This is a genomic window from Endozoicomonas sp. Z74 (assembly GCF_057680865.1).
In genome coordinates, this window is sequence record NZ_JBLYZI010000008.1 from 54,482 (window position 1) to 98,885 (window position 44,404).

Consider the following 44,404-nt stretch of genomic DNA (forward strand, 5'->3'; position numbering starts at 1 on the left):
GGTGGCGAGCGATCGGCCAACGGTTCGGATTCAAGGTCGCGGAACCATTTCGCCTTGTTGCGTTCTATATCCACAAGACGGTTGATGCCCGGTGCGTCGCTAAGCTCGCCGTTGGCGCTGAGGGTGGTTTTCATGGTCGGTAGAAGAGGCATCGGTCGGTGGGCCAGTAGCGTACCGACAGCATTTTTGGTCGGTCAGCCAGCAGTTCGCCGCAAAGTAATATATCCTGAAGGGCGGTGAGCGGGCAGAACAGGATGAGCACCAGGTCAAGGCCAGCCACTGGCCAGTGGTAGCGGGTGACTTGGTCCGGGTCTGGCAGGCAAACGCAGGGCAGCCGCTGGCGACGGGCGTGCCGGTAGCACTCAGGTGCGCCGGTGAGTATCATCAGCAGCCCGAGTGCGCCAAAGGACTCAGGCCAGAGCGGTGGCAGCGGCCTAGTCACAGGGATAAAACAGGGCCGGGTCAAGGCCGTGTTCCTTGCAGTATTTGAGGATTTGGCGCACGGTGCGGTGGCCGTGCCTGTGCTCCAGATGGTGAATGACCGGAGGGCTGACGCCGATTTCACTGGCCAGCTCATTCAGAGACAGCTTGCGCTGATGCCGGTAGCGTCGTAAATCACTGTTAGAAATACTGCTCATGATGAAAATTATTCAATAAAAATCAACATGACGATTAAAGACTACTAATTAAAAATCAGCAAAAAGAAAAAATGACTTTTACTCTTATCAAAGCCTGGCAAACGTTTACTGGAGCAGTTATGACAACATGGCAGGATCGGTTCCATGAATGCCTGGCGGAATCGACGCACGCAACGGTCAAAGAGGCCTGCGACGCAGCAGGGATGACACCCTCAACGTTTAACAGTGCATTGAAAAGCGGGCGCCTTCCCAAGCCATCCACCATGGAGAAAATGGCCAGGGCACTGAACACCACCACCCAGTACCTGATGTTTGGTGACAGCAGCCTTGAGGTGCCGGTCTCCTTTGTTCCGTTGTTGAACCGCAGCCATCTGGATGACTGGTATCACCGCAAGAGCATCAAGAACGTTCAAAAAATGCCGGCACCGATAGAGTTGTCAGCCGATGCCTTTGTCTGGAAGATTGATACGCCGTCCATGGAACCTTGTCTGCCACGGGGAGCGCTGGCCTATTGTGAGCCGCCGCCCGAGGATCTTGACGAGCTGGATTACCTTCGTCGCAATCTTGTGCTGTCGGTGAGTTCAAGCATCCGAAATACCAACCAGCCTGTACCACGGGAGCAGTCAGGCTGGGATCAGTACGTTCTGGACTTCAGCACGCTGTGCCTGCATGAGCTGGTTATGTCGTCTGAGCGGCACCGGCTGGTCTGCCCACATGAGGCCTTCCCAGCGCTGTCACTCAGTAACCGGGCCATTGTGGCCGTGGTAAAAAGCGTGACTCTGGTTTATTAGATTAATAATCGTATTAAAAATATTTTAGTTAGAATATTTTATAAAAATACGTATTGACGATTTTACGAAACGAAAAAGCAATTCTAACTTTCAGTGCTCCATCCCCAACGGAGCACTGTTATGCACCGTTATACCCCCGCAGACTTCACCCCCGGCCTGGTGGCCTACGGCCACCCGGAACACCGCTACCGATCGGACCCCGGCATCAGCTCCAGCCAGGTGAAAACCCTGGCCCTCAAATCTCCTGCCCACTACCGGCATGAATACCTGGGCGAACCGGTGACCCGGCGCGAAAGCGACGCCATGAAAATCGGCTCCATGACCCACTGCCTGGTGCTGGAGCCAAACCAGTTTGACCAGCGTTACCCGGTGGCACCACAGCCGGAGGACTTCCCAGGCGCACTGCACAGCGTCAAGGACATGCGCGAATTCTGCACGGAGCATGACCTGAAAAAGACCGGCAGCAAGGATGAGCTGACCGAGCGGATTCTCACCCACTACCCGGACACGCCCATCTGGTCGCAGATTCTGCTGGCCAGCGAACAGAAGCAGCGCACGGTCAAGCCCGAGCTGGTCGACAAGGCCCGGCGCATGGCCGACAGCGTGCTGGCCCATCCCGAGGCAGCGCAGCTGCTCAGCCGGGGTGAGGCCGAGGTCAGCGTCTGGGGCGAGCAGGACAGCGAGCTGATCAAGTGCCGGTGTGACTGGTTGCGCAAGGCCGACCACCTGTGCATCGACCTGAAGACCACCGACTGCGCCAGCCCGTCCGCGTTCAGCCGGTCCATCAGCAAGTACGGCTACCACCTGCAGCAGGCCCACTACCTGGCCACGCTCAACAGTGCTGGCATCGACTGCGACGCCTTTGTGTTCATTGCCGTGGAGAGTGAACCGCCCTTTGTGGTTCAGGTATACACTCTGGACGGCCCCGGCTGCGAACTGGCCCGTGAGCGCTGGCACCTTGCCATGGAACGGCTGCACCAGTGCCGGGTGAGTGACACCTGGCCTGCCTATACCACCCGAACCGAGCTGGCGCTGCCGGCCTGGGAGTTCAAACGTGACTGACAAGGCAACCAGTGAACTGTGCGTTGACCGGCTGAATGAGCTGGGCGCGATCCTGGAACAACCGGGCGAGCATTCGCTGCACCTGTGGCTGGAGTTTGCGCTGCACAACCTGTCGGACCAGCTGGACAGCATCAACCTGCGCATGGTCAACCTGAACACCGAAGCCCAGGCATTGTGCCAGGCGATTGAAGCACTGGCCCATGCGGTGGACCATACCCACCGGGCACTGTTCGAGGCCAATGAACTGCTCAACCACAAGGCGGTGCTATGAACAACGAACTGATGACCCAGCAGAATGTGCTGGGTGATATGGACGCCCTGGACCGGGTCACCCGGTTTGCCGAGCTGATGGCCGGCGGCAAGGCCACGCTGCCAGAGTGCCTGCAGGGTAATTCCAGCGACTGCCTGGCGGTGTGCCTGCAGGCTCAGGCCTGGGGGATGAATCCCTATGCCGTGGCCCAGAAGACCCATCTGGTCAAGGGCAAGCTCGGCTATGAGGCACAGCTGGTCAATGCGGTCATCAACCGCCATGCCCCCATTGAGGGACGCCTGCAAGTGAGTTGGTCCGATGGCTGGGAGCGGATCACCGGCAAGCACAAAAAAATGAAGGGCAACAAGGGCGATTATCTGGCTCCTGGCTGGAACGACCAGGACGAGGACGGCCTGTGGGCCGAGGTCAGCGCCACCATGAAGGGCGAAGACCAGCCCCGGGTGCTGCGGTTGATGATGTGCCAGGCCTGGCCACGGCATTCCACACTGTGGGCCACCGACCCGAAGCAGCAGCTGGCCTATGCCGCCATCAAGCGCTGGGCGCGGCTGCACTGCCCGGACGTCATCCTGGGCATCTACACGCCGGAGGAGCTGGAGGCATCCACCGAAGAAAAGGACGTGACCCCGGCCAGCCGGGTGGCGGCGGTTTTGGCGGAAGGAGAGCCACTGGCCGCCCGCAAGGAGAGTGACTCGCCGCCCGCAGGGACAGTTACTGGCCAGTACATAGAGCACTCACAGGAAACTACACAGGACAGTGTTAATGAGGCACCTGAAAACCGGGCTGAAGTCTTTAAGCTGCGGGTGCGTAAAAGCATGCGGGAAAACGGGCAGGTAGTGGATCGAGAACCCAATGAAAGTGACCGGCTCCACCGGGATATGTGCCTGGAGATGATCAATAACTGCACCTCCGCTGAAGAGCTGGCCGAGGCCGGTGAGTTGATCAGTGGTGCCCACAGTGTCCTGCATGCGGATTTTGTGGATGAGGTAAGGGCGGCGTTCAAGCAGAAGCGGGAGGCATTGAAAGATGAATAAAACGGCACTGACTGAGCAGAAGTTTCTGGATCAGGATCTGACCATGACGTCGCTGGAAATTGCCCGGCTGACTGAAAAGATTCACAAAAATGTGCTCAGGAAAATCCGGGAACTGGCTGGAAAGGGCGTCATACGGGGTTTAGCTCAAATTGAGCAAAAGTACGAAAGTCCCAGACAGGGTGGCCGACCCATGAAAATCTGCCGATTGAACAAGGTGGAGTCTATTAACCTGGTAGCCAGCCTGTGTCCGGTGTTCACCGCACGAATTATCAACCGCTGGCTGGAGCTGGAGGAGCAGGCGGTCACGCCCTGCTACCATCAGCTGCAGTCGTTAACGGTTGACATGCAGGTCAGTGAGCGCCTGGGCCAAATTGGCAGCGGCCTGATGAATGAGCGCAGGCGAAACAAACGGAAGCTGGCCAGGCGAGAGCAGGTATTGCTTTGTGGATGTCAATTGCGGCTGGATATGGAGGCGTTGAAATGATTGAAGCAGTGGTTGATTACAAGCAGCTGCAGTTTCTGCTTTACCAGGACGGCCATCAACTGGCCAACCCGCTGCCGGATGAGGTGCAGCGGGTGGTTGTTTCTAAGATTATTGATGATGTTTGCAATGAGTTCAGGAGCCAGTGTCTTGCCCAGAAGTTTGAGGATCGGCCGCCAGGCCTGAGTGAAAAGCTTCAGAATTGAACGTCACGTCACGCCATTTCACCCAGTCCCCGGATTTTCGGTCAATGATCAGAATCCGGGTTTTATCGTTATGAAACGTCAGAATCATAACAATATCGTCGTCCTTCACCTCTAGCGGCAGAGTCTGTCCAGTCTCACTACGATTGTAACTGTGAAAGAAAATCCGGATCTGCTTGAAGGTCTTTTTGACAATCTGCCGGATCAGCAGCCGCGCCTCCTCATCCATTGAATGGATTTTGTCCTTCACCGCCTGCCACTGTTCAATCACGTCACTGGACTTGTGGCGCTTCAGGTAACGCAGCTCACCCTCCAGTTTTTCAATGTCTGCCTTTTTCTGTTGCAGCTTGGTGCGCATGCGCTTGAGGATATTGGTCAGCTCCTCGAGGTCGCCGCCGTTCATGACAAACGCCTCTATGGAATTCTCGGTGTTGGTGATGCCTGTTTCGTACTTGACCGCCTCGGCCTGCAGGCTGGACAGCCTGGCCTTCAACGCCAGCGTCTGGTCGGTGTCGTCGTTGAGGATGGCACCCAACTCCATCTGGTCAGCGCAGTAGTCCAGGAGGGCGCGTTCGATGGGAGCGGTTGGTATGCTGCGCAAGCCGTTTTTTTCAGCAGGTTTGGATATGTAGCAGGGCTTTTTGCTTGACTCTGAATTGCATCGTAGTCTGCGCAATCCGGATGTGACTTTGTATTTTTTTTGCTTGTAAGAGCGAGCATTATGGTTTTGCGCAATGATGGATTCTCCACAATGGCCGCAGTATGCGACACGTAAACCTGTAATAATTCCTGGATTCTTTTTCTGACCTTTGGTTGGTGCTCGACGATTGATGGCAATTTGCAATTCTTCAAACTCTGATGCACTCAGGATTTCTGGATAGTAATTATTGATTGTGTACTGCGTAGAACGAACTGTAAGCGTTTTAACGCCAGATAATGTTGGGCTACGCACTATTTTGCCCACATAGGGGATATACCATTTTCGGTTTCTGTTAAAAGTGGGGTGATGTTCATTGAGAAAATTGCAGGTTTTGCTAGATCCCCAGCCTTTCATAAATTTGTCAATAATCAGCCGCACTATATCTGCCCGCTCCGGTATCAGGTCGAAGCCGGTCTTATCCTTGTTTGGCTGAACCCATAAAGGATCTCTGCCGTTACGGATAATCTTGCCGCAGCCATGCTGCTGCCAGTGCTTGATCTGGGCGACGATGGCGTCCTTCACCCGGTCGCTTTTGTGCTGGCTTTCCTGGTTGGCCCGAACCATTTCGATCAGGCTTTCAAACAGCGTGAACGGGCTGGCGTCGATGGACTGTTTGGAAAACTCCCGACCGTTGTTGGCCGTCACCAGGGTGATATTGCTATTGATGATGTCCATGAACCGGGGCAGGGCTTCGGTGATGTTGGCCCGGCTCAACCGGTCCAGATTCTCAACAATCAGGATCGAGCCAGGCTGGACCATGCCCTCTTCAATCGCCCTGAAAAACACCCCCAGGGCACCCTTCTGAATGTGTTTCTGGTGATAGGCTGACAGGCCTTCGTCACGCATGCTTAATGTGTCGTCTAGTAGCAGATTGTGCTTTTCTGCGTACTGGCGTGCATAGTCTGTCTGTCTGGCCAGACTGTGCCCGTCTTTTTGTTCGGGCGTACTAAAACGCATGTAGGAGTAGACTTTTCTGTTCATCTTTTAACCAATTTGAATTAACTCGTGATTTAATTCGTATGTAATTCGCAGTTTTTAGCGCACCTAAGTTATTGAAAAATAAGGGTTTTAATTAATTCTTTTTTTCTGCCTAGATGTAAGTATAAGTGGGTATTTGGGTTTGTGTATATAATATGGTTTACGGATGCCCCTCCAAAACAGTCAATAAAAATAAGGGCGGGGCTATTCTGCTCCGGGAACCTGACCGGGTATACGATATTGTCAGGGCCGTTCGGGAAGCCGTGCCGGAATCTCTACCGGTGACGGCCAAAGTCCGTCTGGGGTATGAAGACAAATCCCTGTTTCTGGAAAATGCCAGGGCTGCTGAGCAGGCAGGTGCTTCGGAGCTGGCAGTGCATGCCCGCACCCGGGCCGAAGGCTATCGGCCCCCTGCTCACTGGCAATATGTGGGGCGTATCCGGGAGCAGCTGACCATACCGGTGATTGCCAATGGGGAGATCTGGACGCATAAGGATGCGGATGAATGTCGACGGGTTACGGGCTGCGCTGACTTAATGGTGGGGCGAGCCTCACTGGTGACACCCAATATTACCGAAATGATCCGCAGGAGAACGGGGCCGATGCCCTGGTTGTCGGTGGTTCGCCTGATTCTGCAGCTCAGTGAAAGGGACCGGGAGAATGGCAAGTGGCAGTATCATCCATCCCGTTTGAAACAGTGGCTGAATTACCTCCGCAAGGCCTACCCTGAGGCCCAGGCGCTGTTTGAGCGTGTCCGTGCACTCCGGGATGGGGAGGCTATTCTTTCGGTTCTTCAGCAGGTTACCGGCTACAAGTAATCAGGGCGACGTTTCCGGCAATGCTCATCGGGTGGGCGTTATGATTACTTATGAGCTCTATGTTGCTCCAGCCCGCCCAACTGTATTCGGCAGGACTATGCCAGCAAACAGGTGCAGTGGTATTTCCGGCGACTGACGGCCAGGGGGAGAGAAGCGTACCGGAGTGTTCCTGTAGTTTGAAGGCAGGAGTTGTGGTTAATGGGATGATTCTTTACTTTAGGTGAATCTGGATTTACTATTAGTTAATTGGCGGTTATGCTGCACCTATGTATGAAGTGATCTACCTGCGCCAGGCGGCCAGGGCTCTGCGAAAGATTCCTCCGCCACAGCGTGCCAGGATTCAGGCAGCGATTGATACCCTGCCGCAAGGCAACGGGCATATCAAGAAGCTGAACGGCGAGCCGGGCTATCGAATGAGAGTAGGTGAATGGCGCGTCATTTACGACATTGACCACGGCCGGTTGATTATTAACATCATCCGGATAGGGCCAAGAGGTGGTATTTACAAGCACTGAGAAAACGGTATGGAAATTCTTAAGCATGAAGGAAAACCGGCGTTTGTGGTGATTCCCTACGCTGAGTTCCTGTCAATCCAGGAGAAACTGGAGGAGCTGGACGATGCCCGGATGTATCGGGAAGCCAAGGCCGCACTGGCCGGCGGTGAGGATGAGCTGGTCCCGGCCAGTGTGGTGGACCGGCTGCTTAACGAGAATCCGGTGCGCGTCTGGCGGGAGTACCGGGGTCTGAAGCAGAATGATCTGGCCACTTCAGTTGGTATTACGCCGTCATTGCTGAGTCAGATTGAAAACGGCAGCAAGCAGGGCTCGCTGGAGACCCTGAAGAAGCTGGCGCAGGCGCTGAAGGTGGATCTGGATGATTTGGTATGAGCCTGGTTTATCGGTTTATCCCGCCACAGATTGCCGCGATAAGGATGGCCGCATCCTGGTAAAGTTCCATGACTTTTCCTGGGGTGGTCAGTACCGCTGGCTTATGAAACTCCGGATTAATGCGCGTTCGTCTTCCCGGAGAAAGCCCTGTGTGGCTCAATGCCCTCTTCATGGCAAGCTTCAAGAAAAATCTTCAGAGATAGCTCACCTTCCCTACGCAGGTTTTTTACGTCTTCTCCATAAAAATCAGCACCACCGTTAAGGCCGACATACTCTCCGCGAAACAGCTCTATATCGGGGTCATAGGTAATCACGGCGATGTATCCGTCAATGCTCATCTGGTTAGCGTTATGATTGCTCATGGTTTAACTCCATGTTGTTCCAGCCAGACACGGATAATGGTGGCCACGCCTTTATCCGTGTCTGGGGACGGGTGAAGGCGCCCGATTCATTGATATAAATCCATGCATTTTACGGTTGCACGGGGCAATCTACGGACTCCATCATGGCATAGTCTGGATGACTGATTGCTTATTACCCTATGTAAAGTAGAATACCTGCGCCGGGAGCCTGTCGGACTTATGCTTTCGAGCATAAAATTCAGTAGAACGAGTCAAATTTTTCGATGGATTCGTGCGAATAGTCGGCCTATTTAATCGAATTCATCGAAAAATCTGGCCGTTCTTTCTGGATTTTAGGCCGAAATTGTCGTAAGTCTGACAGGCTCCAGGGTCCATGGAAGGCGACACTGTCAGGCAGTAAAAGTACAGTACAGAGAACAAGAAGGGCTTCGGTCAGTCAATGATATTGCCGGGCCTTCAATGACAGCCATTAAAAATAACCAGGCAAAGGACTTACTTGATGACTCCATCGGACCTGATCACAGAAGGCTCAAGCCTGATGCTGTTTGGAATGGGTTTTGTTTTCCTGTTCCTGACAATGTTGGTACTGGTAACCAGCCTGATGTCCAGGGTGATTGGCCGGTATTTTCCTGAGCCGTTACCCTCCAGTGTGCCTGCAGCAGCCAGGCAGAAGACACCCGTTTCACAATCGCCTGCGACCCCTCAAACTGAGCTGGTTGCGGTGATCAGTGCTGCCATTCGCATGCACAGAACCAGAAAAGAACCAACCGATAAAAGTTAATAACCGGGGGAATTAAGGGTTATGTCTGAGATCAAGAAGCCTTTGGCGGGGAGTGGGCCTGTGGGTAACTGCCAGCCACTGGGTATTACTGATGTGGTTCTCAGGGATGCGCATCAGTCGCTGTTTGCAACCCGTATGCGCATTGAAGATATGCTGCCCATTGCCGAGCAGCTTGATCAGATCGGCTACTGGTCGCTGGAGACCTGGGGCGGGGCCACCTTTGATGCCTGCATCCGGTTTCTGGGGGAAGATCCGTGGGAGCGTCTAAGGGCACTGAAAAAAGCAATGCCCAATACCCGCCAGCAGATGTTGTTGCGGGGACAGAACCTTCTTGGCTACCGGCATTATGCGGACGATGTCGTTGACAAATTTGTTGAGCGGGCGGTGGCCAATGGTATGGATGTCTTTCGGGTATTTGACGCCATGAATGACCCCCGTAACCTGATGCAGGCCATGAGGGCCGTGAAGGAACAGGGGGCTCATGCCCAGGGCACGATTTCCTATACCACTAGCCCTGTGCACACCATGGACAATTGGATTGCCCTGGCGAAGCAGATTGAAGACCTGGGGGCTGACTCGCTTTGTATCAAGGATATGTCCGGGATCATCACGCCATCGGACGTCTATGAAATGGTATCCCGCCTGAAACAGGAAACGGACCTGGAAATTCAGCTGCACTGCCACGCCACATCGGGTCTGTCGTCTATGTCTCTGCTTAAAGCGGTAGAGGCCGGCATTGATCGTGTGGATACCGCCATTTCATCCATGTCCATGACCTATGGTCACTCACCAACGGAAGCCATTGTTGCAGCCCTGGCCGGAACTGAACGTGATACCGGGCTCGATCTCAATAAGCTGGAGGAGATTGCCGCTTATTTTCGGGTGGTTCGCAAAAAGTACGCGAAATTTGAAGGCCAGCTGCGGGGGGTAGACTCGCGGATTCTCATCGCCCAGGTGCCCGGAGGCATGCTGACCAATATGGAAAGCCAGCTGAAAGAGCAGGGGGCCAGTGACAAGTTTGATGAGGTATTAAAAGAGATCCCCCGGGTTAGGGAAGATCTTGGCTTTATACCTCTGGTGACGCCTACCTCACAGATTGTCGGTACCCAGGCGGTGTTGAATGTCCTGACCGGTGAGCGTTACAAAACCATCTCCAAGGAAACCCAGGGAATTTTGAAAGGTGAGTATGGCGCTGCGCCTGCTCCTTTTAACAGCGCGCTGCAGGAAAGAGTGCTGGAGGGAGGGGAAGCTATTACCTGTCGTCCAGGCGATCTGCTGGAGTCTGAATTTGACCGATTGACGGATGAGCTGGAGGGGCTGGCCAGTGAGAAAGGGCTGACCCTGGCAGAGAATAAAGTGGATGATGTTCTGACCTATGCCCTGTTCCCCCAGGTTGGCCTGAAGTTTTTGCAAAATCGGGGCAACCCGGATGCCTTTGAGCCGGTGCCGGGTTCTGAGCCTGCGGTTGAAGTACCTGCCAAAACGGCTTCCCCGGCGGCCAGTGAAAACTGCGTCTACACGGTCAAGGTCAATGGCAGTCTATACACCGTAGAGGTTGCCGAAGGGGGAGAGGTTACCCAGGTCGCTTCAACAACCTCCACTGCACCGGCAGCTAACCCTGTTGCGGATGAACAGGGGGAACCCATGCCAGCGCCTCTGGCCGGTAATATCTGGAAGGTGAATGTGGCTTCCGGTCAGCAGGTTCAGGAAGGGGATGTAGTGCTGATTCTGGAGGCCATGAAAATGGAAACGGAAGTCCGGGCACCCCGGACAGGCCGTGTGGCATCGGTTAGCGTTCGTGAAGGCGACAGTGTTGCGGTGGGTGATACGCTGCTGGCACTGGCTTGATAAGGAGATCCCATGGATAAGCTGTTGATGCTCTGGGAGGGCTCCGGGCTATATAACCTGACCGCTGGGCAGTTGATCATGATGCTGGTGGGGTTTGGGTTGTTGTACCTGGCCATCCGCAAGCGGTTTGAGCCACTGCTGTTGGTGCCCATTGGTTTTGGCGGCATACTGGCCAATATACCGGAGGCCGGGCTTGCCTATTCTGCCGTAGAGCAGGCTTTGCATCAGGCCAACCCGGTTGTCCTGCAGGCCATTGCCGATGCCTTAGGCAGTCAATCGGCGTCGTATGATCAGCTGTATGGGCTTTATTCGGAGGCGGGATCCGCGACTCGGGCCATGGTTGAGTATGCGGTGGCCGATGCCGGGTATTCCAATGGGGTTCTTTACCAGTTTTATACGGTGGCCATTGCCAGCGGTGTGGCGCCTCTGGTGATCTTTATGGGGGTAGGGGCGATGACTGATTTCGGCCCCCTCCTGGCGAATCCGAAAACGCTGTTTCTTGGGGCAGCCGCCCAGTTCGGCATTTTTGCCACCGTGTTTGGTGCGATTTTGCTGAATTATACCGGTGTCATGTCGTTCAGCCTGACGGATGCGGCGGCCATTGGCATTATCGGTGGGGCGGATGGGCCAACGGCCATCTATGTTTCCAGCGTACTGGCTCCGCACCTCCTGGGGGCTATAGCAGTAGCGGCTTATTCCTATATGGCTCTGGTGCCGCTGATTCAGCCCCCGATTATGAAGGCGCTGACCACCGAGGAAGAGCGAAGGATTGTGATGACTCAGCTCCGGCCGGTCAGCCGGGTGGAGAAAATCGCTTTTCCCGTTCTGCTGCTGGTGCTGGTGGCGCTTCTGTTGCCCGATGCCGCGCCGCTGCTGGGGATGTTCTGCTTTGGCAATCTGATGAGGGAGTGTGGTGTGGTAGAGCGTTTGTCGGACACGGCGCAGAATGCTCTGATTAATATCACTACCATTTTCCTGGGGCTGTCCGTGGGTTCCAAACTGGTGGCGGATAAGTTCCTGCAGCCGGAAACCATGGGCATCCTGGCCCTTGGGGTTGTGGCTTTCTGTATTGGGACTGCCTGCGGCATTTTGATGGCCAAATTGATGAACCGTCTTTCAGCCACCCAGGTGAATCCTCTGATCGGCTCTGCTGGCGTGTCGGCCGTTCCTATGGCCGCCAGGGTTTCCAACAAGCTTGGATTGGAGGCGAATCCTCAGAACTTCCTGTTGATGCATGCAATGGGGCCAAATGTGGCGGGTGTCATCGGCTCCGCTGTGGCTGCCGGTGTGATGATCAAATACCTTTCCTGAACCCTGGTCTCAGGGTTTTCTCCCTATTTCACTCCCGCGTTCCTGCGCGGGAGTGATTTCCCCGTCGATAAGCCTTGAATTGAGTCCCGTCATTGTTATGTTTAAAAAGCAGTCAGCCTCCTCTGGATCTGCTTGATCAAGCCCTTGCTCAGGGAACATAATGCCTCTTTTTGTGATATTTGAACCTGCTCCCAGGTTTTTGCTATCCATTTTTACGGTTATTCTTTCTGTTCGGGAGTCTTTTATGATTTATAAAGAGTATAAAGTTTCAGAAAAAAAGCGGATTGCTCTGGTTGCCCATGATAATAAAAAAGGAGAGCTGGTTGCCTGGGGATTAAGACATAAAAACTGTCTCAAAGGGCATGAGTTATTTGCAACGGGTACCACGGGTTCTTTGATGGAAAAAGAGCTGGCCATGCCAGTGAATAAGTTCATCAGCGGTCCATTGGGAGGTGATCAGCAGATTGGTGCACTGATATCGGAGTGTAAGCTGGATCTTCTGGTGTTTTTCTGGGATCCGTTTGAGCCTATGCCCCATGATCCCGATGTAAAAGCTTTGTTGCGTATTGCGGCGGTATGGAATATCCCCGTGGCCTGTAATCAGAGTTCTGCAGATTATATTTTTTCATCACAGTTGCTGGCTCAGTCACACAATCGGCAGATTCCAGATTACGACAGCTATTTGATAAATAGAGTGGATTGAAAAGCATGAGTTGCAATCGTTTGTCTTGCTCTTTCAGCTCAAATACTGCTCGCCTCTATTAAAATCATTTTCTAAGAAAAAAAGTAATAAAAACACGCCAGAGCTGACAATAATCACTCTGGCGCGTTAATCACTTCCAAACTGAGCCAATCAAAAAAACATTGAGATGGGAGGGGCTCCCGGTATCCGTTCCGTCATGGGGTTTGTCAATGTATGACCGATTGTGTATAAGCCTGTTGAATTCAGGCTTGGTTGTAGTGTCTGCGCTTTTTGTACGTAACCTTGGGTTCTGGCCCTTTCCGGGGTCTTGGCTCATCGCTCATGGGCGGAGTCGCCATAATGCTGTTCCCGGCGGGGAGTGCACTCTGATGCCGTTGAGCTGAAAACCGGCGAACCGGTGCTTTATTGCCCATGGATGGCTGAAAACTGGCTACCGGTGGCTGCTCGGCATAATCCCGGTCGTTTTCACCCGGCATTACATCGTTTTCATTTTCGTTATGGCACTCATCTTCCTGCATATTCAGGCGCATACGATAAGGGTGTCCATAACCTCTTCTTCGGCGTGGCTTGTGATTTTTGGGTTCGGGGGGCTTTAATCCGGTGAATTGCTCATAAATAGTTGTGTAAATGTACTTGCTCATGGGGAGCTCCAGTTTGGATCTTTCCTGAATACTGAGGATGTCTTTATTTGTTACACGATGGTAGACAAACCCATTTAGGGGATGAATAGGTAACAGTACTTAAAAACATATCTCAAATTAACGTTAAAGTTGTCTGATCGGGTTGATACTTTCGGTTGCTCTCAGTTCGTGGGTTTTGAATCCCATTTTCACCTTAAAAAAGAGTATTCCGAAGAGCGTTGTTATTAATGCAGAAAAAGGTGTTAGAAATAATTGGATCAAAGCATAGCATTCAAAAACCAGTGCCTGACGTTGCTTTCATAATATTTTTGAATGTCTGTTTATTGTTAATAACTAATTCTGTTCATCCGAGAGGGTGGGAAGGTGTTTGGGTTTTGTTTGTATTGGTAGATTTTGTTGGGTGAGGTTTCTACTTTAATAATGAATAAGTATTAGCACTGATAGTGGGATTGCCCTATATGCGATACTTTGACTGCGATTATTTTACTTCACCGGGTCGGCTTAAAGAGCACGGTGACACCGAACCAGGCCAGTAGATGTGTCCGTTTGACAGTTAAAACGATACGCCGACAGACCTTTTCTTACATTGACGCAGATCAAGTTGATGTTAAAGCTATCCGTAGAAGCCTGACTGACCCGACAACAGCATTTCAAAAGATTTCTCCAATCTCAAGGAGCCTCTTAGTATGACTGTAACTACCAATGAGCTGCCCGTTGCCTGGGAAGGATTTACGCTGGGTGACTGGTCTGAGAGTATCGACGTTCGGGACTTCATCCAGAAGAACTACACCCCGTACGAAGGTGACCATGCATTCCTGGCCGGTTCCACTGAAGCCACAGATAAGCTGTGGGCGGATGTGATGGAGGGTATCAAGGAAGAGAACCGCACCCACGCGCCTCTGGACTTTGATACCGACCTGCCTTCCACCGTCAACTCCCATGATGCCGGCTACATCAACAAGGACCTGGAGACCATCGTTGGTCTGCAGACGGACAAACCGCTGAAGCGGGCCATCATTCCTAATGGCGGTATCCGTATGGTGGAGACTTCCTGTGAAGTCTATGGCCGTCAGCTGGATCCCCAGGTCAAGAAGATTTTTACTGACTACCGCAAAACTCACAATGCGGGCGTTTTTGATACCTACACTCCTTCTATCCGTGCCTGCCGGAAGTCTGGTGTTATCACCGGTCTGCCCGATGCCTACGGTCGTGGCCGGATTATCGGTGACTACCGTCGTGTCGCCCTGTATGGTGTTGATCGCCTGATCGCCGACAAAAAGCAGCAGCACGCCAGCCTGGACAGTGCTCTGGAAACCGGCGAAACCCTGGAGCGGACAATTCAGCTGCGTGAAGAGATCATGGAGCAGATCCGTGCCCTGATGCAGATGAAGGATATGGCCGGTAAGTACGGTTTTGATATCAGTCTGCCTGCCACCAACGCCAGGGAAGCGGTACAGTGGACTTACTTTGGCTACCTGGCAGCGGTTAAGTCCCAAAACGGTGCAGCCATGTCCCTGGGGCGTGTGGCCAGCTTCCTGGATGTCTTCATTGAGCGTGACCTGAAGGCCGGTAACATTACTGAAACCGATGCTCAGGAAATGATTGACCACTTTGTCATGAAGCTGCGCATGGTTCGCTTCCTGAGAACCCCTGAATACGACCAGCTGTTCTCCGGTGACCCTATCTGGGCCACTGAGTCCATCGGTGGTATGGGGGTGGACGGACGTACCCTGGTCACCAAGAACAGCTTCCGTTTCCTGAACACCATGTACACCATGGGGCCTTCTCCGGAACCCAATATCACTGTACTCTGGTCTGAACAGCTGCCTCAGGGCTTCAAGGAATACTGTGCCAAGGTATCCATTGATACCAGCTCTATCCAGTATGAAAATGATGACCTGATGCGTCCTGACATGGACAGTGATGACTACGGCATCGCCTGCTGTGTATCACCCATGGTGATCGGTAAGCAGATGCAGTTCTTTGGTGCCCGTGCCAACCTGGCCAAAACCATGCTGTATGCCATCAATGGTGGCGTGGATGAGAAGCTGAAGATTCAGGTAGGGCCGAAAGAAACGCCTATCATGGATGAAGTGCTGGATTATGACGTTGTCCGTGACCGCCTGGATCACTTCATGGACTGGCTGGCAGCCCAGTACGTTGCAGCTCTGAACTGCATCCACTACATGCACGACAAGTACTCCTATGAAGCGGCCCTGATGGCTCTGCACGACCGTGATGTATATCGCACCATGGCCTGTGGTATTGCCGGTCTGTCCGTTGCTGCGGACTCTCTGTCTGCCATCAAGTACGCCAAGGTGAAGCCGGTTCGTGATGAAGACGGTATCGCTACTGACTTCGAGATCGAAGGGGATTATCCCAAGTTCGGTAACAACGAAGAGCGCGTGGACGCCATTGCCTGTGAGCTGGTTGAGTCGTTCATGAAGAAAGTGGCTTCTCACAAGACTTACCGTGATGCGGTTCCAACCCAGTCCATTCTGACCATTACCTCTAACGTGGTATATGGCAAGAAGACCGGTAACACCCCTGACGGTCGTCGTGCCGGCCAGCCATTTGGTCCAGGTGCCAACCCGATGCATGGTCGTGACACCAGTGGTGCGGTTGCTTCCCTGAGCTCTGTGGCGAAACTGCCTTTTGCTTATGCCAAAGACGGTATTTCCTACACCTTCTCCATTGTTCCCAAGGCGCTGGGTAAAGATGAAGACGGTCGTCGCAAGAACCTGGTGGGCCTGATGGATGGCTATTTCCATAATGAGCAGGCTCATGAAGGCGGGCAGCACCTGAACGTCAACGTGATGAACCGCGAAATGCTGGAAGACGCCATGGAAAACCCTGAGAAGTATCCTTCTCTGACCATTCGGGTCTCCGGTTACGCTGTGCGTTTCAACTCTCTGACTCCAGAGCAGCAGCGTGATGTCATCACCCGTACCTTCACCGGCAGCCTGTAAGATTACAGATTGCTGAAGGGAAAAGGCCAGCTATGCTGGCCTTTTTGCGTTTAACAATCGTCGTTTGATCACCAGAAGCCGTTGATGCTGTTTCTGGTTGCAGTATCAGGAGAAAAGACATGTCCCTTGGGCGCGTGCATTCCACGGACTCTTTTGGAACCGTAGACGGGCCAGGCATCCGCTTTGTGGTGTTTATGCAGGGGTGCCATATGCGTTGCCGCTATTGCCACAACCGGGATACCTGGGATCTTCGTGAAGGCGGTGAGATGCTCAGTCATGAGCAGGTGCTGGAAAAAATCCTTAAGGTCAAAAACTTTCTCACCGGTGGTGTGACAGTGACAGGAGGCGAGCCTCTGCTGCAGGCTGAGTTTGTGGCGGATCTGTTTGAAGCGTTGAAGAAAGAAGGGATTCATACCTGCCTGGATACCAATGGCTTTGCCAAGCATATTACTCCGGAAATTGAGCGGCTGCTGTCATTTACAGATCTGGTGTTGCTGGATATCAAGCATATGGATGAGCAGATGCACCAGAAGTTGACCTATGTCACCGGGCAGTACACGCGCAATTTTGCCCTCTATCTGCAGGAGTTGAAAAAGCCTACCTGGATTCGCTATGTGGTGGTGGAGGGTTATACGGTTGACCCTGTGTATGCGGCCATGCTGGCGGATATGGTTGAGAAAATGGATTGTGTTGAAAAAGTGGAGATCTTGCCTTATCACAGTCTGGGGGTTCATAAGTGGGATGCTTTCAATGACACCTATGAGCTGGAAGCGGTAACGCCTCCAACCACTGAGCAGCTGGATGCCATCAAGGCAGAGTTTGACCGGCGTGGTATTGTGGCAGCCTATTGATATCAGCGACGGCAATAAGAAACGATCAAGATGACGGTATAAACCAGGGTCGTTAAGACAAGGACAGTTCCAAGGTCTGCCAGGCTGCAAACGCCTTCGGTTCGTTCTTTTGAGGATTCGGTTTCTATCTTTGGGCAGGGCTGGCAGCCGCAAGTGGTTGTGTTAGTGCCTGCCAGGGTGTCAAATTGATCGAAATAGCCGGAAAGCAGGAGTTGTTCGGGAAGAGGGGCGTCACGGTTGTGGCTCATCAGTTTCATGAGGTCAATGCCTAAAACGTCTCTTTGAAGGTTAACGTCTATCAAACAGTTAGATAATTGTGAATGGCTGTATATGTTTGACTCCGGGCAAAAGGGGCAGCGGCATTGATCACTGCTGGTTTTGAATCGATGAAAATACCCGGTTACCTTAAAGGTTGAAGTATCGCTGGACTCAGGGTGGGTCAAACTGAGCAGTTGATTAAATGTGACGGGTAGAGTTGGTACTTCAGTAATTATTTTTTGTCTGGCAAGGTCAACGACCAGTTCGGTAGTGCTGACTATAAACTCAGTTTCGCACCCTTTGAAGTTCCATGGAGGAGAGGCCTGGTATTCAGCGACCGATTTTCTTAATGATGTTCCATACACGTAGGCTCTCCAAAGGGGAGTGGTTAACATAAACACCCCAGCGATGGCTGAAAATGATTTAGCGTGCTTCCAGGCTGCCCCCTTAAGCTTGGTGAGCTTCTTTATCCGTCGTCTTTTTTTTGAGGAAGTGTCACCGGTCTCTGAATCGATATCAGGGCGGGGTGTGTGGGATGGGTGGATGCGGTTTTGAGTGTTCTCAATAATCTTTGTTGCCTCTCTAAGTTTGGTTTGCACCTGGCACAGCTCGTTCTCAATACGAACCAGGCATTGGGGCGCTGGAGGGTGGGTCAGTGTCAGTGGGCCGTCTGCAGCTGGCAAGCCCTCAATGGCTTGTATGTTTTCTTGAATTAAGGTGGTTAGCGTAGCGGGGAGTGTGGCTGATTCTGCAACCGCCAAGTTGGTCAAGCCATGATGATCGTGAGGTGGAAATAGTAAGATAGAAATAGCGTAACCGTGTAGCTGGTAAATAGTCATTACGCCAATCGGAATATCGTTGTGGTTGCCTACTTCATGCCGCCAGAGCCGGTAGCCGGATATACCTTCATTGGGAGAGCTGAACTCGCAGAGGATGGTTGGGTAGTAGCAGTCAGGGTCGTCTGGTCGAACGATTGCACGGGTTTCGGCGTTGTAATACTCCTCGATAGGGTCGCACCATTCTGTGGTAATGCGTACTACTACAGCGCTGCTGCAAAGCCCAGGCAAGAATAAAAGGGTGAGTATAAAGCTCTTTACAGGGTGTCTGGGCTTTGTGTCTGTACTTGCACTGGGTGAGCTATAGCAAAGCTTCATAGTGGCTTTCGATTCGTCAGTGTGATGGGGGGGGCATGCTTGGGGTTGCTGATTCAGGCAGGACTAGAGTCATCAGCATACGAGAATGTTTAGAGGGTTCTTTATGGTGGGCTCTGTGGAAACGGCCTGATGCAGAGCCCACTTCATAACTGCTGAGAGCTTATAGATTATTCACATGGTGATGAGGTACTGTTTTCGTACAGTACTCCATAAGAGTAGTAACCCCTTTTACAATGCCTACGAGAATCAGGAAGCCGCCGGTCATTATACCGGATGTGACCAGGCCTGACAGAATGCTTCCCCCAATTTCTGATGCGGTTGTGGCAACCGGTTCTCCAGGAAGGCATATACAGCGGCTGGCTTCTTGCTCCGATGTTATATCGTCTCTACCTTTATAGAACTCAATGAACCGACCTTGTATTGCTATGTGGTCGGGCATTGAACTATCCAGTTGATAATGTGCGTTTCTCTTGAGATCAATCAGGAATACTTCAGGAAGTACATATATTTGGACAAGGCAGTCAAGAAAATTGGCAGCCATCCTTCTTCCCCGGTTGTCATCGGGACACTGGCAGTTCCGGAATTCATGCATCTGGCCTGTTGTCTGGAACGATATATTAATGGTTTTCATTTGCTCAATGTCGTTATCCAGACTTTTAATGGAATCCAGGGGGGTAAATTTTCTTGAAAGAATACCGTGCTTATAAGCATCTTCCAGCCATTCGATAACTTCGACTAAAACAAAGGTGTCACACCCGGTGAAGCTATACTCAGGGTCTTTTTTGTAGGAAAAAACGGACTCTTTAACCGGATCAGCCCAAAGTTGGGAGAAAAAAGTGGCTGCGAAAACAGCCGCAGCCCAGGACTTTGGGTAAGTGGTAAAGACGGACCATCCCTTGTTTACCCACCGATAAAGCCTGTACTGGCTTAGCAGAATTTCTCCTCCCTGGGCTTTGCCTGCCTCAACCATTTGTTCAGCCAAGCCAAGAAGGGGCTGTTGATAGTCTCTGTCAGCTAAAGGGAAAACATTCTGTGTCGGTTGGTGTAAGTCCGGCCGACCACCACAGACAGCCCCTTGTAGCATGCTAAGTAAAAAGCTGATTTGGTCTTGATAATTAAATATTTCAGCAGGACCCTCAATACTTGCAATTAGTTCGTCAACAAGTTGTTCCTCATTAACGCTTATAGAATCCTCTTCTATTAGAATGCTGACGCTATCGGGGGGCTGCTCTGGTGGGGGGCTGCGTTCGCTCTCTGGTTGTTCATTTTCATAGGCCGGGTTTAACTGGCCTCTCTGATTTTGTCTGTTCCTTTCTCTCCATTCCCCAGTAAAACCGGCATTGTACGAAGCAAAACCACCGGTTATAGACTCTGCTTCATTTGTTTCCTCTATGTTTGTTTGGCTTGAATGTTCGCTCTCGGTGCTCAGCTCAGGGTTAGGGGGTACAGAAATTCCGACAAGAGCCATCCACTGGATATTCTGGTTTGGAAGAACAATATGGGGCGGCTGTGTTGTCAGGGATAGATGGGAGTGGCCTGAGGGTTCTTCTCGTCCGCGGGACTGGCAAAGGTAATATTGGAATTTTGAAGGGTTGGTGATTGTTCCATTCGTCAGATGAGCACTAATGTCGTCGCAAATTACCATGTCGGTTTCTATTCTTGGGGGGGTAGCAGAGAGGTGGTCAGCATAAATAGTTATAGCTATGGTGAATATGAAAATATGTATTGATCGAAAAATAGTATGCATTGTTGGGTTGCTCCACGGATTGTTTTGTTGGGAGGCTTATGCTGCTTTTAGTTCTACGTATCATTGTTTGATTTTTTTTAGCGTTATAGCTTAATCGAGCGACCTGATCCCAGGTGCTTGGCAACATGGATAACCAGACCAACGAGTGGCAGGCTTATGATTCCTGCAGTGTAAGTTATTGCGTTGACTGCGAAGATGCCCCATGATTTTGAATTCGCTGTTATATGTTTAGGGCACCTTTTGCAAGAGGGTATGGTGGAGTTGTCGTGGAGAGGAGTGTCAATCTTGATGTAGTAACCTGAGATGACGGTTTTGATGTGAAGCTTCTGATTCATGTCGTACGCCAGCAGTGTTTCAAGGTCTCTCATGAGTTGGTCGGTTTGTGCGATGAAGTCAACCATTCTGCCTTGCAGGTTGTGTTCGGCGGGTTGTTTGGTGGCCTCGCAGTACTGACACTCACAGGACGATTGTAGTTGCAAAAATTTCCCTGTACTTGTAAGGGTTTTTACCTCTGGATGCGTTCGTGTGAAGTCAGCGACAATCTCTGAAGCCAGAGCTGTTGATATGTTGTGTCTTGAAGATAATATTCCATGCCGCATTGCATCATCAATTAATTCCTGGGTATTGACCAGAACCTCTATAAGGCATTTTGAACCCAGGTCCTTTTCGGGCTCGTCTTCATAGACCGCTATCGATTCCTTCACAGGAGTATCGATAAAGTTTTCTACTATGGAGACAATCCCAAAAGAGATAGGTGAAAGGTGCCAGTGGCTGATGTAATAATTCAGGACGGTTCTTGCGCTCCTTACTATTGCGTATTGGCTGGTTGATGGTCTTGTTTTTTTTCTTTCTTTTAACTTTTGATTTTCTTCTTCGAGTTTGTTTGTTTTGTCTTCAAGTCTTCTTATTTCGCCGTTAAGGTCGACGATCACTTCAAGAGCGCCATCGGTTGAATGAGTGTTAAAAAGAATGAGAGGTTGTGTATTTGGGTTTCCGCAATGCACCGATAAAAAGGCTGCTGCAACGCTGGTTATCTGAGGTTCTGAAATGAGTTCAGGGAGGGGGTCAGCGAGCTGTACTTCAATAGAAGGGGGAGAAGGGGGGGAAGGCTCAGCCTCCTGGGGTTGGAGCATGGAAGTGCTGGTGGCGTCCATTTGAATGGTTGACGACTCTTCATCCGTTGATGGTAGCGTGAGGGCAGTGGCTGATTGATCTTCTGCTTCTGTGGATTCGGTTGCAGGAATAATCTGTATATGGGCTAATGTTTCCAGTTCTGGTGATTCATCAGTGTTGCTGCCTTCGGCAACAATAAAGCACGTGATGGTTGTGTGTGGGGCTGCTTCAGGAATGCCTGAATGGCAAAAAGCGAATCTATGCCTGCCGTCGCTGGCTGGACTTAGCTGCTTGACGACGGTTGCCCTGCCGGCTGCATGCGAGCTGTTCGAATAGAGCCCGCTGATTGCTGCAAAGAAAAAGATAATGGGTGTTATTCGACTGATTTTCGCCCGGAATATAACCATAACATCGTGTTTGTGGGGCTGTCTCATATGGTTTTGGTGATAACAAGTTGGATGAAGGGAAAAAATATAGCCTAATTTGAAGGGGGGGATGGTATTGAGTGAGGAGGGAGTGCGGCAGAGTGCCGCACGATTGGGAGGTCAAGTTCAGTTAAAAACCCGGTTCTCCTGTTCCTGAACGCGGATAAAGGTAGTGCGTTTGGAAAGTTCTTTCAGCTGAGCTGCGCCCACATAGGTGCAGGTTGAGCGAACTCCTCCCAGAATGTCCTGGACTGTTTCCAGTACCGGGCCACGGTAAGGGACTTTAACGGTCTTGCCTTCAGAGGCGCGGTAGTTGGCAACGCCACCGGAGTGCTGATCCATGGCGGTTTTTGAACTCATACCATAAAACAGCTTGAACTGTTGACCGTTGTCTTCTACCAGTTCGCCGCCGGATTCGTCGTGACCGGCGAACATACCGCCAATCATGACAAAGTCCGCGCCACCGCCAAAGGCTTTGGATACGTCCCCGGCGCAGGTGCAGCCCCCGTCAGAGATGACCTGGCCGCCAACACCATGGGCGGCATCAGCACACTCAACAACAGCGGACAGTTGCGGGTAACCCACACCGGTTTTAACGCGAGTGGTGCACACGGAACCTGGGCCAATACCGACTTTGACGATATCTGCGCCTTTCAGGATCAGCTCTTCAACCATTTCTCCCGTCACAACATTGCCTGCGACAATGACTTTGTCCGGGTGACGTTCACGAACTTTCTGCACGTACTGTACGAAGTGTTCGGAATAGCCATTGGCTACATCAATGCAGATGAAGCGCAGCTTGTTGTTGAGCGAGAGGATTTCCGACAGTTTGTCAAAGTCCTGGTCAGAAGTTCCGCTGCTGACCATGATTCGTTCTTCAATGCCCTCTGGGGCACTGTCCAGAAAAGTCTGCCACTCTTCGAGGGTGTAGTGTTTGTGAATGGCGGTGAGCATTTTGTGTTCCGCCAGGGCCAGGGCCATGGAGAACGTTCCAACGGTGTCCATATTGGCGGCGATGACAGGCACGCCTGTCCATTCCTGGTCGGTATGAACAAACCGGAAGGTGCGCTCCAGACTCACCTGGGAGCGGCTCTTCAGGGTCGAACGCTTTGGTCGGAACAAAACGTCTTTAAAACCCAGCTTGATATCGGCTTCTACACGCATAACATTCTCGCATCCCTCCGTTTCAGTGCCTGTTACCACTCAGGCAGCCCGTAACGGAGTGCTTGCTTCTGCTCTCTGTTCAGCACAAGGTTGTTGAATAACACAGGGCGCATCATTGGCTCAGGGCTATTCATCAGCTCAAGGCTGTTTGGGAATTTAGGGATGATGTACAAGCGGCCGGACGAGCCAAGGTTGGATCCGGGCTGGCCGGATATGCGCCGGTACCTTCCAGATGCGACCGGGTCGATCTATCGGGCGTATTTGCGCTTATACCGGGCGAGTATACAGGGGCCCATGAAGAAAGAAAAGGTATGCCGGGACCCTTTTCTGGCTCGTTTTGATCAGCCGCCCCAGAGCCGTCTTTACGGGGATTTTAGCGGGCAAAGGTTCTGAGTTGCATTCGTCAGGAGTTGAGGTGGCCTTTGCCGATATAGGGGCAGAGCGGTTCATTTAGTCAGAGCTGACAAAGGTTTTAGGCACCGGTTTATAGAAGCTTTCTCAGTGGCAAGCGGAGGGTAAAACTTGAATGGAGGGAACATGAAAATACACGCACTTTCGGCAATGATGGCTGCGCTTCTGTTAACCGCTTGTGGTTCTGCTGACAGGAATGACGGTGTGCAGCAGGCAAGTGGAGCAACATTGGTTAAGCAGCTGGCCGAGGTCATAGGCGTTCACTATGAGCTCATGACCAACCAGGCCTCCGATGCGGGTATTGACTGTGGGGCGCTGGGCGCTGAATTTGCCAGCTGTTCCTCCGTCAAGTTCACCATGGCAGTGGATGTCGATAAACCCACAGGCAGTGATTGGTCGCTGTATGCACACAGTGTGCGGCGAATTCTGGCAGTTAATACCCCAGGGTGGCGGGTGGAGCATATCACCGGGGACCTGCACCGGATTGTCCCTCCCGATGATTTTACCGGGTTTAAGGCTGGGGAGCCGGTGGAGGTCAATATGGTGACTGAATTTTCGCAGCTTTTTGAGAGCGATATTATGCCCAACTGGTATCTGGTGGACGCCAGGGGTGAGCCTCATGTTATCAAGCAGATGGCCACACAGGATGTGCGAAAGTTTATCCAGCCCTTCGACGGTGATGAGTGGCGCCTGGGCGCGGCGGATCACAATCAACGGATGACCGCTTCCAGACGTTTTGAACGGAACCGGGATGTTGCTGATCTTCCTGCTCATCAGCTGTTGCACGCCATCATTCCTGCCCCGGAAAAGGTCGAAATTGGGCCGGGCAGGGTTCCGCTTTCAGAGGTGACGGTTTCCGGAGAAGTTGAGATTGCAGAGCAATTCGGGTTTCGTGAAAAGTTGGCTGAGGAAGGTGTCAAAGTGACCTCCCGGGGAGTGCCGTTGAAGTTGCTGATTGATCTGGCCTTAAGCAATGAAGCCTATCAATTAATCATCGGGAACCAGGCGGTCAGGATTAAAGGGGGGAGCAAAGCCGGGTTAATCTGGGGAATTCAATCCTTTCTGGCGGTTGTGGAGCAGGGTCAGGCGCCCCAGGCCACCATTATCGATGGGCCCAGATACCGTTACCGGGGGATGCAGGTGGATGTGGCCCGGCACCATCGCTCTGTAGCGGCGATGAAACGGTTGATCGATCACATGTCGATGCTCAAGTTGAATACCCTGCATCTGGGGTTGACCAACGATGAGGGCTGGCGGATTGAGATACCTGGCCTGCCGGAACTCACCGGTATTGGGGGGAAGCGCTGTCACGACCTGGATGAGCGACGCTGTCTCCTTCCTCAGCTGGGGTCGGGGCCTTTTTCCAGTAACAGAGGAAGCGGTTATTTCTCGGTGGCGGAGTACGAGGGGCTGGTTGGCTATGCCAATGACCGTGGCATTGAGGTGATCCCTGAAATCAATATGCCCGGTCATGCCCGGGCGGCAGTGACTGCGATGGAGGCCCGCTTTCACCGGTTGCAAGAGGAGGGCAGAGTTGCTGAAGCTAATGAATACCGCCTGTCAGATCCTGAAGACACCACTCAGGCCACCACGGTGCAGCTTTATGATCGCAGGAGTTTTATTAACCCCTGTCTGGCGTCGTCCCAGCGGTTTGTGGGTAAGGTCATGTCGGAAATAGCGGCCATGCACCAGCGGGCAGGCCAGCCCCTGAAAACCTGGCATTACGGCGGGGATGAAGCAAAGAATATTAAACTGGGTGCTGGTTTTGAGGACATCAATACCTCTCCAAAGGAGGGAGGTAAAGGATTAATCGATCGCTCGAAAGAAGATCACCCCTTTGGGCGCTCACCGGCCTGCGAACAGTTGATGGCGGCTGGAGAGATTGCTTCGGTTAAAGAGCTGCCCGCCTGGTTTGCCATCAAGGTGGGTGAGAGGGTGAAAGCTCAGGGTATTGGTACATTGCAGGCGTGGCAGGATGGTTTGAAGTACGCTTCGGGAGCGGGTGCATTTGCCACCGACAGGGTGGCAGTGAATTTTTGGGAAGCCGCCGCCTGGGGGGCTTCGGATACTCTGGGTGACTGGGGCAACAAAGGTTATAAAGTGATTTTGAGTACCCCGGACTTTTTGTACTTTGATTTTCCCCAGGAGGTTCATCCGCAAGAGCGGGGTTTCTACTGGGCGGCCCGTTACGTTGATCTCAAGCGAATTTTCAGTTTTAGTCCTGGAAATCTGGCTCAAAATGCTGAAACGGTACGGGATCGAATGGGGGATGGTTTCAGGGCCACCACTAAAGATGCCGGTATTGTACCCATCGGTATTTCCGGGCAGCAATGGGGCGAGACTGTGCGCACCGACGTGCAGTTTGAGTACATGATCTATCCGAGAATTTTTGCCCTTGCAGAACGGGCGTGGCGTAAAGAGAGCTGGGAACTGGAACCCACCGAAGGCCAAACCTTTGGTCCGGACACCCGTTTTGTTAATAAAGAAGCGATTGCCCAGGGATACCAACGGTTTGCTAATGTGCTGGCCAAACATTATCTGGCCAGGCTTGAGCGTGCCGGCGTTAACTACCGATTACCGGTGCCCGGTGCCCTTAAAACGGAGAAGGGGTATCAGTTAAACCTGGGATTGCCGGGCATGCCTCTAGAGTATCAGCAGGATGGGGTGTGGCGGGCAGTGAAGAGCAACAGGGTTCCTTTGGGGGCTAATGCGGTGCGGGCAGTACAGTTTGATGGTAAACGCTTTGGGCGGGTGCAGCCCCTGGAGTAGAGGCTGAAATCATGCAGGCGGCATTGTTGTAGGGATCAACAATGAACTGTCGCCTGCAGGTGCAGCGTGAAATCAGTCAATCAGATCCAGTACTTTGGTCTTGATCAGATCGATGGCAATGCGGTTTTTGCCCCCATGGGGAATGATCAGGTCCGCATGCTGGCGGGATGGCTCAATGAACTGCATGTACATGGGGCGGACCGTTTCCAGGTATTGCTTGATGACTGAGTCCACATCCCTTCCCCGGGTGAGGATATCCCGTTTCATGCGCCGGATTAGACAGATGTCCAGGGGCGTGTCCATAAAGAAGCGCAGGTCAAAGGCTTCCCGGATAGCGGGAGAAGTAAACAGCAGAATGCCTTCGTAGATGATGACCCGGGCCGGTTCTACCCGTCGGGTTTCCTCCTTCCGGTTATGCTGGGTATAGTCATAAAGCGGCATGTTCACCCCGTCGCCGTTCTTGAGCTGCTTCATGTGCTCAAGCATCAGGGCATGGTCCATGGACTCAGGGTGGTCGTAATTGGTCCGGATCCGTTCTTCCATGTTCAAATGGCTCTGGTCCCGGTAATAGGAGTCTTCAGAAATGACGCATAAATGTTCAGACTGCAGCTCTTCCACCAGAGTTTCTGCCAGCAGGCTTTTTCCGGAAGCCGATGCGCCGGCAATCCCGACCAGAATGGTTTTCTGTTTCATAGCTTATACCCATTGCTGAAATAAAGGGGCAGTGTGTTGTTTGTTTAGATTAATCGCGGTCCACGGGAACAGGGCGGCCTTCATCATCGATAGCGACAAAGGTAAAGACGCCTTCTGTCACTTTGTTTCTGCCTTCTGATTTGTAGGGGCGTGAGAGGTTCCACACTTCCAGCTTGATGCGCATGGAGCTGGTGCCCACTTTCAGGATGTCGGCATAACAGCACACCACATCGCCAACCTTGACCGGGTGAATAAAGGACATGGATTCAACGGCAACCGTGGACACCCGACTGTTGCTGCGGTTCTTGGCGGCCAGTCCGCCGGCAATATCCATCTGGGACATGATCCAGCCGCCAAAAATATCGCCATTGGGGTTGGTGTCGCCAGGCATGGCCAGAGTGCGCAGAACCAGTTCGCCTGAGGGTTCACACATGGAAAAACTCCGTACTGATGTAGGCCCGGACCTCTGCTTTCTGGGGGGAGGCAGGTGAGTTCAGGCGGCCAGGAAACGTCAATGATGTCGATGCTGAGGGTTGCTCACATTGAGGCTTCTGTAAAAAGTCGCGCGCATCCTATGATTACTGTAAAGGGATGTAAATTGGTATTAAACGGTATGCATGGAAAAATCACCGTTATTCAGGTATAAGACGCAGGTTTATGTCCGGTTGACTGAATGATGCAAGCCGGTCAGTCACTGTTCACCCACCCTTTGATACCGAGAATCCATGACACTTTCTGCCCTCGCCAATTCCAGTCAATTGATCATTCGCAACCTTCCCAGCTTCGAAAGTGAACACTTGCTGCTGATGGGCATGCCTGCCGATGACCTGGCTCAGCAGTTGGTGGATAAGACCTGTGGCAGAATCACGGCTCTTACCCGGGACTATGGGGTTTTTCGACGCCTGGAGTCAGGATTGTCCCTGGGAGAAAGGTTCTCCCTGAGTTTTGCGCCCGTACTGGAGCAAAGGCCTGAAGGAGTGGATGGTATTCTGATTTTTCTGCAGAAAAGCAAGCCGCTGATGGATTTCTGGTTGCAGATGGCAGCGCCTATTCTGGCCGAGGGAGGCCGGCTCTGGCTGGTGGGGGGCAATGATGAAGGCATTAAATCCTGGAAAAAGCGTCTGAAAAACACCTTTGCCCAGGTGCAGAGTATTGATAGTGCACGACACTGCGTACTGATTGAAGCTTCAAGCCCTCTTCATCCGGAGACTGATTTCAATTGGGCGGATAAATTTCAGAAGTTCACGGTACATCCCCGGGGAGAAATGGTGGATGTATTTTCCCTGCCTGGCGTATTCAGTCATGGTCGTCTTGATCGTGGAACACAGGTGCTTCTGGATACTGTGGATGAATTGCCTGAAGGCAGGGTACTGGATTTTGGCTGTGGTGCCGGTGTGATATCCGCTTTTGTGGCCTCTCTGCCGGGTAAGCGCTCCCTGACTCTGGTGGACTGTGATGCCCTGGCCCTTTCCAGCAGCCGGAAAACCATGGAGCAGTGCGGTGTCTCTGATTTCACAGTGGTGCCCAGTGATGGCCTTTCCGAGGTCAGGGGCGAGTTCGATCTGATTTTATCCAATCCCCCCTTTCACCAGGGGGTAAAGACTCACTATGAAGTTACTGAGCAGTTTCTGGCCCAATCCAGGGCGTTGTTGCGAAAAGGGGGAGAGCTGCGGATTGTTGCCAACAGCTTTCTTCGTTACCCGCCTATCATCCGCAAAGCGTTTGGGCATTGTGAAACCATTGTCGTTCGTGATGGCTTCAGTGTATACAGGGCAATCGTCTGATATTCTTTTTGGTTATAAAAAATATATAAATATTTATTTATGATATAAACGAAAAATTGGTACGATTCGCAACCAGTTAACAGCTGATTTTTCAGCGGAAGCGGAGGACCGAAGGTGTTTGTATCGACTTTCAAGGCAGTGGTTTCTTCAATGGTGCTGGTCATGGCGGTGTTGCTGGCCGGTTGTAGCCAGGAGAACGAAACCACGGCCACAACAGCAGCGGACACCCCTGAGGCTAACGCCTCCGGAGCGGTGATTAAAGTGGGAATGTCCGGGACTTATTTCCCCTTTACCTTTATGAAAGAGGGTAAGCTTCAGGGATTTGAGGTGGATCTCTGGAAAGAAATTGGTCACCGGTTACAGCAGCCTGTGGAGTTTGTTACCGCTCCCTTTTCCGGATTGTTCGGGATGCTGGAAGCAGGGCAGATTAATACGATTTCCAACCAGATCACCCTGACGCCAGAGCGGGCTCAGCGCTATGCCTTTGCCAATGCCTATGTGTTTGATGGGGCCCAGATTACCGTTCGCAAAGACAATACCGATATCCATGGACTGGCTGACCTTGCTGGCAAGCGAGTGGCGGTGAATCTGGGATCGAACTTTGAACAGATTCTGCGTGAAAGCCCCGTGGGTGACAAGGTCGATATCATTACCTACGACTCTGGTATTGAGCAGGATGTGCTGCTGGGCCGGTCTGACGCCTTTATCATGGATCGCGTATCCGCCCTGTCGCTGATCCGGGAATCGGGACAGCCGTTAAAGTTGGCTGGGGAGCCTTTTCATACGCTGGAAAACGCCATGCCGTTTGTCCGGGACCCATCGGGGGAAGCTCTGAAAGACAAAGTCAATAAGGCCCTGGATGACATGCGGGCAGAGGGTGCCCTGGCCCGGATTTCCAATCAGTGGTTTGGTGGCGATATCACGGCCCGCCCTGCAGGCTCCTGATCCATGGATCACTCTGTCATCGATGTTCAATACACCATTGGCCTTTTGCCAATGGTGTTGTCGAATCTGGATATCACTCTGCTAATGACGCAGGCAGGATTGGTCATTGCGTTGCTGCTGGGGTTGTTGCTGGCATTGATGCAAGTCAACCGGCCTTTGGGCCTGCACCGTGTTGCGGACCTTTATATTTCCTTCTTTCGGGGCACACCGTTGCTGGTTCAGCTTTTTCTTCTCTACTATGGGTTGCCTCAGTTATTCCCGGTGCTCAGGGAGCTGCCTGCGGTGGTGGTGGTAATGATCGGCCTGGGCATGCACTTTGCCGCCTATATGGCTGAAATCATGCGGGCGGCGATCACCAGTATTCCTCCGACTCAGCTGGAAGCAGCCCTGAGCGTAGGCATGACCCGTGGGCAGGGTATGCGACGTATTATCCTGCCACAGGCGGCCCGGGTCGCCTTTCCGGGCCTGATGAATAATGGGATTGATTTGCTGAAAAGTACCTCACTGGCATTCACCCTGGGGATTGTGGAAATCATGGCCAGGGCCCAGATGGAGGCGGCAAGCAGTTTTCATTTTTTCGAAAGCTACCTGGTGGTAGCGCTTATTTACTGGGCTGTAGTTGTTTTTTTAACCTGGATTCAGAAGAAAATAGAGCTTTATCTCGGCCGGGCCTATGTTTGAGCCGACCTGTATTTCCTTTCGGTGCAGGGGTGTAATAAGATTTATTGGTCACAGAAAGTTATAAGAAGCCTCGTTGACTGGGCTGAATAAAATAAAAGGGACTTACCAATGAATAATATCAAGCCCCTGTGGTTGTTTTCCGGTGTTTTTGTGGTGGTTATTCTCTGGATGATGGAGTTTGGTAACCGGCCTCGAATGGTGCTGGCAATGCCTGTCCATGCAAAGTACACCGCTGGCAGTTCCCTGGATTCTGAAACTCTGCTGGTGGATGGGGTATCCCAAAAGGAAACCGCCAAGGCACTGTCAGCAGTTGAGACGGGTTTGTCGCCAACTGTTGCCGGTAATCTGTCGAAGCCTCCCAGCCCTTCTTCCAGTGCCAGTAAGCCTCAGTTCAATAACCCATTGCGGGCCGTTGATGAGGCTTATGTCTGCTTTGATGGCAGCTGTCTTCCTCCGGACTATTGATTACCAGGGTTAGGTAACCTCTCTCGGCTATGTCGGAGAGACTCCCATAGGTGATACCTAGGCTTTGGTCGCTTATCTCGATGTTTCCGCCATGAATCATTCACCGTTTTCCCTCACCCCAGCCCTCTCCCAGAGGGAGAGGGGGTATGTTGGTGCCTATTTTTCAAGTCCTCTTCCCGGTTTTGCCAGAGGTCAGTTAATTAGAGGTGCAGATAGAAGGGGGTCATCAGTGATCTGGCTTCTTCTGTGTAGTTCGGGTGGTCCTCATAGATGGTCAGCAGTTTGCTCTCTTTCTCCTCGCCTGCGGTTTTACCAAACAGCAGAATATGGCGGTGAGGAGTGTGTTTTTCCGAGGACCGGATGGCCGTGGTCTGGTGGAGGAAAAGACCCTGGTTGATGGCTTCGCGGATAAAATCATCGCTGAAGTCTACCGGTAGCAGAATCCATGCCCGTCCCTCCCTGCTTAACAGTTGGCTAACAGCTCCTGCCAGTTCAGTAAATGTCAGAGAGTCCGTATGGCGCGCCATATTCCGGCGGTGATCATTGCCTTTATGACTTTTCTGAAAAAAGGGGGGGTTGCTGACAATGCAGTCAAAGGGGGCGGGTGTACTTTCTCCTACGTTTTCCTGATAGTCCTGAATGGCTTGCTGGACAACGCTAATTTGCCCTGACCATGGAGAGGCGGAGGCATTTGAGGCTGCTTGTTTTGCAGCCTGTTTATCCAGCTCCACAGCGGTAATCCGGGCCTTGCTGTTCTGGACAATGGTGTTCTGGGCAATCATCAGGCTCAACAGGCCGGTGCCGGCACCAATATCCAGAATGCTACTGCTTTGCCGGGTGCTTTCTGCCTGGCTTACAAGGGCTCCAAAGAGGCAAGCGTCAGTGGTCACTTTCATAGCGCACTGGCTCTGATCAATCCTGAACTGCTTGAAGGCGAAGTAGGGGTTTCTGGCCATGGATCAGGCTCTCCTGGCCAGGTGCTGCTGGGCGACCACGGACGCCACAATCATAATCAGTCCGGCATAGGTGGCGGGATAGATGGATTCGCCCAATATATTGGCAATGAAGATCAGGGAGAGAAACGGGCTGATATAACTGATGTTGCTGATCAGGGCGGTGTTGTCCGCCAGTTTCAATGCTTTCAGCCAGAGAATGTAGGCAATCCCCATTTCAATGACGCCAATATAGGCCGCTGCAGCCAGCCCTTTAACGGGCACTGGCCAGAATGATGAAAACAGGGCTGTGGCGCCGATGATCCAGGGCAGTCCGGACAGGAAGCAGATCAGCAGGCCGACTACCTGGTCACCCTCCCTGCGGGTATTGAATATCCAGTAAAGGGCCCAGATCAGTGTGCTGGAGAGGGCTAACAAGACTCCGGTCGGACTGGAGAAATTCAGACTGCGAAACTCTCCCCGGGTGCAGATCACCAGAACCCCGCCATAGGCCACCAGGCAGCAGATCAGGCTTTTCAGGGTCAGCCGGTTTCCGAGCAAGGGAATGGCCAGTAATGTCAAAGCCATTGGCCAACTATAGTTGAGCGCCTGGGCCTGCTGGGCTGGCAGCAGGTCATAGGCGCCAAACAGGGCCAGATGGTAGAGAAAAGGGTTCAGCAGCCCAAGCAGAATATAAAGCCCCGGCGATTGTAAAGCCTGCTCTCGAATCAGTCGGGTCTTGCCCTGGCCGATGACGATGCCGCCCATCAGTATTGTGGAGGTGAGCACTGACCAGAAAACCAGTTGCCAGGGGTCCAGGTGATTCAATGCGATTTTAAAGGCGGTGGCTATGGTCGACCAAAGAAGAGCGGTCGCCAGGGCATACAGGCAGGCTTTTGAGTTTGAGGTCATTGATACAGCTGTTGCGGTTAAGGGTGCACTTTAATGGAGTTGGGTGGAGTGCGCTATCTTAGCTTACCCTCGAACAAAGAAATAGCTTGGAGAAGTCGAGGGCGCAACAGGTTGGAAAATAGCCGACAGACGTTTTTCAGATTATCCAGGTAAGTCTATTTCGAGCTTGGTTGATTCAGTGGAAAGACATTCCCTGTTGATGGTGGCAGCTGGCTTCCACTCAGAATGCCAGCTGTCACCCTTCCAAAAAGTGTTTCCAGGCTCTGGCGTCACTCTATAACCGCAATATCCACATGGCGGTTGTGTATCCTGCCTTCATGGGTCTGATTGCCGGTTTCAATAACTCCCCCCGCTTTGGCATCAATACGGTTGGAAGCCACTCCGGCATTGACCAGATAGGCTTTTACCGAGTCTGCCCTGCGTTTTGACAGAAGACGGTTGTAAGCGATTTCACCACTGGAGTCAGTGAACCCAGTGGCCAGGAAGCGTTTGCCCGGTTGCTCTTTTGCCATTATGACAATCTTGTCCAGCTTATGGCGCGCTTTTTCTGTCAGTGCGCTGCTGTCAAAGTCAAAATAAAGGGTGCCCAGCTCTTTGTTCAGAGCACAACCTCGTTCATTAACAGGAACCCCTGCCGGTGTGTTGGGGCACTGGTCCATGCCATCAGCGACTCCGTCTCCGTCACTGTCGAGAGGGCAGCCATAATCATCAACCATGACGCCCGCCGGTGTGTTCGGGCATTGGTCCATATTGTCCGCAATACCGTCGTTATCCGTATCCGGACAACCTTCTGCATTGACCATCGTTCCGTATGGGGTGTCCGGGCATTTGTCCATGGTGTCGACTACGCCATCGTTGTCAGTGTCCACTGGGCAGCCGGTCATATCAACTTTGGTTCCCGGAGGGGTGTCGGGGCATTGATCCTTGCTGTCTAGCACTCCGTCCCCATCACTGTCACCGTCCTGAAGGCCACAGAGAACGCCTCCGAGGATGGCTCCTCCCAGTGCTCCCCATCCCGCCGACTCACCACTGTCTGTGGCTCCAAGAAGGCCACCCGTACCTGCGCCGATCAGGGCACATTTACTCCATTTACTCATGCTGCCATCTCCGGCACAGCCGGTAAGAAAAACAGTGACCAGGAACAGAGCGAACAGTCTGTCGGGCGTGGAGAAACGCATGGTTCTTACTCCAAGTGAGTCAGTGTATTGGTGTTAATGGTTTTGGCTGAAGTTATTGACGTTTGATACAGGGTTTTAATATCTGTCTGGGAAAACAAGCAATCATGCTTTGCTCATTGTGTTCTGGGTTGGACCGACTGGAGTATAGGCTACTTTTTATCGCTTATCGTGAAAAACACTTTGCTGTCTCCTTTTTCATGGGTAGGGAAGCGTACGATGTTTTTCTTTTGCTATGGAAATTCGATGGGGCAAATTGGAGTGAAACTGAAGCCGGTACGGTTCTGAAAATAAAATAGGGTGCTTCTTTATTCAATGGCATTTTGTTAAGGCTTACTTTTACCCGTGTATGACCGATAAAGAGGGGCATGAATACCCTGAACGCAATGGCTTCACCGGCATTGTCCCTGAGGAGCGGCTTAACCCGCATACTTCATGCAATATTCGGTTTAAGGCATTTTGCTGTTTTAGCAGCATTGCTGGCTGCTTATGAAAAAAGTGGGGCTGATGTGGTTGTGCACAGGGCTGTGGAACCTGCACGACTCAGTCTGGATATTCATTTGTCCGGCCAGAGTCTCTCCTTGTCTCTGCTGATTCAATCCTCCTCGGTTCGTTATGTTGCCCTGAATGCCGACAGACAGGATCTGCTGGCGCAACTGAAAAATATTCAGCATTTTGCCAGGCCGACCCGTTCTGCGGGCTGCAGGCAAACCTTGTCCCGATTCGATGAGGTGAGTGAGAAAGATGAGCAGAACACCGGTCAGTTCATCAAGGGGGAACAGGTCTATGACTGCCAGCGGCCTGGCCAGCTGAATGTTATGAATATTGAGCTGTTTCGAAGGTTGCCTGGCCTTAAGGAGGTGGCCGTCAGGATTACCACCGACCACTGGCAAAGTAAGCAGATCCTCAGGCCTGGGCAGTCGGTACTGGCGATCAGTCCGGGACGGCACCAATGACAGGTAGGGTAACAGAGACAATGGATAACCCTGAAAACCAGGCTGATGCAATTGTTATTCGTGATCTTGAGTCGCTTCACCAGGCGGATGGCATTCTTAACATTCCTGAACTGGTGGTGGCCGCCGGGGAACGGGTTTGTATTCAGGGGTCTAATGGCTCTGGAAAAACCTCATTACTAAGGGCCCTGACAGGGCTTCTGGGTCAGTACAGTGGAAAGCTGCAGGTGCTGGGCAATGATTTAATGGCCATCCATTCCTCCAAACTGGAAAGAATGAGAGCGGACCAGGTCGGTTTTATCTTTCAGCATTATCGCCTGGTTCCTTATCTCAGCGCTTACGACAATATCCTTCTGCCCTGTTACTTTTCTGAAAGAAGGCGAAAAGCCGCTGTCGCACGTGCAGGCAGTGAAGCGGAAGACGCCTTCCGGCTGATTCGTCAGCTGAGTCTGAGGGACCCTTCCCGGTTGTCCAAAAATGCATCGGAATACAGCGCCGGGCAACAGCAGCGGTTTGCCATTGCCAGGGCACTCATCGGCAGACCAGCTCTGGTACTGGCAGATGAGCCTGCCTCGGCCATGGATGCACGGGGCAAGGGGGCGGTCTACCGGCTGTTACTTGAGGAGTGCCGGGAAAGTGGTGCCACTCTGATATGCACCACCCATGATGATAATCCTGTTGAAGGGTTTGACCGGTTTGTGGATATGGATGCCCTGAACCAGGCCAGAGAGCGGGAAAACCGATGGTCATAATCAAAATTCTGGGGAAGAGCCTTGGAAAGCGTATTGGTCAGAGTCTGGTTTCTACCCTGGTTCTGGCATTCAGTATCACTTTGCTGCTGGTTCTTGGTCAGATTCATGAGGGGGTGCAGCGTTATGCCAGGCAGCTGTCTTCGGGGACTGACTTGATGATAGGGGCGCCCTCACAGCCGGCACACCTGGTGTTGTATGGGTTATTTCGTATTGGTACGCCTCCCCCGGAGATTTCCTGGTCGCTATTTGAAGGCATTGCCAATGATCCAGAAGTGGCCAGTGCCATACCAGTCTCCACCAATGAAAGTCATAAGGGCTATACCGTAACGGGAAGTGTTGCGCATTATTTTAAGCGGCTGCAGTTAAGGGCGGTTAACTATATCAGTGCTCCGGGGCAGAGCATTGAGTTCCGCAGTGAGTTTTCAGCGTTTATTGGGTCTGCTATTGCCCGGGAGTTGCAATATCAGCCCGGTGAAAGTCTGACGGTTGCCAGAGGTGCTTCTCCTGGCCTGAGTGATGAGTACCCGGCCCGGTTTTTGATTCAGGGGGTTTTGACGGAGACCGGTACTTCACTGGATAGCAATATCATTGTTCCCCTGGAAGGGCTTCGCAAAGCCAGGATGGACCATGGTCTGCCGCCGGATGCCTTGAGTTTCATCCTGGTGAAACTTCATAGCCGGCAGGCGCTGTATACGGTTCAGGCCAGGCTAAAACAACAGTTTGGTTCAGCCGTTGAGGTGGCCATTCCTGCTGTAGAGCTTGAACAGTTGGGGTATTACGAAAAAGTGATCAACCATGTGTTTCGTGCCATGAGCTTTGTGATCGGGTTGCTGGCCCTGATCATGATTTTCTTTAATCTGTCGGCGGGGTTTGCCGAACGCAAGCAGGAAATCGAGTTGTTGAGGATGGTGGGGGCTCGTCCTTTTCTTATAGCGGGACTGGCACTGGCGGAGCCTCTTTTGCAGATTATGATGTCTTTGCTGGTGGGAGCGGTTTTTTATCTGGTAACCCGCATGGTTATTGGTAGCTGGGTGCCGGCAGCAGAGGGCGTTGAGCTTACCTTTAATCAGTTATCCTGGATTATGCTGTTGGTGGTTTTTGGCTTTATGGTGGCCTGCTGGCCGGCCTGGCGGATTTACGGGGTCAGTAAAAAGCTATAGACGGTAGGAGGTGAAGTAGCTTTCCTGTAAAGATATACACCAACAGCAGTACACATTTCACCCATTCGCTTTGTGAGTATTGCTTCGAGGCTAAGCAGGGTGGTGCACCCGCGGATTTCTTTAAAGCCTGAATCGTGTATCATTTTCTGTCCAAATCTCTCTGCTCCTTTCAACTATCAGGAAAGGACGTTCTTTTGATTACCCCAGGAAAGTTGTTAAAACCACCTCAATCATGCAAAACGACAGCATTGTTACAATGGATCAACACCCAGAAAACTCCGGGGTTAAAGGCTCCGGGCTGAACCGTACCTTTTCTGTGGCTCCGATGCTCGACTGGACCGATCGCCATTGCCGCTATTTTCATCGGGTGCTCTCGGCCCATGCCCTGCTGTATACCGAAATGGTGACTACGGGGGCTCTGGTTCATGGCGATAAGGATCGATTTTTACAGCATGATGCATTTGAATACCCACTGGCACTTCAGTTGGGAGGACATGACCCGGAAGATCTGGCCTGGTGTGCAGCCCTTGCAGAGGAACGAGGGTTTCAGGAGGTCAATCTGAATGTCGGTTGTCCCAGTGACCGGGTTCAGAATGGTCGGATTGGTGCCTGCCTGATGGCTGAACCTGAGACGGTTTCCCAGGCCGTCAGGACCATGAAAGACCGTGTGGATATTCCAGTGACGGTCAAGCATCGTATTGGCATCAATGGGCGGGAATCCTGGCAAGAGCTGGTGGATTTTGTGGGTACGGTGGCTGATGCCGGTTGTGATGCATTTATTGTTCATGCCCGTATCGCGATCCTGGAAGGCCTTTCTCCCAAAGAGAACCGGGATGTGCCTCCTTTGAAACCGGAATGGGTTTATCGGTTGAAGGCATTGTTCCCCCATCTGAACATCAGTATTAATGGTGGCATCAAGACATTCGCTGAAATCGATCAGCATTTGAAACAGGTGGATGGTGTGATGCTGGGTCGGGAAGCTTACCAGAACCCCTACTTGCTGGCAGAAGTAGACGGTCGACTGTACAACGGGCTGCAAGCGGTAATTCCCCGTTCGGAGGTGATCGAAAAGATGCGCCCCTATATTGAAGCGGAACTCCGTCGGGGAACCTGGCTAAGTCATATCACCCGCCATATGCTGGGTCTTTATCATGGGGTTCATGGCGGTCGGCGTTTTCGTCGTCATATCAGCGAAAACGCCCATAAGCCAGGGGCTGGTATTGAGGTGCTGATGGAGGCCGTTGAGAAGGTTGAATCCATGGGGAGTGACAGGAACGCCTGAGTTTACGGCCATTGCTGCGCTCCTGAAACAGGCCGGATGCCCTGTCAGGGAGAGGAGGGCTCCGGTTGGCCATACCGTTCAAGCTGCTTCACCAGGTCGCTGAATGCTTTCCGGTTGTTCTCGTTGAGGTTCATCAGAACCCGGTGGGCATCGAGGACCCGGGCATGATTTGACTGCTCACAGCTGTCTTCACAGTTCAGTTCCTTCATGGTGCACTGTTCAAGCAGGTTGTCCCGGTCTTCAACAATGACAAAGATCCGCTCAAAGCCCATGCTCATCAGAATTCGGGTGATGTCCGGCTGGGGCGAAATCAGAACCGGTCGCTGGTCCAGCTGCTGCTTGGCCTTGATGGACAGTTTGGCCAAAAGCCCAAGGGATGTGCTGTCGATGGTTTCGGTTTCAGAAAGGTCCACTACCACAGCACGAAAACCGGGTTCTGTGAACATGGAGTTTAGAAACGCTTCAAGGCTTGGGCAAAGGGTCAGGCGTACTTCTCCGATCAGCTTGAGTACGTAAGTACCCTCACTTTCGGCAAACTGGATTTTTCCGGGAATCATGATCAGTTCCGAGCCAGTATCAACAGGGCAATGTCATCGGGAGCTGCGTCAACGTCATTCAGCCCCAGTTTTTCAGCAAGTGCCGATACTGTGTCGGCTCCTTCTCTGATGACAGATAACAAGTGTTGTTCCTTTTCCTGAAGGCTCTTCTGGGGAAGAACCTCAAGGATACCGTCGGACAGGATAGTCAAGGTGAATTGCGGGGGCAAGTCTATAGTGACATCCTCAAAAACAGCATCCTCAAACAGCCCTACGGGCAGGCCTTTACCTTCTACGAACGCCACCTGGTCGCCAATGGCAAGGATAGGCAAGGGGTAATGGCCGCCAAAGGCGTAAGTCAGCGTCTGCTCCCGGGTATTCACAACGCCGCCAAAGACCGTCACGTGTTTTCCCAGGCCTGATTTAAGCAGGTTCCGGTTAATGTAATTAAGGACATGGGAGGGCTTGACCCTGGCTCTGCCCCCATGGGACTGGTACTCCTGCAGCAGGTTGATAGACATGTGCTTGAGCAGGACAGTAACAAAAGCAGAGGAGGCGCCATGGCCAGAGACATCAGCCAGATAAAAGGCGAAGCTGTGGTCATTCAGGGCAAAATAATCGACAAAATCCCCACTGAGGTAGAGTGATGGAATGATGTGATGATCCACCCGGAACCCGTCGTACTGGAGGGGTTCTTTCGGGAGCATGTTCATCTGGACTTCGCGCCCGGCTTTCTGGTCTTCCTGCAGTAATCTCAGACTGTTTTCGAGAGTGTGAATCGCTTCTTCCAGGCTTTCCCGGTAGCGCTTGTTTTCCATCTGCAGCTGGGCATTCTCCAGGGCCCGGTTAATGGCGTACTCAAGTACTTCAAGGTCGACGATGGGCTTGATGATGAAGTCACTGGCTCCCAGCCTCAGGGCTTCAACAACGTCCGCCATGATGCCTGCGCCGGAGACCACAATGAACGGGGTTTCCAGGGATTCGCTCCGGACATTGCGCAGCATGGTCAGCCCATCCATTATGGGCATTCTCAAGTCGCAGAGTATCAGGTCTGGAGACTGCTCTCGAAAAATGGCCAGACCCTGCTCACCGTTCTCCGCTTCGAGAATGTTGAAACCACTGGCTTTCAGATAGGCAACAATGCTCTCACGTACGATCGCGTCATCATCAATCACCAGGATGGTACTGCTAGCCATACTCATACCAGAACCTTTAAGACTGTGGTTCTATTCACCAGAGCTTGAGCTCGATACATTCGAAAAGCGAACCCCGATACAATTTTAAGGAAAACATACTCCCAACCTGCAGTTGCTGCAAGCTGGCCGTCTGAACAGCTGTCTTGATTGTCAGGTGCTGCGCCTGCATCGAGGTCAATAATAGGCGCCTTTTCAGAAGTCGTCTTCGGGTTGTTCGCCTGTGATCAGGAATGCCCGTCTTTGCAGGTAGCTGTCTTTGATAAAGGTATAGCGATCACCAACGATCAGTTCTTCTGCATCCAGAAGCCTGGCCCGGGTATTGATGATATCGACACCCCGTGCAATCAGGCGCTCTCTCTCCGGGTCGTGGTAACTAAGAGGGTTGGTGTACATATCCGGTACCAGGCCTATTCCCGAGCGGGCGGTATAAGGGCCAAGGAAAGGAAGAACAACATAGGGCCCGGAAGGAGCACCCCAGCTGGCAAATGCCAGACCAAAGTCACTGTAGCGCTGTTCGAGCCCCAGGGGAGTGGCGACATCAATCAGGCCCAGCATGCCAATGGTGGAGTTGATCAGCAGTCGACCGGTTGACACCAGAGCGTCTTTTCCTTTCAGCTGAAGACCTGCACTGGCGGCGTTACGCACTTCACCCAGGTTGCTGAAGAAATTGCCCACCAGGCCCTGAACCGGTTTGGGGGTGACGAAGTCATACCCTTTAGCGACCGGCTTAAGGGCATAAGTATCCACCCAGTCATTGAACTGAAATATCTTGCGGTTCATTCCCTCCCAGGGATCGTCATAAGAGACCGGGGAAGAGGCGAAGAGCTGCACAGGAGCCACCAGCAGTAACATGACTGCTACTGTGCGAATGGCAGTAACAGAAAAACGGTTCATGATGGATGTCCTCGTTCCTTGTCAGTGAAAAGTGGCTGCAGGCCTTTCATGATTGCGCCTGAACGCTTCCGTGCCATAACGGATATCGTCATTGTATAACGTTTGTAAAGGATGATCACCGTATGAAAGCGCGTTCAGAGTAAAAAGTTGACTTCCCCGAACCATCGCCATTGATATTATTATAAAATAGTTTGGGATCCGGATATGGTATGAAAATTGTATCCAAAAAACACCAGTCGCCTATTGTAGACACCCCTTCTGTGAGGTGACAACATGAGCGACGCGTTGGATAATTATGTACTGAAATCAGTTTGTTCAAGGAGTGAACATGGTAGAGAAGCATCGAGAGCCTGCTGCAATAAGGAGTGGCTCCGAAGAGACAACCCCTGATGCAATCGCTGTAGTGGGGATATCGGATGATAAAATTCTGAGCCTGCGGCAGGCGTATCTGAACGGTCAGCTGGTGGTTAACAGTGAGCGCCTGGCAGATAAAATGCTCAGTTTTGAGCGACAGATTGAGATTGTCTTTCCTGAAGAAGACGGTTCCTGAGGCTTGATCATCGAGGGTGAATACAGTACGCTTCAATTCGCTTTCTGCAAGGCTCAGCACCGGGGGTAACCGGGTCTGATGCCAGAGGCTCCCGTGGCACAGCTGGATAGCGCGGCCCCCTCCTAAGGGGCAGGTCAGAGGTTCGAATCCTCTCGGGAGCGCCATTAAAATCAAAGAGTTACAGCGATGTAGCTCTTTTTTTATGGCCGAAATTTGCCAAATGAGAACAAAGCTGAGAACAAAACAACCGTTTAAATAATGTTCGTCGTTTACCGGGAGCCTTTCACTTTCGGGGCTTTCCGGATGTAAATTTTCTTACCCTTGAGCGTCTTGTGGCCGGAGTGATTGCCTTCGTGATCGGACACCCCTTTTGCCTTCAAATCGTGAAATGTGAACCGCTCTTCCTCGCTGATTTTCCCTGCCGCCACCCGTCGGCGCATGGAGTCTTTGAACCGGCTGGAGAAGTGTTTGGATGAAATCTTTGAGCCGTCTTTATCATGGAATAGATGTTTACTGTTCGGGTTGTTGCAGGCTTGCCTTGCCATGCGGACGGCTGCTCTTAATCGGCGGTTCCACAGGGTGATTTCTGGCAGGCTGCCCTTGGTGCGTTTGATGTAGATGCCCTCGGTCAGAAGATCGTCATAAGTCAGGTTGAAGACCTCTATTTCCCGGGCTCGACACTGGTAGGCAATTTCCATTGCTGCACGATAGTAGGGCTGCATGAGGCGCCGCACCTTCCGATATTCCTCATCCGTTACATACCGGTCTCGGGGCTTCTCTTCCCAGCGAGGGATATTGATGGTTGGGCTGGTTTGGGGAATGTCATCATTTTTGAGAATGGCCCAGCTCCAGGCTGCACCAATAAAGCTCTTTATCTTGTTTTTTGTGGTATTCCCGTTCTGGGTCTCCATAAACCGCACTAGCATGGCGGCGGTGATCTTGGATAGCGGGGCATCACCCAGGCGCTTCCCGGTTTTCTCACTGACCGCATTGACGATCCTGGGGTAATACATCTCTCTTTGTTCTCGCTGAGTCTTGATGCCCCGCTTTTTGAATTCCGGACTGGCTATGAACTCAGAAAGCAGCCACTCCAAGGTCTTTACCTTGCTTTCTTTGATCTGGGAGAGGGTTTTGAAAAGAACCCCTTCCGGCATATCTATATCCCCGAGAATGATCCGCTTCCCACGCTTTGGCTTGCCATTGATGCAGCCGAGGTAGGGCCAGTAGACCAACCGGCCCCGGTAAATATAAACATCCTTCGGGTATTTTCTTTTACGTCTTGTCACAACTACTACCAATCAAAGTTAGACTCTTTGTCGTTGGCAAGGGCGTCGTTAACCGCTTTGACGGTAGTAATGACCGAGCCACCCTTTCCCCGAAAGTACGCAATACCGTTGTTTTTCAGAAAATCAAGAAGAGCTGCCGTTTGGGAAAATTGGGACCACTCCTTCAATTGATCTTCTGTTATGAGCTGCTCTGAACTCTTCATACACCCCCCTTCCTAAATAAACGCTAACTCTCTAATTTTCTTCACGGGAGCTCCTTTTCTAAGACCTCTCCCGGTCTCCAGTAGTTCCGATTTTATTTGACTCATAATTCCCGCCTAAAATTCCATCCTGGCTAAGGTGAGGTATATCCCAGTGTTATACGGCTTGAGCTATACAGTACCCAGCCCACATGTGGAACACGGCAGGGCTTTTGTACTCACCGTGCTCATTACGATCAAAGGAGTAACGAACACTTGATGAGTTAATAAAGCTCTCAAAAGCTTTTCTTTGTTCTCCTTCATCATTTAACAGCTCGATCAAGCTAGATTTTTTATCGGTTTCTTTTCTTGATAGCTCTGAATACACCTTTAACTCTCCAAACATTTCATCTGAATTCATCATTTTTTAGTCCTTCATCTATCGCCACATAACAACGCAAAGCATCGGACGCTTCACGCCGATGTTCGCAAGGTTATGTTGCTAAGCCAGCATCTTTATGTGATTCAACAACAGTTAATTTTGGCCTCACTGTTACGCTTTCGCACCGAACCCATTTCCACTCTTCGGCGGGTATATCTTCTTTCTCATCGGTTAGCGCAAAAAGAGCTTCCTCAAAGTCAATTGCTATCACGTATTTCATCTCGTTTCGATAGGCCACCCAGGTATTAGCGTGGAAGCTGTAGCTATCAAACTCTTGTCTGGTCATAGAGATTTAACTCCTCTTTCAATTTGATCACCGATCCAACCAATACCCTGAAATATTGCGGCAATCATGTATAAAAAATACAATCCAATACACACGCTATTTCGAATACCCCCTTTTTCTAGTTGACAAATCTCGATATCAGCACCAATCGGTAAATGTTCTGGTGTTATGTGACCTTAGCCAGCTCTGGCGTTTCATAGATGTTGCCAATAACTTCGTATCGATCAGTTGCCACATCAGAGATTGACGTACCATTAACACCAGCATGGTTTACATGACGAAGAAGGAATGTTCCAAATTTGAAACATATTTCCGCTGCATACTCTCCATCAGCTTTCACAAGATCGCCCTCGTAAATCTCTTTTCCGTTTTTATCTTTCAATCCGGTGAACTGCATAATCTCGCAGTCCAAGTCGTACATCATTGGGCCAGTAACATCGTTATCAGGACCCTCTCCAAGAAAGCCTATACAACCTGTTTCTGGGTTCACAGTTACCATATATTCTGGCTCCATGTCCTGGGTAAAGAACATTTCTTCGCACTCCTTATCCCAGCCTCTGAATTTAAGTTCACGCATTGTTTTGATCCTGTTCCGAGTTAAAAGGTACACATGACAAATTAATGTAACGGGCTGCCTGCGGTAGCCGATGATTGAACGGTTATTCGTCTTCGTCGTTAAAGTCTGTATAGAGCTTGCTTGCAGCGTCAATCGAAGCGTACAGGTTCTTTTCAGCGACTTCCGTAGAGACAAAACCTGTCCTTTCCGGATCAATAATGGATGCTGCTTGCTCTACGGCCTCAGTCATTAGATCAACCAGTTCTTCAAGCCTTTCAACATATTTGCTGTTGTATTTTTCCATTAGTTGTTTCCGTTTGTTGGCGCATGGCGCAGTGTTAGATGCCATCTGCAACTTCTTTTTCTAACAGCCGCCTT

Annotated in this window: 49 protein-coding genes and 1 tRNA gene (1 of these 50 only partly in view); 25 read left to right on the plus strand and 25 right to left on the minus strand. The window is 51.8% G+C overall.

Going from position 1 to position 44,404, the window contains the following annotated elements; all coding sequences use genetic code 11:
• The 3 genes in view from ACNRUY_RS03895 to ACNRUY_RS03905 are tightly spaced (each overlapping or abutting the next) and all read right to left on the minus strand, a layout consistent with a single transcriptional unit that may run on beyond the window.
• Positions 1–152: the 5' portion of a DUF3987 domain-containing protein gene (locus tag ACNRUY_RS03895; RefSeq protein ID WP_488110334.1), read on the minus strand. It extends 1,369 nt beyond the left edge of the window; only the first 152 of its 1,521 coding nucleotides appear in the window; its start codon is at positions 150–152; its stop codon lies off the left edge, out of view.
• A complete protein-coding gene (locus ACNRUY_RS03900) occupies positions 131–442 on the minus strand; it encodes a hypothetical protein (RefSeq protein ID WP_488110335.1) in 312 nt (103 codons plus the stop codon). Before ACNRUY_RS03900 ends, ACNRUY_RS03895 begins: the two co-directional genes overlap by 22 nt.
• On the minus strand, positions 435–638 hold the full coding sequence (locus ACNRUY_RS03905; RefSeq protein WP_488110336.1) for a helix-turn-helix domain-containing protein: 204 nt from the start codon (positions 636–638) through the stop codon (positions 435–437). Before ACNRUY_RS03905 ends, ACNRUY_RS03900 begins: the two co-directional genes overlap by 8 nt.
• Before the next feature lie 119 nt (positions 639–757).
• On the opposite strand from ACNRUY_RS03905, the gene ACNRUY_RS03910 reads away from it, so the two are divergent.
• The 5 genes from ACNRUY_RS03910 to ACNRUY_RS03930 all read left to right on the plus strand — a co-directional run bounded on the left by ACNRUY_RS03910 (position 758) and on the right by ACNRUY_RS03930 (position 4,277).
• Positions 758–1,429 carry a helix-turn-helix domain-containing protein gene (locus tag ACNRUY_RS03910; RefSeq protein WP_488110337.1) on the plus strand — a complete coding sequence of 224 codons (672 nt, stop codon included), beginning with the start codon at positions 758–760 and terminating at the stop codon, positions 1,427–1,429.
• A gap of 120 nt (positions 1,430–1,549) precedes the next feature.
• Positions 1,550–2,491 carry a PD-(D/E)XK nuclease-like domain-containing protein gene (locus ACNRUY_RS03915; RefSeq protein WP_488110338.1) on the plus strand — a complete coding sequence of 314 codons (942 nt, stop codon included), beginning with the start codon at positions 1,550–1,552 and terminating at the stop codon, positions 2,489–2,491.
• Complete coding sequence (locus ACNRUY_RS03920) at positions 2,484–2,762, plus strand: hypothetical protein (protein WP_488110339.1); 279 nt, start codon at positions 2,484–2,486, stop codon at positions 2,760–2,762. The genes ACNRUY_RS03915 and ACNRUY_RS03920 overlap by 8 nt, the downstream gene beginning before the upstream one ends.
• Entirely contained in the window at positions 2,759–3,793 is a 1,035-nt protein-coding gene (locus ACNRUY_RS03925; protein ID WP_488110340.1) for a RecT family recombinase, read from the plus strand. The genes ACNRUY_RS03920 and ACNRUY_RS03925 overlap by 4 nt, the downstream gene beginning before the upstream one ends.
• The gene (locus tag ACNRUY_RS03930) at positions 3,786–4,277 is read left to right on the plus strand and encodes a Rha family transcriptional regulator (protein ID WP_488110341.1); all 492 of its coding nucleotides are present in this window, start codon (positions 3,786–3,788) and stop codon (positions 4,275–4,277) included. Before ACNRUY_RS03925 ends, ACNRUY_RS03930 begins: the two co-directional genes overlap by 8 nt.
• A 132-nt stretch (positions 4,278–4,409) precedes the next feature.
• Here the strand turns inward: ACNRUY_RS03930 and ACNRUY_RS03935 are convergent, their stop codons facing one another.
• Positions 4,410–6,158: a recombinase family protein gene (locus tag ACNRUY_RS03935; protein ID WP_488110342.1), complete on the minus strand. Its 1,749-nt coding sequence runs from the start codon at positions 6,156–6,158 to the stop codon at positions 4,410–4,412.
• A 152-nt stretch (positions 6,159–6,310) separates the two neighbouring features.
• Here ACNRUY_RS03935 and ACNRUY_RS03940 point away from each other — a divergent pair, with 152 nt between their 5' ends.
• The 3 genes from ACNRUY_RS03940 to ACNRUY_RS03950 all read left to right on the plus strand — a co-directional run bounded on the left by ACNRUY_RS03940 (position 6,311) and on the right by ACNRUY_RS03950 (position 7,860).
• On the plus strand, positions 6,311–6,973 hold the full coding sequence (locus tag ACNRUY_RS03940) for a tRNA-dihydrouridine synthase (protein WP_488110343.1): 663 nt from the start codon (positions 6,311–6,313) through the stop codon (positions 6,971–6,973).
• 266 nt (positions 6,974–7,239) lie between these two features.
• Positions 7,240–7,488: a type II toxin-antitoxin system RelE family toxin gene (locus ACNRUY_RS03945; protein WP_488110344.1), complete on the plus strand. Its 249-nt coding sequence runs from the start codon at positions 7,240–7,242 to the stop codon at positions 7,486–7,488.
• 9 nt (positions 7,489–7,497) lie between these two features.
• On the plus strand, positions 7,498–7,860 hold the full coding sequence (locus ACNRUY_RS03950; protein WP_488110345.1) for a helix-turn-helix domain-containing protein: 363 nt from the start codon (positions 7,498–7,500) through the stop codon (positions 7,858–7,860).
• Between the two features lie 116 nt (positions 7,861–7,976).
• Here the strand turns inward: ACNRUY_RS03950 and ACNRUY_RS03955 are convergent, their stop codons facing one another.
• A complete protein-coding gene (locus ACNRUY_RS03955; RefSeq protein WP_488110346.1) occupies positions 7,977–8,222 on the minus strand; it encodes a type II toxin-antitoxin system HicB family antitoxin in 246 nt (81 codons plus the stop codon).
• Positions 8,223–8,721: 499 nt separating this feature from the next.
• Here ACNRUY_RS03955 and ACNRUY_RS03960 point away from each other — a divergent pair, with 499 nt between their 5' ends.
• From ACNRUY_RS03960 to ACNRUY_RS03970, 3 genes are read left to right on the plus strand one after another with little or no spacing between them, the layout of a single operon-like run.
• Positions 8,722–9,003 carry an OadG family protein gene (locus tag ACNRUY_RS03960; RefSeq protein WP_488110347.1) on the plus strand — a complete coding sequence of 94 codons (282 nt, stop codon included), beginning with the start codon at positions 8,722–8,724 and terminating at the stop codon, positions 9,001–9,003.
• 21 nt (positions 9,004–9,024) lie between these two features.
• A complete protein-coding gene (gene oadA / locus ACNRUY_RS03965) occupies positions 9,025–10,851 on the plus strand; it encodes a sodium-extruding oxaloacetate decarboxylase subunit alpha (RefSeq protein WP_488110348.1) in 1,827 nt (608 codons plus the stop codon).
• A 12-nt stretch (positions 10,852–10,863) separates the two neighbouring features.
• Complete coding sequence (locus tag ACNRUY_RS03970; RefSeq protein ID WP_488110349.1) at positions 10,864–12,162, plus strand: sodium ion-translocating decarboxylase subunit beta; 1,299 nt, start codon at positions 10,864–10,866, stop codon at positions 12,160–12,162.
• Positions 12,163–12,171: 9 nt separating this feature from the next.
• Here the strand turns inward: ACNRUY_RS03970 and ACNRUY_RS03975 are convergent, their stop codons facing one another.
• Positions 12,172–12,372 carry a hypothetical protein gene (locus tag ACNRUY_RS03975; RefSeq protein ID WP_488110350.1) on the minus strand — a complete coding sequence of 67 codons (201 nt, stop codon included), beginning with the start codon at positions 12,370–12,372 and terminating at the stop codon, positions 12,172–12,174.
• A 34-nt stretch (positions 12,373–12,406) separates the two neighbouring features.
• Between ACNRUY_RS03975 and ACNRUY_RS03980 the strand changes: the two genes are divergently transcribed.
• A complete protein-coding gene (locus tag ACNRUY_RS03980; RefSeq protein ID WP_488110351.1) occupies positions 12,407–12,865 on the plus strand; it encodes a methylglyoxal synthase in 459 nt (152 codons plus the stop codon).
• Between the two features lie 242 nt (positions 12,866–13,107).
• Here ACNRUY_RS03980 and ACNRUY_RS03985 read toward each other — a convergent pair whose 3' ends face one another.
• The gene (locus ACNRUY_RS03985) at positions 13,108–13,506 is read right to left on the minus strand and encodes a hypothetical protein (RefSeq protein ID WP_488110352.1); all 399 of its coding nucleotides are present in this window, start codon (positions 13,504–13,506) and stop codon (positions 13,108–13,110) included.
• Positions 13,507–14,192: 686 nt separating this feature from the next.
• On the opposite strand from ACNRUY_RS03985, the gene pflB reads away from it, so the two are divergent.
• Both pflB and pflA read left to right on the plus strand, forming a co-directional pair.
• Complete coding sequence (pflB, locus tag ACNRUY_RS03990; RefSeq protein ID WP_488110353.1) at positions 14,193–16,475, plus strand: formate C-acetyltransferase; 2,283 nt, start codon at positions 14,193–14,195, stop codon at positions 16,473–16,475.
• A 119-nt stretch (positions 16,476–16,594) separates the two neighbouring features.
• Complete coding sequence (gene pflA / locus ACNRUY_RS03995) at positions 16,595–17,326, plus strand: pyruvate formate-lyase-activating protein (RefSeq protein WP_488110354.1); 732 nt, start codon at positions 16,595–16,597, stop codon at positions 17,324–17,326.
• Between the two features lie 2 nt (positions 17,327–17,328).
• Here pflA and ACNRUY_RS04000 read toward each other — a convergent pair whose 3' ends face one another.
• From ACNRUY_RS04000 to ACNRUY_RS04015, 4 genes are all read right to left on the minus strand, one after another.
• Positions 17,329–18,423 carry a hypothetical protein gene (locus ACNRUY_RS04000; RefSeq protein WP_488110355.1) on the minus strand — a complete coding sequence of 365 codons (1,095 nt, stop codon included), beginning with the start codon at positions 18,421–18,423 and terminating at the stop codon, positions 17,329–17,331.
• A gap of 475 nt (positions 18,424–18,898) precedes the next feature.
• Complete coding sequence (locus ACNRUY_RS04005) at positions 18,899–20,485, minus strand: hypothetical protein (RefSeq protein WP_488110356.1); 1,587 nt, start codon at positions 20,483–20,485, stop codon at positions 18,899–18,901.
• Positions 20,486–20,568: 83 nt separating this feature from the next.
• The gene (locus tag ACNRUY_RS04010; protein ID WP_488110357.1) at positions 20,569–22,005 is read right to left on the minus strand and encodes a hypothetical protein; all 1,437 of its coding nucleotides are present in this window, start codon (positions 22,003–22,005) and stop codon (positions 20,569–20,571) included.
• A gap of 144 nt (positions 22,006–22,149) precedes the next feature.
• Positions 22,150–23,187, minus strand: a complete 1,038-nt coding sequence (locus ACNRUY_RS04015; RefSeq protein WP_488110358.1) for a GMP reductase — start codon at positions 23,185–23,187, stop codon at positions 22,150–22,152.
• Positions 23,188–23,724: 537 nt separating this feature from the next.
• Here ACNRUY_RS04015 and ACNRUY_RS04020 point away from each other — a divergent pair.
• Complete coding sequence (locus tag ACNRUY_RS04020; RefSeq protein WP_488110359.1) at positions 23,725–26,367, plus strand: family 20 glycosylhydrolase; 2,643 nt, start codon at positions 23,725–23,727, stop codon at positions 26,365–26,367.
• Between the two features lie 72 nt (positions 26,368–26,439).
• Here ACNRUY_RS04020 and udk read toward each other — a convergent pair whose 3' ends face one another.
• Positions 26,440–27,060, minus strand: coding sequence for a uridine kinase (udk, locus tag ACNRUY_RS04025; protein ID WP_488110360.1), 621 nt, complete (start codon positions 27,058–27,060; stop codon positions 26,440–26,442).
• A gap of 49 nt (positions 27,061–27,109) precedes the next feature.
• Positions 27,110–27,493 carry an acyl-CoA thioesterase gene (locus ACNRUY_RS04030; RefSeq protein ID WP_488110361.1) on the minus strand — a complete coding sequence of 128 codons (384 nt, stop codon included), beginning with the start codon at positions 27,491–27,493 and terminating at the stop codon, positions 27,110–27,112.
• Between the two features lie 292 nt (positions 27,494–27,785).
• Here ACNRUY_RS04030 and ACNRUY_RS04035 point away from each other — a divergent pair, with 292 nt between their 5' ends.
• From ACNRUY_RS04035 to ACNRUY_RS04050, 4 genes are all read left to right on the plus strand, one after another.
• Complete coding sequence (locus ACNRUY_RS04035) at positions 27,786–28,844, plus strand: methyltransferase (RefSeq protein WP_488110362.1); 1,059 nt, start codon at positions 27,786–27,788, stop codon at positions 28,842–28,844.
• A 114-nt stretch (positions 28,845–28,958) separates the two neighbouring features.
• The gene (locus tag ACNRUY_RS04040; protein WP_488110363.1) at positions 28,959–29,789 is read left to right on the plus strand and encodes an amino acid ABC transporter substrate-binding protein; all 831 of its coding nucleotides are present in this window, start codon (positions 28,959–28,961) and stop codon (positions 29,787–29,789) included.
• A 3-nt stretch (positions 29,790–29,792) separates the two neighbouring features.
• On the plus strand, positions 29,793–30,470 hold the full coding sequence (locus ACNRUY_RS04045; protein WP_488110364.1) for an amino acid ABC transporter permease: 678 nt from the start codon (positions 29,793–29,795) through the stop codon (positions 30,468–30,470).
• Between the two features lie 108 nt (positions 30,471–30,578).
• Positions 30,579–30,935: a hypothetical protein gene (locus ACNRUY_RS04050; protein WP_488110365.1), complete on the plus strand. Its 357-nt coding sequence runs from the start codon at positions 30,579–30,581 to the stop codon at positions 30,933–30,935.
• Positions 30,936–31,135: 200 nt separating this feature from the next.
• On the opposite strand, the gene ACNRUY_RS04055 is transcribed toward ACNRUY_RS04050, so the two are convergent.
• The 3 genes from ACNRUY_RS04055 to ACNRUY_RS04065 form a co-directional block, all read right to left on the minus strand.
• A complete protein-coding gene (locus tag ACNRUY_RS04055; RefSeq protein WP_488110366.1) occupies positions 31,136–31,891 on the minus strand; it encodes a tRNA1(Val) (adenine(37)-N6)-methyltransferase in 756 nt (251 codons plus the stop codon).
• Positions 31,892–31,894: 3 nt separating this feature from the next.
• Positions 31,895–32,779, minus strand: a complete 885-nt coding sequence (locus ACNRUY_RS04060; RefSeq protein ID WP_488110367.1) for a DMT family transporter — start codon at positions 32,777–32,779, stop codon at positions 31,895–31,897.
• 269 nt (positions 32,780–33,048) lie between these two features.
• On the minus strand, positions 33,049–33,957 hold the full coding sequence (locus tag ACNRUY_RS04065; protein ID WP_488110368.1) for an OmpA family protein: 909 nt from the start codon (positions 33,955–33,957) through the stop codon (positions 33,049–33,051).
• Positions 33,958–34,322: 365 nt separating this feature from the next.
• On the opposite strand from ACNRUY_RS04065, the gene ACNRUY_RS04070 reads away from it, so the two are divergent.
• From ACNRUY_RS04070 to dusA, 4 genes are all read left to right on the plus strand, one after another.
• Entirely contained in the window at positions 34,323–34,910 is a 588-nt protein-coding gene (locus ACNRUY_RS04070; RefSeq protein WP_488110369.1) for a ZrgA family zinc uptake protein, read from the plus strand.
• Positions 34,907–35,659, plus strand: coding sequence for an ATP-binding cassette domain-containing protein (locus ACNRUY_RS04075; protein WP_488110370.1), 753 nt, complete (start codon positions 34,907–34,909; stop codon positions 35,657–35,659). The genes ACNRUY_RS04070 and ACNRUY_RS04075 overlap by 4 nt, the downstream gene beginning before the upstream one ends.
• Positions 35,650–36,819 (plus strand): ABC transporter permease, encoded by a 1,170-nt coding sequence (locus ACNRUY_RS04080; protein ID WP_488110371.1) that lies wholly within the window; start codon positions 35,650–35,652, stop codon positions 36,817–36,819. Before ACNRUY_RS04075 ends, ACNRUY_RS04080 begins: the two co-directional genes overlap by 10 nt.
• Positions 36,820–37,075: 256 nt before the next feature.
• A complete protein-coding gene (dusA, locus tag ACNRUY_RS04085; RefSeq protein WP_488110372.1) occupies positions 37,076–38,101 on the plus strand; it encodes a tRNA dihydrouridine(20/20a) synthase DusA in 1,026 nt (341 codons plus the stop codon).
• Positions 38,102–38,145: 44 nt separating this feature from the next.
• Here the strand turns inward: dusA and ACNRUY_RS04090 are convergent, their stop codons facing one another.
• The 3 genes from ACNRUY_RS04090 to ACNRUY_RS04100 all read right to left on the minus strand — a co-directional run bounded on the left by ACNRUY_RS04090 (position 38,146) and on the right by ACNRUY_RS04100 (position 40,727).
• Positions 38,146–38,658: an STAS domain-containing protein gene (locus ACNRUY_RS04090; protein ID WP_488110373.1), complete on the minus strand. Its 513-nt coding sequence runs from the start codon at positions 38,656–38,658 to the stop codon at positions 38,146–38,148.
• Positions 38,659–38,660: 2 nt separating this feature from the next.
• A complete protein-coding gene (locus ACNRUY_RS04095) occupies positions 38,661–39,833 on the minus strand; it encodes a SpoIIE family protein phosphatase (protein WP_488110374.1) in 1,173 nt (390 codons plus the stop codon).
• 192 nt (positions 39,834–40,025) lie between these two features.
• Positions 40,026–40,727 (minus strand): MlaA family lipoprotein, encoded by a 702-nt coding sequence (locus ACNRUY_RS04100; RefSeq protein ID WP_488110375.1) that lies wholly within the window; start codon positions 40,725–40,727, stop codon positions 40,026–40,028.
• 328 nt (positions 40,728–41,055) lie between these two features.
• On the opposite strand from ACNRUY_RS04100, the gene ACNRUY_RS04105 reads away from it, so the two are divergent.
• Positions 41,056–41,277 carry a flagellar biosynthesis anti-sigma factor FlgM gene (locus ACNRUY_RS04105; RefSeq protein WP_488110376.1) on the plus strand — a complete coding sequence of 74 codons (222 nt, stop codon included), beginning with the start codon at positions 41,056–41,058 and terminating at the stop codon, positions 41,275–41,277.
• Positions 41,278–41,364: 87 nt separating this feature from the next.
• A tRNA-Arg gene (locus ACNRUY_RS04110) sits at positions 41,365–41,441 on the plus strand.
• Between the two features lie 105 nt (positions 41,442–41,546).
• On the opposite strand, the gene ACNRUY_RS04115 is transcribed toward ACNRUY_RS04110, so the two are convergent.
• The 6 genes from ACNRUY_RS04115 to ACNRUY_RS04140 form a co-directional block, all read right to left on the minus strand.
• Positions 41,547–42,563: a tyrosine-type recombinase/integrase gene (locus ACNRUY_RS04115; protein WP_488110377.1), complete on the minus strand. Its 1,017-nt coding sequence runs from the start codon at positions 42,561–42,563 to the stop codon at positions 41,547–41,549.
• 5 nt (positions 42,564–42,568) lie between these two features.
• Positions 42,569–42,766: a hypothetical protein gene (locus ACNRUY_RS04120; protein ID WP_488110378.1), complete on the minus strand. Its 198-nt coding sequence runs from the start codon at positions 42,764–42,766 to the stop codon at positions 42,569–42,571.
• A gap of 154 nt (positions 42,767–42,920) precedes the next feature.
• Positions 42,921–43,166, minus strand: coding sequence for a hypothetical protein (locus ACNRUY_RS04125; protein WP_488110379.1), 246 nt, complete (start codon positions 43,164–43,166; stop codon positions 42,921–42,923).
• A 70-nt stretch (positions 43,167–43,236) separates the two neighbouring features.
• Positions 43,237–43,470, minus strand: coding sequence for a hypothetical protein (locus tag ACNRUY_RS04130; RefSeq protein ID WP_488110380.1), 234 nt, complete (start codon positions 43,468–43,470; stop codon positions 43,237–43,239).
• 166 nt (positions 43,471–43,636) lie between these two features.
• Positions 43,637–44,047 (minus strand): YopX family protein, encoded by a 411-nt coding sequence (locus ACNRUY_RS04135; RefSeq protein WP_488110381.1) that lies wholly within the window; start codon positions 44,045–44,047, stop codon positions 43,637–43,639.
• Positions 44,048–44,129: 82 nt separating this feature from the next.
• Positions 44,130–44,330 carry a hypothetical protein gene (locus ACNRUY_RS04140; RefSeq protein WP_488110382.1) on the minus strand — a complete coding sequence of 67 codons (201 nt, stop codon included), beginning with the start codon at positions 44,328–44,330 and terminating at the stop codon, positions 44,130–44,132.
• Positions 44,331–44,404 lie beyond the last annotated feature (74 nt).

What these genes read in the sequence shown, in the direction of transcription:
- ACNRUY_RS03905 (WP_488110336.1), bottom strand. Translation starts at nt 638, where the DNA reads ATGAGCAGTATTTCTAACAGTGATTTACGACGCTACCGGCATCAGCGC.
- ACNRUY_RS03910 (WP_488110337.1), top strand. Translation starts at nt 758, where the DNA reads ATGACAACATGGCAGGATCGGTTCCATGAATGCCTGGCGGAATCGACG.
- ACNRUY_RS03915 (WP_488110338.1), top strand. Translation starts at nt 1,550, where the DNA reads ATGCACCGTTATACCCCCGCAGACTTCACCCCCGGCCTGGTGGCCTAC.
- ACNRUY_RS03925 (WP_488110340.1), top strand. Translation starts at nt 2,759, where the DNA reads ATGAACAACGAACTGATGACCCAGCAGAATGTGCTGGGTGATATGGAC.
- ACNRUY_RS03930 (WP_488110341.1), top strand. Translation starts at nt 3,786, where the DNA reads ATGAATAAAACGGCACTGACTGAGCAGAAGTTTCTGGATCAGGATCTG.
- ACNRUY_RS03935 (WP_488110342.1), bottom strand. Translation starts at nt 6,158, where the DNA reads ATGAACAGAAAAGTCTACTCCTACATGCGTTTTAGTACGCCCGAACAA.
- ACNRUY_RS03940 (WP_488110343.1), top strand. Translation starts at nt 6,311, where the DNA reads ATGGTTTACGGATGCCCCTCCAAAACAGTCAATAAAAATAAGGGCGGG.
- ACNRUY_RS03945 (WP_488110344.1), top strand. Translation starts at nt 7,240, where the DNA reads ATGTATGAAGTGATCTACCTGCGCCAGGCGGCCAGGGCTCTGCGAAAG.
- ACNRUY_RS03950 (WP_488110345.1), top strand. Translation starts at nt 7,498, where the DNA reads ATGGAAATTCTTAAGCATGAAGGAAAACCGGCGTTTGTGGTGATTCCC.
- ACNRUY_RS03955 (WP_488110346.1), bottom strand. Translation starts at nt 8,222, where the DNA reads ATGAGCAATCATAACGCTAACCAGATGAGCATTGACGGATACATCGCC.
- ACNRUY_RS03960 (WP_488110347.1), top strand. Translation starts at nt 8,722, where the DNA reads ATGACTCCATCGGACCTGATCACAGAAGGCTCAAGCCTGATGCTGTTT.
- oadA (WP_488110348.1), top strand. Translation starts at nt 9,025, where the DNA reads ATGTCTGAGATCAAGAAGCCTTTGGCGGGGAGTGGGCCTGTGGGTAAC.
- ACNRUY_RS03970 (WP_488110349.1), top strand. Translation starts at nt 10,864, where the DNA reads ATGGATAAGCTGTTGATGCTCTGGGAGGGCTCCGGGCTATATAACCTG.
- ACNRUY_RS03975 (WP_488110350.1), bottom strand. Translation starts at nt 12,372, where the DNA reads ATGGATAGCAAAAACCTGGGAGCAGGTTCAAATATCACAAAAAGAGGC.
- ACNRUY_RS03980 (WP_488110351.1), top strand. Translation starts at nt 12,407, where the DNA reads ATGATTTATAAAGAGTATAAAGTTTCAGAAAAAAAGCGGATTGCTCTG.
- ACNRUY_RS03985 (WP_488110352.1), bottom strand. Translation starts at nt 13,506, where the DNA reads ATGAGCAAGTACATTTACACAACTATTTATGAGCAATTCACCGGATTA.
- pflB (WP_488110353.1), top strand. Translation starts at nt 14,193, where the DNA reads ATGACTGTAACTACCAATGAGCTGCCCGTTGCCTGGGAAGGATTTACG.
- pflA (WP_488110354.1), top strand. Translation starts at nt 16,595, where the DNA reads ATGTCCCTTGGGCGCGTGCATTCCACGGACTCTTTTGGAACCGTAGAC.
- ACNRUY_RS04000 (WP_488110355.1), bottom strand. Translation starts at nt 18,423, where the DNA reads ATGACTATTTACCAGCTACACGGTTACGCTATTTCTATCTTACTATTT.
- ACNRUY_RS04005 (WP_488110356.1), bottom strand. Translation starts at nt 20,485, where the DNA reads ATGCATACTATTTTTCGATCAATACATATTTTCATATTCACCATAGCT.
- ACNRUY_RS04010 (WP_488110357.1), bottom strand. Translation starts at nt 22,005, where the DNA reads ATGGTTATATTCCGGGCGAAAATCAGTCGAATAACACCCATTATCTTT.
- ACNRUY_RS04015 (WP_488110358.1), bottom strand. Translation starts at nt 23,187, where the DNA reads ATGCGTGTAGAAGCCGATATCAAGCTGGGTTTTAAAGACGTTTTGTTC.
- ACNRUY_RS04020 (WP_488110359.1), top strand. Translation starts at nt 23,725, where the DNA reads ATGAAAATACACGCACTTTCGGCAATGATGGCTGCGCTTCTGTTAACC.
- udk (WP_488110360.1), bottom strand. Translation starts at nt 27,060, where the DNA reads ATGAAACAGAAAACCATTCTGGTCGGGATTGCCGGCGCATCGGCTTCC.
- ACNRUY_RS04030 (WP_488110361.1), bottom strand. Translation starts at nt 27,493, where the DNA reads ATGTGTGAACCCTCAGGCGAACTGGTTCTGCGCACTCTGGCCATGCCT.
- ACNRUY_RS04035 (WP_488110362.1), top strand. Translation starts at nt 27,786, where the DNA reads ATGACACTTTCTGCCCTCGCCAATTCCAGTCAATTGATCATTCGCAAC.
- ACNRUY_RS04045 (WP_488110364.1), top strand. Translation starts at nt 29,793, where the DNA reads ATGGATCACTCTGTCATCGATGTTCAATACACCATTGGCCTTTTGCCA.
- ACNRUY_RS04050 (WP_488110365.1), top strand. Translation starts at nt 30,579, where the DNA reads ATGAATAATATCAAGCCCCTGTGGTTGTTTTCCGGTGTTTTTGTGGTG.
- ACNRUY_RS04055 (WP_488110366.1), bottom strand. Translation starts at nt 31,891, where the DNA reads ATGGCCAGAAACCCCTACTTCGCCTTCAAGCAGTTCAGGATTGATCAG.
- ACNRUY_RS04060 (WP_488110367.1), bottom strand. Translation starts at nt 32,779, where the DNA reads ATGACCTCAAACTCAAAAGCCTGCCTGTATGCCCTGGCGACCGCTCTT.
- ACNRUY_RS04065 (WP_488110368.1), bottom strand. Translation starts at nt 33,957, where the DNA reads ATGCGTTTCTCCACGCCCGACAGACTGTTCGCTCTGTTCCTGGTCACT.
- ACNRUY_RS04070 (WP_488110369.1), top strand. Translation starts at nt 34,323, where the DNA reads ATGAATACCCTGAACGCAATGGCTTCACCGGCATTGTCCCTGAGGAGC.
- ACNRUY_RS04075 (WP_488110370.1), top strand. Translation starts at nt 34,907, where the DNA reads ATGACAGGTAGGGTAACAGAGACAATGGATAACCCTGAAAACCAGGCT.
- ACNRUY_RS04080 (WP_488110371.1), top strand. Translation starts at nt 35,650, where the DNA reads ATGGTCATAATCAAAATTCTGGGGAAGAGCCTTGGAAAGCGTATTGGT.
- dusA (WP_488110372.1), top strand. Translation starts at nt 37,076, where the DNA reads ATGGATCAACACCCAGAAAACTCCGGGGTTAAAGGCTCCGGGCTGAAC.
- ACNRUY_RS04090 (WP_488110373.1), bottom strand. Translation starts at nt 38,658, where the DNA reads ATGATTCCCGGAAAAATCCAGTTTGCCGAAAGTGAGGGTACTTACGTA.
- ACNRUY_RS04095 (WP_488110374.1), bottom strand. Translation starts at nt 39,833, where the DNA reads ATGGCTAGCAGTACCATCCTGGTGATTGATGATGACGCGATCGTACGT.
- ACNRUY_RS04100 (WP_488110375.1), bottom strand. Translation starts at nt 40,727, where the DNA reads ATGAACCGTTTTTCTGTTACTGCCATTCGCACAGTAGCAGTCATGTTA.
- ACNRUY_RS04105 (WP_488110376.1), top strand. Translation starts at nt 41,056, where the DNA reads ATGGTAGAGAAGCATCGAGAGCCTGCTGCAATAAGGAGTGGCTCCGAA.
- ACNRUY_RS04120 (WP_488110378.1), bottom strand. Translation starts at nt 42,766, where the DNA reads ATGAAGAGTTCAGAGCAGCTCATAACAGAAGATCAATTGAAGGAGTGG.
- ACNRUY_RS04125 (WP_488110379.1), bottom strand. Translation starts at nt 43,166, where the DNA reads ATGATGAATTCAGATGAAATGTTTGGAGAGTTAAAGGTGTATTCAGAG.
- ACNRUY_RS04130 (WP_488110380.1), bottom strand. Translation starts at nt 43,470, where the DNA reads ATGACCAGACAAGAGTTTGATAGCTACAGCTTCCACGCTAATACCTGG.
- ACNRUY_RS04135 (WP_488110381.1), bottom strand. Translation starts at nt 44,047, where the DNA reads ATGCGTGAACTTAAATTCAGAGGCTGGGATAAGGAGTGCGAAGAAATG.
- ACNRUY_RS04140 (WP_488110382.1), bottom strand. Translation starts at nt 44,330, where the DNA reads ATGGAAAAATACAACAGCAAATATGTTGAAAGGCTTGAAGAACTGGTT.